At 59.4% G+C, this 56,588-nt stretch carries 57 protein-coding genes, 4 tRNA genes and 1 rRNA gene (1 of these 62 running past the window's edge); 45 read left to right on the forward strand and 17 right to left on the reverse strand.

Annotation, left to right across the window (positions count from 1 at the left end):
* Positions 1-166: 166 nt before the first annotated feature.
* From rrf to QP971_RS09455, 6 genes are all read left to right on the forward strand, one after another.
* Positions 167-284, forward strand: a 5S ribosomal RNA gene (gene rrf / locus QP971_RS09430).
* 94 nt (positions 285-378) lie between these two features.
* Complete coding sequence (locus QP971_RS09435; RefSeq protein WP_284811923.1) at positions 379-606, forward strand: tRNA 2-thiouridine-synthesizing protein; 228 nt, start codon at positions 379-381, stop codon at positions 604-606.
* On the forward strand, positions 606-1,739 hold the full coding sequence (locus tag QP971_RS09440; RefSeq protein ID WP_284811924.1) for a hypothetical protein: 1,134 nt from the start codon (positions 606-608) through the stop codon (positions 1,737-1,739). Before QP971_RS09435 ends, QP971_RS09440 begins: the two co-directional genes overlap by 1 nt.
* A 183-nt stretch (positions 1,740-1,922) precedes the next feature.
* The gene (locus tag QP971_RS09445) at positions 1,923-3,164 is read left to right on the forward strand and encodes an HNH endonuclease signature motif containing protein (protein WP_284821772.1); all 1,242 of its coding nucleotides are present in this window, start codon (positions 1,923-1,925) and stop codon (positions 3,162-3,164) included.
* A 151-nt stretch (positions 3,165-3,315) separates the two neighbouring features.
* Positions 3,316-4,044: an ABC transporter ATP-binding protein gene (locus QP971_RS09450; protein WP_239274292.1), complete on the forward strand. Its 729-nt coding sequence runs from the start codon at positions 3,316-3,318 to the stop codon at positions 4,042-4,044.
* Positions 4,045-6,588 (forward strand): ABC transporter permease, encoded by a 2,544-nt coding sequence (locus tag QP971_RS09455; RefSeq protein WP_284811591.1) that lies wholly within the window; start codon positions 4,045-4,047, stop codon positions 6,586-6,588. It abuts the gene before it with no gap.
* 50 nt (positions 6,589-6,638) lie between these two features.
* Here QP971_RS09455 and QP971_RS09460 read toward each other — a convergent pair whose 3' ends face one another.
* Genes QP971_RS09460 through QP971_RS09470 form a run of 3 tightly spaced genes read right to left on the reverse strand, consistent with a single transcriptional unit; the run spans position 6,639 to position 8,729 of the window.
* Entirely contained in the window at positions 6,639-6,998 is a 360-nt protein-coding gene (locus tag QP971_RS09460; protein ID WP_239274294.1) for a FluC/FEX family fluoride channel, read from the reverse strand.
* Positions 6,995-7,297: a fluoride efflux transporter family protein gene (locus QP971_RS09465; protein WP_269953659.1), complete on the reverse strand. Its 303-nt coding sequence runs from the start codon at positions 7,295-7,297 to the stop codon at positions 6,995-6,997. The genes QP971_RS09460 and QP971_RS09465 overlap by 4 nt, the downstream gene beginning before the upstream one ends.
* 10 nt (positions 7,298-7,307) lie before the next feature.
* Complete coding sequence (locus QP971_RS09470; protein ID WP_239274296.1) at positions 7,308-8,729, reverse strand: alanine/glycine:cation symporter family protein; 1,422 nt, start codon at positions 8,727-8,729, stop codon at positions 7,308-7,310.
* A 137-nt stretch (positions 8,730-8,866) separates the two neighbouring features.
* Between QP971_RS09470 and pgm the strand changes: the two genes are divergently transcribed.
* From pgm to QP971_RS09490, 4 genes are all read left to right on the forward strand, one after another.
* The gene (gene pgm, locus QP971_RS09475) at positions 8,867-10,483 is read left to right on the forward strand and encodes a phosphoglucomutase (alpha-D-glucose-1,6-bisphosphate-dependent) (protein WP_284811588.1); all 1,617 of its coding nucleotides are present in this window, start codon (positions 8,867-8,869) and stop codon (positions 10,481-10,483) included.
* A 16-nt stretch (positions 10,484-10,499) separates the two neighbouring features.
* Positions 10,500-10,964, forward strand: coding sequence for a MauE/DoxX family redox-associated membrane protein (locus QP971_RS09480; RefSeq protein WP_239274298.1), 465 nt, complete (start codon positions 10,500-10,502; stop codon positions 10,962-10,964).
* A gap of 54 nt (positions 10,965-11,018) precedes the next feature.
* On the forward strand, positions 11,019-11,750 hold the full coding sequence (locus tag QP971_RS09485) for a DsbA family protein (RefSeq protein WP_269953657.1): 732 nt from the start codon (positions 11,019-11,021) through the stop codon (positions 11,748-11,750).
* 76 nt (positions 11,751-11,826) lie between these two features.
* Positions 11,827-11,899: transfer RNA gene (locus tag QP971_RS09490), tRNA-Ala, on the forward strand.
* Between the two features lie 52 nt (positions 11,900-11,951).
* Here QP971_RS09490 and QP971_RS09495 read toward each other — a convergent pair.
* Complete coding sequence (locus QP971_RS09495; protein WP_269953656.1) at positions 11,952-12,860, reverse strand: NAD(P)/FAD-dependent oxidoreductase; 909 nt, start codon at positions 12,858-12,860, stop codon at positions 11,952-11,954.
* Positions 12,861-12,940: 80 nt separating this feature from the next.
* Here QP971_RS09495 and QP971_RS09500 point away from each other — a divergent pair, with 80 nt between their 5' ends.
* Together QP971_RS09500 and QP971_RS09505 are read left to right on the forward strand one after the other, a co-directional pair.
* The gene (locus QP971_RS09500) at positions 12,941-13,315 is read left to right on the forward strand and encodes a DUF805 domain-containing protein (RefSeq protein WP_239274304.1); all 375 of its coding nucleotides are present in this window, start codon (positions 12,941-12,943) and stop codon (positions 13,313-13,315) included.
* 30 nt (positions 13,316-13,345) lie between these two features.
* Positions 13,346-14,071, forward strand: a complete 726-nt coding sequence (locus tag QP971_RS09505) for a fructosamine kinase family protein (protein ID WP_269953655.1) — start codon at positions 13,346-13,348, stop codon at positions 14,069-14,071.
* On the opposite strand, the gene nadE is transcribed toward QP971_RS09505, so the two are convergent.
* The gene (gene nadE, locus QP971_RS09510) at positions 14,068-14,889 is read right to left on the reverse strand and encodes an NAD(+) synthase (protein ID WP_284811584.1); all 822 of its coding nucleotides are present in this window, start codon (positions 14,887-14,889) and stop codon (positions 14,068-14,070) included. The two genes, QP971_RS09505 and nadE, sit on opposite strands and share 4 nt — an antisense overlap.
* A 27-nt stretch (positions 14,890-14,916) precedes the next feature.
* Here nadE and QP971_RS09515 point away from each other — a divergent pair, with 27 nt between their 5' ends.
* The 6 genes from QP971_RS09515 to nrdE all read left to right on the forward strand — a co-directional run bounded on the left by QP971_RS09515 (position 14,917) and on the right by nrdE (position 20,804).
* A complete protein-coding gene (locus tag QP971_RS09515) occupies positions 14,917-16,272 on the forward strand; it encodes a sugar porter family MFS transporter (protein ID WP_284811582.1) in 1,356 nt (451 codons plus the stop codon).
* 120 nt (positions 16,273-16,392) lie between these two features.
* Positions 16,393-16,515 carry a type B 50S ribosomal protein L36 gene (gene ykgO, locus QP971_RS09520; RefSeq protein WP_003847162.1) on the forward strand — a complete coding sequence of 41 codons (123 nt, stop codon included), beginning with the start codon at positions 16,393-16,395 and terminating at the stop codon, positions 16,513-16,515.
* A gap of 165 nt (positions 16,516-16,680) precedes the next feature.
* Entirely contained in the window at positions 16,681-17,586 is a 906-nt protein-coding gene (locus tag QP971_RS09525) for an alpha/beta fold hydrolase (protein ID WP_284811580.1), read from the forward strand.
* Between the two features lie 307 nt (positions 17,587-17,893).
* A complete protein-coding gene (gene nrdH, locus QP971_RS09530; protein WP_198491999.1) occupies positions 17,894-18,133 on the forward strand; it encodes a glutaredoxin-like protein NrdH in 240 nt (79 codons plus the stop codon).
* Between the two features lie 22 nt (positions 18,134-18,155).
* Entirely contained in the window at positions 18,156-18,587 is a 432-nt protein-coding gene (nrdI, locus tag QP971_RS09535; RefSeq protein WP_225746488.1) for a class Ib ribonucleoside-diphosphate reductase assembly flavoprotein NrdI, read from the forward strand.
* 54 nt (positions 18,588-18,641) lie between these two features.
* Positions 18,642-20,804, forward strand: a complete 2,163-nt coding sequence (gene nrdE / locus QP971_RS09540) for a class 1b ribonucleoside-diphosphate reductase subunit alpha (protein WP_284791485.1) — start codon at positions 18,642-18,644, stop codon at positions 20,802-20,804.
* A 55-nt stretch (positions 20,805-20,859) separates the two neighbouring features.
* On the opposite strand, the gene QP971_RS09545 is transcribed toward nrdE, so the two are convergent.
* Entirely contained in the window at positions 20,860-21,555 is a 696-nt protein-coding gene (locus QP971_RS09545) for a FadR/GntR family transcriptional regulator (protein ID WP_200435271.1), read from the reverse strand.
* Positions 21,556-21,697: 142 nt separating this feature from the next.
* On the opposite strand from QP971_RS09545, the gene nrdF reads away from it, so the two are divergent.
* From nrdF to QP971_RS09565, 4 genes are all read left to right on the forward strand, one after another.
* Entirely contained in the window at positions 21,698-22,687 is a 990-nt protein-coding gene (gene nrdF, locus QP971_RS09550; protein ID WP_284788757.1) for a class 1b ribonucleoside-diphosphate reductase subunit beta, read from the forward strand.
* A gap of 342 nt (positions 22,688-23,029) precedes the next feature.
* The gene (ctaD, locus tag QP971_RS09555; protein ID WP_284811578.1) at positions 23,030-24,724 is read left to right on the forward strand and encodes an aa3-type cytochrome oxidase subunit I; all 1,695 of its coding nucleotides are present in this window, start codon (positions 23,030-23,032) and stop codon (positions 24,722-24,724) included.
* A 103-nt stretch (positions 24,725-24,827) separates the two neighbouring features.
* Complete coding sequence (serB, locus tag QP971_RS09560; RefSeq protein ID WP_284811576.1) at positions 24,828-26,018, forward strand: phosphoserine phosphatase SerB; 1,191 nt, start codon at positions 24,828-24,830, stop codon at positions 26,016-26,018.
* Positions 26,011-26,742 (forward strand): aminoacyl-tRNA hydrolase, encoded by a 732-nt coding sequence (locus QP971_RS09565; RefSeq protein WP_239274315.1) that lies wholly within the window; start codon positions 26,011-26,013, stop codon positions 26,740-26,742. The genes serB and QP971_RS09565 overlap by 8 nt, the downstream gene beginning before the upstream one ends.
* Here QP971_RS09565 and QP971_RS09570 read toward each other — a convergent pair.
* Together QP971_RS09570 and QP971_RS09575 are read right to left on the reverse strand one after the other, a co-directional pair.
* Complete coding sequence (locus QP971_RS09570; RefSeq protein ID WP_239274316.1) at positions 26,708-28,687, reverse strand: ATP-dependent DNA helicase; 1,980 nt, start codon at positions 28,685-28,687, stop codon at positions 26,708-26,710. The two genes, QP971_RS09565 and QP971_RS09570, sit on opposite strands and share 35 nt — an antisense overlap.
* An 18-nt stretch (positions 28,688-28,705) precedes the next feature.
* Positions 28,706-30,034 (reverse strand): nicotinate phosphoribosyltransferase, encoded by a 1,329-nt coding sequence (locus QP971_RS09575; RefSeq protein WP_284788748.1) that lies wholly within the window; start codon positions 30,032-30,034, stop codon positions 28,706-28,708.
* A gap of 122 nt (positions 30,035-30,156) precedes the next feature.
* Between QP971_RS09575 and clpS the strand changes: the two genes are divergently transcribed.
* From clpS to rdgB, 8 genes are all read left to right on the forward strand, one after another.
* Positions 30,157-30,483, forward strand: coding sequence for an ATP-dependent Clp protease adapter ClpS (gene clpS / locus QP971_RS09580; protein WP_005323948.1), 327 nt, complete (start codon positions 30,157-30,159; stop codon positions 30,481-30,483).
* A 4-nt stretch (positions 30,484-30,487) separates the two neighbouring features.
* Positions 30,488-31,024: a DUF2017 domain-containing protein gene (locus QP971_RS09585; protein WP_049377279.1), complete on the forward strand. Its 537-nt coding sequence runs from the start codon at positions 30,488-30,490 to the stop codon at positions 31,022-31,024.
* Complete coding sequence (locus tag QP971_RS09590) at positions 31,024-31,950, forward strand: P1 family peptidase (protein ID WP_284811574.1); 927 nt, start codon at positions 31,024-31,026, stop codon at positions 31,948-31,950. The genes QP971_RS09585 and QP971_RS09590 overlap by 1 nt, the downstream gene beginning before the upstream one ends.
* Positions 31,951-31,963: 13 nt before the next feature.
* A complete protein-coding gene (locus tag QP971_RS09595) occupies positions 31,964-32,617 on the forward strand; it encodes a rhomboid family intramembrane serine protease (protein ID WP_284791479.1) in 654 nt (217 codons plus the stop codon).
* Entirely contained in the window at positions 32,617-33,396 is a 780-nt protein-coding gene (gene murI, locus QP971_RS09600; protein WP_049377276.1) for a glutamate racemase, read from the forward strand. Before QP971_RS09595 ends, murI begins: the two co-directional genes overlap by 1 nt.
* Before the next feature lie 71 nt (positions 33,397-33,467).
* Positions 33,468-34,229 (forward strand): MBL fold metallo-hydrolase, encoded by a 762-nt coding sequence (locus QP971_RS09605; protein WP_284811569.1) that lies wholly within the window; start codon positions 33,468-33,470, stop codon positions 34,227-34,229.
* 15 nt (positions 34,230-34,244) lie between these two features.
* Complete coding sequence (gene rph, locus QP971_RS09610; protein ID WP_005323955.1) at positions 34,245-34,973, forward strand: ribonuclease PH; 729 nt, start codon at positions 34,245-34,247, stop codon at positions 34,971-34,973.
* A complete protein-coding gene (gene rdgB / locus QP971_RS09615) occupies positions 34,967-35,575 on the forward strand; it encodes an RdgB/HAM1 family non-canonical purine NTP pyrophosphatase (RefSeq protein ID WP_284811567.1) in 609 nt (202 codons plus the stop codon). The genes rph and rdgB overlap by 7 nt, the downstream gene beginning before the upstream one ends.
* Here the strand turns inward: rdgB and QP971_RS09620 are convergent.
* Together QP971_RS09620 and QP971_RS09625 are read right to left on the reverse strand one after the other, a co-directional pair.
* Positions 35,572-35,916, reverse strand: a complete 345-nt coding sequence (locus QP971_RS09620; RefSeq protein ID WP_225746500.1) for a DUF3817 domain-containing protein — start codon at positions 35,914-35,916, stop codon at positions 35,572-35,574. The two genes, rdgB and QP971_RS09620, sit on opposite strands and share 4 nt — an antisense overlap.
* Positions 35,917-35,918: 2 nt before the next feature.
* Entirely contained in the window at positions 35,919-36,341 is a 423-nt protein-coding gene (locus QP971_RS09625) for a hypothetical protein (RefSeq protein ID WP_239274322.1), read from the reverse strand.
* Positions 36,342-36,431: 90 nt separating this feature from the next.
* Here QP971_RS09625 and QP971_RS09630 point away from each other — a divergent pair.
* Together QP971_RS09630 and QP971_RS09635 are read left to right on the forward strand one after the other, a co-directional pair.
* Positions 36,432-36,513 (forward strand) — tRNA-Leu (locus tag QP971_RS09630).
* Positions 36,514-36,591: 78 nt separating this feature from the next.
* Positions 36,592-37,182, forward strand: a complete 591-nt coding sequence (locus QP971_RS09635; RefSeq protein ID WP_284811565.1) for a hypothetical protein — start codon at positions 36,592-36,594, stop codon at positions 37,180-37,182.
* Here QP971_RS09635 and QP971_RS09640 read toward each other — a convergent pair whose 3' ends face one another.
* Positions 37,183-39,093 (reverse strand): solute carrier family 23 protein, encoded by a 1,911-nt coding sequence (locus tag QP971_RS09640; protein WP_239274323.1) that lies wholly within the window; start codon positions 39,091-39,093, stop codon positions 37,183-37,185. It abuts the gene before it with no gap.
* A gap of 316 nt (positions 39,094-39,409) precedes the next feature.
* Here QP971_RS09640 and pflB point away from each other — a divergent pair, with 316 nt between their 5' ends.
* The 5 genes from pflB to QP971_RS09665 are packed head-to-tail and all read left to right on the forward strand — an operon-like array spanning position 39,410 to position 45,120.
* Positions 39,410-41,497, forward strand: a complete 2,088-nt coding sequence (gene pflB, locus QP971_RS09645; RefSeq protein WP_269953640.1) for a formate C-acetyltransferase — start codon at positions 39,410-39,412, stop codon at positions 41,495-41,497.
* Between the two features lie 41 nt (positions 41,498-41,538).
* A complete protein-coding gene (gene grcA2 / locus QP971_RS09650) occupies positions 41,539-41,790 on the forward strand; it encodes an autonomous glycyl radical cofactor GrcA2 (protein ID WP_269953639.1) in 252 nt (83 codons plus the stop codon).
* A gap of 2 nt (positions 41,791-41,792) precedes the next feature.
* Entirely contained in the window at positions 41,793-42,662 is an 870-nt protein-coding gene (pflA, locus tag QP971_RS09655) for a pyruvate formate-lyase-activating protein (protein ID WP_269953638.1), read from the forward strand.
* An 11-nt stretch (positions 42,663-42,673) separates the two neighbouring features.
* A complete protein-coding gene (locus QP971_RS09660) occupies positions 42,674-43,912 on the forward strand; it encodes an alpha/beta fold hydrolase (RefSeq protein ID WP_284811563.1) in 1,239 nt (412 codons plus the stop codon).
* 59 nt (positions 43,913-43,971) lie between these two features.
* On the forward strand, positions 43,972-45,120 hold the full coding sequence (locus tag QP971_RS09665) for an SPFH domain-containing protein (protein ID WP_049377268.1): 1,149 nt from the start codon (positions 43,972-43,974) through the stop codon (positions 45,118-45,120).
* Positions 45,121-45,331: 211 nt separating this feature from the next.
* Here the strand turns inward: QP971_RS09665 and QP971_RS09670 are convergent, their stop codons facing one another.
* The 3 genes from QP971_RS09670 to bcp all read right to left on the reverse strand — a co-directional run bounded on the left by QP971_RS09670 (position 45,332) and on the right by bcp (position 47,090).
* Positions 45,332-46,318 (reverse strand): HNH endonuclease signature motif containing protein, encoded by a 987-nt coding sequence (locus QP971_RS09670; protein WP_284811561.1) that lies wholly within the window; start codon positions 46,316-46,318, stop codon positions 45,332-45,334.
* 75 nt (positions 46,319-46,393) lie between these two features.
* The gene (locus QP971_RS09675; RefSeq protein ID WP_284811558.1) at positions 46,394-46,600 is read right to left on the reverse strand and encodes a hypothetical protein; all 207 of its coding nucleotides are present in this window, start codon (positions 46,598-46,600) and stop codon (positions 46,394-46,396) included.
* A gap of 22 nt (positions 46,601-46,622) precedes the next feature.
* Complete coding sequence (gene bcp, locus QP971_RS09680) at positions 46,623-47,090, reverse strand: thioredoxin-dependent thiol peroxidase (protein ID WP_284811556.1); 468 nt, start codon at positions 47,088-47,090, stop codon at positions 46,623-46,625.
* Positions 47,091-47,186: 96 nt separating this feature from the next.
* On the opposite strand from bcp, the gene QP971_RS09685 reads away from it, so the two are divergent.
* The 5 genes from QP971_RS09685 to QP971_RS09705 all read left to right on the forward strand — a co-directional run bounded on the left by QP971_RS09685 (position 47,187) and on the right by QP971_RS09705 (position 51,856).
* Positions 47,187-47,465, forward strand: a complete 279-nt coding sequence (locus QP971_RS09685) for a DUF3618 domain-containing protein (RefSeq protein WP_049377261.1) — start codon at positions 47,187-47,189, stop codon at positions 47,463-47,465.
* Between the two features lie 52 nt (positions 47,466-47,517).
* Complete coding sequence (locus QP971_RS09690) at positions 47,518-48,795, forward strand: glutaminase (RefSeq protein WP_049377260.1); 1,278 nt, start codon at positions 47,518-47,520, stop codon at positions 48,793-48,795.
* A gap of 90 nt (positions 48,796-48,885) precedes the next feature.
* On the forward strand, positions 48,886-50,049 hold the full coding sequence (locus tag QP971_RS09695; protein ID WP_284791467.1) for an ABC transporter substrate-binding protein: 1,164 nt from the start codon (positions 48,886-48,888) through the stop codon (positions 50,047-50,049).
* Entirely contained in the window at positions 50,049-51,104 is a 1,056-nt protein-coding gene (locus QP971_RS09700) for a FecCD family ABC transporter permease (protein ID WP_284791466.1), read from the forward strand. The genes QP971_RS09695 and QP971_RS09700 overlap by 1 nt, the downstream gene beginning before the upstream one ends.
* Complete coding sequence (locus QP971_RS09705) at positions 51,095-51,856, forward strand: ABC transporter ATP-binding protein (protein ID WP_284811554.1); 762 nt, start codon at positions 51,095-51,097, stop codon at positions 51,854-51,856. Before QP971_RS09700 ends, QP971_RS09705 begins: the two co-directional genes overlap by 10 nt.
* A 51-nt stretch (positions 51,857-51,907) precedes the next feature.
* Here the strand turns inward: QP971_RS09705 and QP971_RS09710 are convergent.
* Positions 51,908-51,983 (reverse strand) — tRNA-Lys (locus QP971_RS09710).
* 212 nt (positions 51,984-52,195) lie between these two features.
* On the opposite strand from QP971_RS09710, the gene QP971_RS09715 reads away from it, so the two are divergent.
* Positions 52,196-53,425: a L,D-transpeptidase gene (locus tag QP971_RS09715; RefSeq protein WP_284811552.1), complete on the forward strand. Its 1,230-nt coding sequence runs from the start codon at positions 52,196-52,198 to the stop codon at positions 53,423-53,425.
* Positions 53,426-53,454: 29 nt separating this feature from the next.
* Positions 53,455-54,411, forward strand: coding sequence for an MsnO8 family LLM class oxidoreductase (locus QP971_RS09720; RefSeq protein ID WP_284788923.1), 957 nt, complete (start codon positions 53,455-53,457; stop codon positions 54,409-54,411).
* Positions 54,412-54,439: 28 nt separating this feature from the next.
* Here the strand turns inward: QP971_RS09720 and QP971_RS09725 are convergent.
* Positions 54,440-54,515 (reverse strand) — tRNA-His (locus QP971_RS09725).
* Positions 54,516-54,564: 49 nt separating this feature from the next.
* Entirely contained in the window at positions 54,565-55,212 is a 648-nt protein-coding gene (orn, locus tag QP971_RS09730) for an oligoribonuclease (protein ID WP_284767087.1), read from the reverse strand.
* A gap of 211 nt (positions 55,213-55,423) precedes the next feature.
* On the opposite strand from orn, the gene QP971_RS09735 reads away from it, so the two are divergent.
* A protein-coding gene (locus QP971_RS09735) for an alanine/glycine:cation symporter family protein (RefSeq protein WP_284811550.1) crosses the window boundary here: on the forward strand, positions 55,424-56,588 show its 5' portion. It continues 383 nt past the right edge of the window; the window shows 1,165 of its 1,548 coding nt (coding positions 1-1,165); it begins with the start codon at positions 55,424-55,426; the stop codon falls past the right edge of the window.

Raw genomic sequence — 56,588 nt, forward strand, 5'->3', positions numbered from 1 at the left:
TACTGGTACTAATTGACCACAACAAACACCAACACACTGGTGTAACAACAAAAAAGAGAGTAAAGAAACATAGTCACCGTCGTGACCGCGTCCACTATGCAGTATCTGACACAACACCCACCCCAGGTGGGCACCCAACAAGTAAGGGTATGTGCTTCGCATGTTTGTCGGTGGTCAATAGCTGCAGGGAAACGCCCGGTCCCATTCCGAACCCGGAAGCTAAGCCTGCACACGCTGATGGTACTGCAACCGGGAGGCTGTGGGAGAGTAAGTCACCGCCGACACCAAACAACAACAAACAACAAAATACAGAAACAACAAAGAAGGAGACGGACAACCACCGCCTCCTTCTCTTTATGTTTTGCTATTCTCCTCACCATGGACCAAAAGCAAATTTCTTATGTGGCGGACCAGGTTGAGCAAGGAATTCTTGGACTCGAAGGCGTCGATAAGCTCCTGGCTTATTTGGATAGCTTGCATCCGGATGATTTGGTCGGCGTGGATTTCCTCGTTGACCGCATGTTTGAGGAGGAGCGTAACCAGATATGGGAGCTCACGGAAACGCTGAAGGAGTTTCACGCGGATTTGAAGGAAAGCCTGAAGTAGTGCAGACGCTTGTCGAAGCAACCAACACCCTTGTAAACCCCTCAGGTTTGAATCTGACTGACCCCGACGATTCACGGGCGTACGCCGACCAGGTGTGGCAGGCGGGTGTGCTTTTGAATTTGGCAATTGATGAGCCTCAACACCTGCCCAGCGAAGACGTCAAGTCAATAGAGCCTTGCGACGTCTTCCCGGTCGCGCAACGGGCGCTAGAAGAGCTTCTGCTACAGTTGCCGCTGGTTAATGATCCAGTTGGGTCCGTGATCTGGTGCGCGGGGCGCTTGGCCCAGGAACTACCTCAGGCCGCCCAATTGGCCCAGGTTGACGGTCTGCGCTTGGCCGAGTGGCTTTTGGGCGTTCTCGAGTCGCCGTATGCGGAGCAGGTTTATATCGACCCCGTACAGTACGCGGAGGCTTTAGGGCCTGAAGGCCTCAAAGAGCTGCGCGAGCGTGCGCAGGGTGAGTATGTCGGTCGTCGGTTAGCGGTGCTTTCCGGTTCTGTCGAGGAGGTATTTCGTACCCACACGGACGGATACGAGCAGCTCATTAGCGGGCTTTCGGAGATCGGCCGGTTCGACCTTGCTTACACGTACTCGGAAGAAGCGATGCGAATCCTTCCCGCTGAGGAAACGTTCAACATTGCTGGTGGTTGGGCCGCGATTACCGACGTCCATTTTCCTCACCGCAGCCCTTATGTCAATGAGCGAGTTTTCGACGCGTTTCCATGGCTTTCGACAGCGAAAGGACTTTTTGTGGCGGTGGGGGATAGCGCAGTGGAGCACATCGAGGCTCGGCTGCGTGATAAGCCCTGGGATCTTGCAATGTTTCAGTATCAGTGCCTACGCGATCCGAAACGAGCATGGGCGACAGCCTCGGACGCCGGGCTCCAACGCAATGTGGCAGAACTACTTTTTCCGCACCTGCGGGTCGAAACCATTCCCGTTCTTATGCAGCTTATCGAGGAGAAGCTGGAAACAGAAGATGCCTTTGGTCGCGACCAAGCGTATGGGTTGCTCGGGAAAGTTCAGAAAGTAGCTGACCCGGCTTCATTTGAGGACTTCTTAGGACGCCTACAGCGAAAGTTTGCTGACTGCCCTGAAATTCGCAACCAGCTTGCCGACGCCGCCCAACCCTAAACCCTTCCTTTTACCCCCGCTGGCGGGTGTGGTGCGACTCTGGGAATCCCTGCGGATTTAGGGCACCCTATTCGAACACAAACACCCCCACTAAGGCCACATGTCCTTAATCCGGGTTACTATAAAGGCACTTGTTAGAAAACACGTACGAACCCTGTTCTTCTCTGCTGGAGTGCCCCATCCATGACTGCCACACTCGCCCCGCCCGAAACAGATACCACCCTCGACTACCCCGGCACCCTCCTTATCGGCGACCAGTCCGACGCTTACCACCTAGACGACGGTGATGTGCCAGAGGCCTTTTATACCACCAATGCACCCGGAAACCACATTGGTAAAGCCGGCACCTATACGCGTAAAACCTCCTGGTTTCTTTTTCGCGCGATCCTCCCGCAACTAGACGAGGATGTTGACCTAAGCCTGACCGGCCTGGCTAGAGATCTCGGCATCTCTTACTCGAAGCTCCTCGGATACATCCGCGCCCACTTCCGCATCCGCCAACTACCCCTAGTCACCGAAGTACAAGGCCACCACTGGATACTCGACCTTAACAAGCTGCGCATCATCGACCGCGAACTCAAGCGCCTAGAAGACAACCTAGACCACCTCGAAGCCATCGACGCCGCACTCGCAGACTTCCTCACCCCCACCACACCCAACCAAACAGTACCCACCGATGCTGATCTGCGCCGATTTATCCGCACCTTCATCGACTGCCACCTGCGCCCCGAAGACAAAGAACAACAACCCCAACCACGACTGCGCATCAACTACAACCCAGATAACACCACCACATTCACACTTACCTGCGATAGTGCGACCGCCACCATCATCGCCCGCCACATCGACGCCTACACCAACCAAGCCGCAACCACCGCCGCACAAGGCCTCATCGACCTGATCCTCGAAGACACCCACACCAGCGTCGCTATCAACACGTTCACCACTAACGACAACGCCAACCTGGTCTTTCACCCCGGTGCCGGATGGATAAACCTCAACCACGCCCCTGCAGACAACACCTTCATCCGCCGACTTAAAGCCGACGAGATAGACTCCTACACCCCCAACACCGACATCCGCGCCTACACCCAAGGCAGAGACGCCACCTGCCGCTGGCCCGACTGCACCGTCCCCGCCACCAGGTGCCAACTCGACCACCGCATCGAATACCACTACGGCGGGCCCACCAGCCCAGACAACCTAGTAAACCTCTGCCAACACCACCACAACATCAAAACCGACCGCAGAATCCACTACATCCTCGACCCCATCACCGGCACCATCGCCTGGCTCCACCACGACGGCACCTACCAACTAGACCACCCCACCGGACCACTAGCCACACACCACACACACTGGAACCACACCTGGGCCCAATACCTCACACACCAACAACAAAGAACAAAAAGAAGGGAGGGCTAGGGAGTAGACCGGAGCCTGCGGTGTTGTGACCAGGAGAACGGTCGTGCCGGCTTCTCTCATGCCGTTTTCCTCCTCAGGGATGATGTCGGCCGGAGATCACGGTCGCTAGACTTAAGTAGGTAATTTCCCATTTACAAGGAGAACTTGTCTCATGACTGATGCTGCGGCTCGCGCCGTTGACTTGTTTAAGCAATACGGAAGCGATGACACAGCCGTCGTCGCTCTTGATCATGTATCCATTGAATTCGGTAAGAACGAATTCACTGCGATCATGGGCCCATCGGGTTCCGGTAAGTCGACGCTGATGCACACCATGGCTGGTCTCGATTCAGCGACCTCCGGATCAGCATTTATCGGTGATACCGATATTTCTGCGCTCAATGACAAAGACATTACGGCGCTGCGTCGTGACCGGCTGGGCTTTATTTTCCAGTCCTTTAACCTTGTGCCTACGCTGACTGCGGCGGAAAACATTACGCTGCCTACGGATATTGCAGGTAAGGACGTCAATAAGCAGTGGTTTGAGGAGGTCACTAGCCGCCTTGGCCTAGCGGAGCGCCTGGAACATCGCCCAGCTGAATTGTCTGGCGGACAGCAGCAGCGCGTGGCCTGTGCTCGTGCATTGGTTTCTCGGCCGGAAATCATCTTCGGCGATGAGCCAACGGGCAACCTGGATTCGAATTCTTCGGCCGAGGTGCTCGACATTTTGCGAACCGCGGTGGATAAGGACAACCAAACAGTGGTCATCGTGACGCACGATGCCAAGGCCGCCTCGTATGCGGACCGGGTGGTTTTCCTTGCTGACGGCAAGCTTGTGAATGAGTTGCACAATCCGACGATGGAGGCCATTCACCAGGTAATGGCGGAGATTGAGGGCTAAATGGCACGCGGAAACGCAATGCGCAGAGTATCTCTGCGTAATATTGTGGCGCATAAGTTGCGCCTTGGGCTGACGATTCTTGCGGTGGTTTTGGGCACTGCGTTTATTGCCGGCTCGTTTATGTTTACCAATTCGCTGAAGTCTACGTTTGAGGCCGCCGTGGATAATCAGTTCCGCGGCGTGGATGCAGTGGTGAGCCAAAAGGACGACAATGGCGCGAAACTGGATGACAAGTTGCGCCAAAAGTTGGCCGACGATAAGGATGTCAAGAACATCAATATCGCGGATTCGGAGACCGTTGTCGCGGCCGATGAGAACTCGGAGGCCTATCAAACCCAGGGCGGCACGGCCAGCGTTGTCCCGTTCTACCCAGAAGACAAGGTCGTTGGTGGCGCCGATGAGCTGAAGGAGGGCGAGGAGCCTAGCGGTAAGAACGAGGTCCTCGTCAACTCTTCCGCGGCAGACAAATACGACATTTCCGTGGGCCAGAAGCTGACTGTGGTTCACCCTGATGAGCAGGATACGGTGACGGTTTCTGGCATCTCGGAGCCCGCGGTCGACCAGGGCGAGAGCATCGTGCTGAGCATGGCTGAAAAAGATTACCTGGAGCGCTACGGTGAGCCGAGCCAGCTCAAGGTTTCTGCAGCCGATGGAGTGGATGCGAATGCCTTGGTGGACCATCTGAATGAGAAGTATGAAGTCGAAGCGGAGTCGGGTGAGCGCCTGGCTGAGGAGACCTCGGAGATGATGTCTTCTGCTTTGAAGTTCATCAATTACTTCCTCATCGCGTTCGGCCTAATTGCGCTGCTAGTGGGCACCTTCATCATTGCAAATACTTTCTCGATGATTGTCGCACAGCGCACCAAGGAGTTTGCTCTCTTGCGTGCGCTGGGTGCTTCCCGTCGCCAGATCACAAACTCGGTGGTGGTGGAGTCCGCCATTGTTGGTGTTCTGGGGTCCATAGTTGGCGTGGTTGCTGGTATGGGGTTGGTCGCAATCATTAAGGCAGTCATGAGCGCGCAGGGAATGCCTCTCGATGGCGGCTTGGGCCTGAGCGTTTCGGCAATCGTAGTTCCAATCATTTTGGGCACTATCGTGACGGTTGTATCTGCGTGGGCGCCGGCACGGCGCGCGGGCCGCGTGCAGCCGGTTGAGGCAATGCGCACTACCGAATCTGCTTCTGGAACTTCCCTGAAGGTACGCACGATTTTCGGTGCCATTATCTTGCTGGTGGGTATTGTGGCGGCGTTGGCAGGCGTGCTTTCCGACGGCGAGACGAACGTCCGCGCCATCCTCGTCGGCGTCGGCGCATTCGGTGTCATCGTGGGATTCTTCCTAGCCGGCCCTGCTTTGTCGCTGCCTTTGGTGCCGACGGTGGGCAAGGCAATCGGTAAGCCGTTCGGCGCCATCGGTTCGTTGGCGGCTACCAACTCTCGTCGCAATCCGCGCCGCACCGCCGCCACTGCCTTCGCGCTAACTTTGGGTGTGGCCCTAGTGACCGCTATTGGCATGCTGGGCGCAACTATGAAGTCCTCCGTGGCCGATACCGTGGAGCAAAACATCACCTCTGATTACCTGCTTTCCGGTCCTAGCTCTGGTGAGTTCCCGACGCCGAAGGACACGGGTAAACGCGCGGCGGAGGCCGAGGGCGTCGATAAGGTGATTACCGTCGGTATGGCTCCGGTGGCCGTCGATGGTCAGGCATCGATGGATTATGGTCCACAATTCCAGCAAACGATGACTGCGGATGGAGATCCGTCGTCGATGATTGCGCTCGATATGGTCGAGGGTGATGCCAACTTGGAGAAGGGCTTCATTGCTACCGAGGACTTTGCCAAGGAACACGGGTGGAAGGTAGGAGAGACCTACAAGGTTACTTCTGCGGAAAAGGATAAGAAGGCAGAGGCGGAGCTGGTCGGTACCTTTAAGCCCACCGATGTAGTGCAGAATATGATGCTTTCGCAGGATGTGGCGGAAAAGGTCGCACCGAAGAAGTCCTTCACCGTCCAAATGGTGGGCGTCTTGGGTCAAGAAGGCTATGACAAGGAAGAGCTGCGCCATAATCTGGAGGATGCGGTCAAGGATTTGGTTGTGGTCCAGGTTAATTCTGGTGAGGAGTATGCCGGCCAGGCGGCTGGCTTTATCGACCAGATGCTTTCCGTCCTGTATGGCCTGCTTGCCCTTGCGGTGATTATTGCCGTGCTGGGAATTGTCAATACCCTGACCCTGGGTGTTATTGAGCGCCGCCAAGAGATCGGCATGTTGCGTGCCGTGGGTACGCAGCGCCGCCAGATCCGCACGATGATCACTCTTGAATCAGTGCAGATTGCGCTCTTCGGCGCGGTGATGGGCATCCTTATTGGCTTGGGCCTCGGTTGGTCTTTCATCGAGATACTTGGCGATGAGGGACTGGACTCTGCGCAGATTCCGTGGGCGATGGTGCTCATCATGCTGGTGGGCTCGGCCATCGTGGGTATTATCGCGGCCGTGTGGCCGTCGAACCGTGCGGCAAAGACACCGCCATTGGAGGCAATCGCAGACTAGGTATACAGCTAATGGTCTCATTCTTCGCGCGGAGAATGAGACCATTTTGCTTATATGCCGTGATAAATGCGTGCCGCCCAGATGGTGCCGCGCCAGGCTAAAACGATGCCGAGGCCGATGGTCCAGAAGAGATATTTGCTAAGCCGCCACCACTCCTTGCGTTTGATCATTTCTCCCAGTTCCTTCGCCAATGTGGACCAGGTGGACAGGCCGCCGGCTAGGCCGAGGGCGAGGAAGGGGTGGATAAGGGGGGCGTCGGCAAGCTGGGCGAAACCATAGGCCAGGCCAAGGGCTAGGGAGCCCAAAATATTCGCCACGAAAGTGCAGTAGGGGGCGGGCACAAGCCGAGTAAAGCCATAGCGCAGGCTGCCACCAACGAAGCCGCCGAGAAGGACCCAGATAAGATTCATCGCAGCTTGTCACCTGCCAGGTAGCCGCCCACGCAGCCGATAATGGTGGCTAGGGCATAGACTAAAGCGATGGTCCAATGGGCCTCGGAAGTCAGGAAAGCGAAGGTGGCAAAGCTAGTGAAACCGCCGAGCACGCCGGTGCCCCAAAAAGGGCCGGGGCGGAAGTAGCCCATGAGCGCGCTGCCGAGAATATTAATGATGAGCAGCGGGATCATGCCGCCGCCGAGCGCTACGGAAAGCAAGTATCTGGCAGCCGCACCGAGCGCAGCGCCAGCACCCACGACGAGGAATTGAGGCATGCGGCCTATGTTACTTCCAGTTCATCCCTTGGGACTCTACGAACGCGCGCACCTCATCCACTGGCTTATTGAGCTTGGGGTCGAAGGCTAGGTAGGCCTTGGTCTCGCGGGCCACAAGGCCGGAGAGGAGGAGCAAGCCAATGAGGTTCGGGATGGCGATGAGACCGTTAGCCAGATCGGAGAAGGTCCAAGCGAGCTCGAGTTCCGAGACGGAGCCGACAAAAAGGAGACAGGCGAAGAACATGCGGTAGGGGATGGAAGCTTTGCGCCCGCACAGGGATTCCAGGGAACGCTCGCCGTAATACGCCCAGGCCATGATGGTGGAAAAGGCAAAGAAAATAATGGAGAGCGAAACGATGGTGCCGCCCCAATCTCCCGGCAGTACGCGGGAGAAGGCCTCGGCCGTCATGATTCCGGCCTCGTCGCGGCCCATATCCCAGGTGCCGCCTACAACAATGACCAAGCCGGTGATGGTGACCACGATGATGGTGTCGATGAAGGTCTGGGTCATCGATACCAACCCCTGGCGCGCTGGGTGCGGGGTCTTGGCGGCCGCGGCGGCGATGGCGGCGGAGCCCATGCCGGACTCATTGGAGAAAATGCCGCGGGCAACACCGTATTGAATGGCCATCATGATGGTGGAGCCCACGAACCCGCCACCTGCGGCGGTGCCGGTGAAGGCATCGCTGAAGATCATGGCGAAGGCTGCGGGGATCTCCGTGGCGTGCGAGAAGATCACATAGAGCCCGCCCAGGACGTAGACGATGATCATCAACGGGACGAAGGCGGCGGTAATGCGCCCAATGGCCTGGATTCCGCCGAGGAGCACGGAGCCCACCAAGACGAAGAGGATCGCGCCGGTGGCCGCCGGGGCGATGCCGAACGTCGATTCCATATTGGTGGCCACAGCATTGGCTTGGGCGAGGTTGCCGATGCCAAAGGACGCGCAAATTGCAAAGATGGCAAAGAATACTGCTAGTACCGAGCCGAGTGGTCCGGGGATGCCACGCTTCAGGTACTGCTGCGGCCCACCGGACATCTCGCCCTTGGAATCCGTGGTGCGAAAACGCACGCCCAGGTAGGCCTCGGTGTACTTGGAAGCCATGCCTACGAGGCCGGTAATCCAGATCCATACCAGTGCGCCAGGGCCACCGATGGACAGCGCCGTGGCCACGCCGACGATATTTCCCACGCCTACGGTGGCGGCAAGGGCGGTGGTCAGCGCCTGATAATTGGAAATATCACCCTCGGTGGACTCATCGTCAGAGTCTGTGGCAAAGATGTGACGCATCGCGCGGCCCAGCGCTCGGAATTGGAGTCCGCCCAAACGAATGGTCAGCCACAGGCCGGTTCCTAGGAGGAGGGGAATGAGGATGAACGGTCCCCACACCACAGTGCTGATGGCGGAGAGGATGGAATTAAGCGAGTCCATTCTGTAAATCTAGCGAACTATAGAAATGGAGTAAATTTGCCTATACCCCCAGCCGGGGGAATATTCGTCCTGCGCAACCGCAGCAGAGCAGGCAAGCTGGAAGGGTATCCCAACCCAACCCCCTCAAGGAGCACGCCATGGCCCACGAGCGCGCCGGCACACTGGCACAACCATCGGACCTCATCGATATCGCGGAACTGGTTACCGCCTATTACACCCGTACCCCGGATGCGGATAACCCGGATCAGCAGGTGTCCTTCGGAACCTCTGGCCACCGCGGCTCCGCGCTCGATTGCGCTTTTAATGAGGCTCATATCCTAGCGATTACCCAGGCCATTGTGGATTACCGTGCGGAGCAAGGCGTTGCTGGGGCGATTTTTGTCGGCCGCGATACCCACGCGCTGTCCGAGCCTGCCATGGTCTCCGCCCTCGAGGTGCTGCTAGCCAACGGTTTGGAGGTTCGCGTTGATGACCGCGGCCGCTACACGCCGACGCCGGCGATCTCCCACGCTATCCTGACCCACCCTGGCACCGATGGCATCGTGATTACTCCGTCCCATAATCCTCCCCGCGATGGCGGTTTCAAATACAACCCGCCTACCGGCGGCCCGGCCGACGCTCAGGCTACCGATTGGATTGCTGGCCGCGCGAACAAGTACTTGCGCGCCGGGCTGGAGGGCGTCAAGCGAACGCCTGTCGACGGCGTGCTGGACGAGCGCTGCATCAAGCATGACTACGTACACAACTACGTGGCTGACCTTAAGAATGTGGTGGATATGCAGGCTATTAAAGATTCCGGCCTGCGCATCGGCGCAGATCCCATGGGTGGTGCCTCCGTGGATTATTGGCAGGCCATCGCGGATCATTATGAGCTCAATATGACGGTTGTGAATCCGGAGGTGGATTCCACTTTCCGCTTTATGACCTTGGATACGGACGGCAAGATCCGCATGGATTGTTCTTCGCTGAATGCTATGGCCTCGCTTATCGACGCCCGCTCTAAGTTCGACCTTGCCACCGGCAACGACGCCGATGCGGACCGCCATGGCATTGTCACTCCCGATGCCGGCCTGATGAACCCCAATCACTACCTTGCCGTGGCTATCGAGTACTTCTTTAGTCACCGCCCGCAGTGGGGAAATGCCGGTGTGGGAAAGACCCTGGTGTCGTCCACCATGATTGACCGCGTGGTGGAAAGCTTGGGTCGCGAATTGGTGGAAGTTCCCGTCGGCTTCAAGTGGTTTGTGCCGGGATTGGTCGAAGGCACCATTGGTTTCGGTGGTGAGGAATCCGCCGGGGCGTCTTTCCTGCGCTTCGATGGCTCCGTGTGGTCCACCGATAAGGACGGCATTATTATGGACCTGCTCGCCGCGGAGATTACCGCCGTCACCGGCAAGACTCCGTCCCAGCGCTACGCAGAACTGGCGGAGAAATTCGGCACCCCAGCCTATGCTCGCACCGACGCCCCCGCGAACCGCGAGCAGAAGGCCATCCTCAAGAAGCTGTCTCCGGAAAAAGTTTCCGCCACGGAGCTAGCGGGCGAGGAAATCGTGGCCAAGCTGACGGAGGCTCCCGGCAACGGTGCGGCCATTGGCGGCCTGAAGGTGACGACAAAGAATGCGTGGTTTGCCGCGCGTCCTTCTGGTACGGAAGATAAATACAAAATCTATGCGGAGTCTTTCCTGGGTGAGGAACATCTCAGAAAGGTGCAAGCAGAAGCACAGGCAGTTGTTGCCAATGTTTTAAAGGGCTAACGCTAAACTCATCCTCGTGAGTAGCAAGATCAATGGGAAGCTGGCGTTCGACGTCATCAGCTTCATCGCCCGCTTTGGCATGGCCTGGGTGTGGATTGACGCCGGCGTGCATAAGCTCGGCAAAACCCTAGACATGACCCAAGCCATTAAGGGATATGACATTTTTACGCCTGATTGGGCTCTTTACCTCGCAACGGTCATCGGCCCACTGGAGGTTATTGGTGGCGTGCTCTTGCTGCTCGGGTTGTTTTTGCGAAAGTCCTCCATCGTGGCCACCATCGTGTTGCTGCTTTTTATGGTGGGCATCGCACAGGCCTGGGCCCGCGGGCTAGATATTGACTGCGGCTGCTTTGGCTATGACGCCCAAAATCCTGACCGCGGAATGGATTATGCGAAGACGCTGTTGCGCGATGTCGCGTATCTATTCTTCACTGTTTGGACTATTAAACGCCCTTTCACCAAGTTTGCCCTTCACCCCTAATAGGTGGGCAAGGTAGGCTGTATTGGTCCGAGAATTTTCAAAGGCAAGGTTCAAATGAGCAAAGTAACTGACCCGAACGCCAAGGGTGGCAACGGATTTATTTGGGGAGTCGGTGTACTTCTCGTCATCATTGCCGTTGTTATTGGCTATATCGTGTGGAACGGTAAGCAATCTGATGATGGCATCGAAGACGTCAATATGACCATGGAGTACACCGATGGTGCTATCACGCTGAAGGGCGAGAATGCTACGGACGATACCCCTGAGGTAGATCTGTACGAAGATTACTCCTGTCCACATTGCGCTGAATTGGCGCAGGCCACTGATGGCAAAATGAAGCAAGCTATCGAGGACGGTAAGCTGATCGTCCACGTGCGTACCCTCAACTTCTTAGACGGCGAGGATATTGAAAACCAAGAGGGCTACTCCACCAAGGCAGCAGCCGCAATGTCCGAGCTGGCCAAGTCCGGCGACGTCAAAACCTACTGGAATTTGCGTGATTTCCTCATGCAAAATCAACAAAGTGTCGCAAATAAGTGGGAGACCGGAGACATCGCTGACCAAGCCAAGGAACTTGGTGCGGAAGACGATGTTGTTGAGTCCATAAAGAACGTGGACATCAAGCAGGGCAATAAGGTGGCAAAGACCAACTACGACAAGTTGGATAAGGAGACCGGCTCTGTTTCCTCGCCGCGCATCATCAAGGATGGCAAGGATGTTCCATCCGAGGCTGACCAAAAGGCCGGCAAGAACCTGGGTGATTGGGTAGAGATCGTCACCCAGTAGCAGGCGATTTGGAGAGTTAAATACCCTCCATGTATATTTAAGCGAGTTGCAGCCCACAGGGTTGCACCTCGTTTGAGGGGCTATGGCGCAGCTGGTAGCGCACCACACTGGCAGTGTGGGGGTCACGGGTTCGAATCCCGTTAGCTCCACAATATAAAGGAGAGGAACATTAGTTCCTCTCCTTTTTCTTGTTGCGGTGGGCTAGAGCTTCGCTAGATCCTCATCGAGCATGAGCTGATCGATGGCGATGCCCACGGCCGCGCCGCTGCCCATCGCTTGCGAGACTTGTTCCGGTGAGCTGACCACATTGCCGGCCGCCCACAGGCGCGATACCGAGGTCTGGCCATACTCTACGCTGACCCACCCGTTGGCCGATTCGCAGCCGGCATCCCGCAGCAGTGCGTCATTGGGCAGAAAATCGGGCCCAGTAAAGCATGCTTCGTAGGTGTCTTCTCCAGCAGAACTGTGCACCTTCACGCCGGTTGGAGTCGCTTCATCTGTTTGGACCTGTGTCACCTCTGCATCGACTACTTTTACGCCCAATCCGGCGAGTTGAGTGCGATCGAGATCGGTGAGCTCAAGGCCGTTGGGGTAGAAGGTCAGCGTGTCCGTCCACGTGGACAGCAGCTTGCTGATCCGGATGGTAAAAGGCGGATTCGCGCCGCCGATGAGTGCAACCTTCTTCCCGGTGACTTCGTAGCCATGGCAGTACGGGCAGTGAAAGACCCTGGTGCCCCACAAATCGCTGAGGCCGGGAACTGTAGGGAGCTTGTCCGTGAGCCCCGTCGCGATGAGAACGTGGCGGGATTCGAGAACCTCGCCGCTGGCAAGTTTTGCCTGCCAAGGCTCGCACTCGGAAGTGCGGGTGAGTTTCTCCACCGAGCCCTGGGTAATGGTTCCGCCGAATTTCTTGACCTCCGCGTGACCGCGCTGAAGCAGTTCGGCGGGAGCCGCGCCGTCGAGGCCAAGGATGCCATGAGAATGTTCGCTGAAGCGATTGCGGGGAGCACCGGAATCGATAACCTGAACATTGCGGTTAGCGCGGGCTAACGTGATGGCCGCGGCGGTGCCGGCAAAGCCACCGCCGACGATAATGACGTCCGAGTACATTGCTCCTCCTTTATAGGAAGTGGGTAGCATGGTGCGCAGCCGAGTATATGCAGTCAACATCAAAGGGGCTCGCGCGCAGAATGAATCGTGATTCCACAGGGTTCTTTACACACGAAGCGCTCTATGGGGCGTCTCCTGTGCAAGCAGTGGGCAGGTTCTTCGTGAAATACTTCAACTTTCGTGGCCGGGCGTCCAAGAGTGAGTTTTGGTGGGTCTTTGGCTTCCTCGTACTGAGTTCTGTGGCAATCGGCATTATCGACCGGCACTTTGGCGTGAATATTGAGCCTATTGCAGAGGCGGTACTTGTGATTCCAGTCGTTTCCTTGATGTGCCGGCGCTTGCATGATTCCGGGCGGACGGGGTTGTTATGCCTGATTGGTTTCATTCCCGTGCTTGGTGGGATTGCGTTGCTCTTTATGATGGCGCTGCCCACGCGCGAGCGCGCGGCGCTTTAAAAAATACCTTGCCTGATTAGGCTGGGCGGCATGCAGACTTTTTCAAAGCGAGTACGCGACACGGATCAAGCAGGTGCCGAGGCGTCCGGACTGAGGTGGCTCGGGGAAGCCACCGAAGCGGTGGTCGACGTCGTGAGCGCCGACGGGCTAGAAATTGTTACCGAGCGCGTAGATGAGGTCATGCCCACGCCGGAGGCGGCGCGGACATTTGGTGCGGAGCTGGCGCGCATGCACCGTGCGGGAGCCGAAGCGTTTGGCGCGCCTCCTACCGGGTGGGAAGGCAAAAACTTCATCGGCAGCATCGAGCAAGACTGTATCCCGACGGATAATTGGGGCGAGTTCTACGTTAACCAGCGCGTATTGCCCTTCGCGGAACTGGCGGGGATAAGTGCGGCGCAATTGGACTTGGTAAGGCGTGCCTGCGACGCCATCGCCGCGCGCAGTTGGGATGTGGCACCGGCGCGCATCCACGGCGATCTATGGGCGGGCAATCTGCTTTTTGGGTCCGACGGCGGCATCATGATTGACCCCGCCGCTCATGGTGGGCACCCGCATACGGATTTGGGGATGTTGGCGCTTTTCGGGGCACCGTACCTCGAGGAAATCTTCCAGGGGTATGGTGCGCCGAAGGACATAGAGAAGTGGATTCCCATGCACCAACTGCACCCGTTGGCGGTGCATGCGCTTACGCACGGCGCTAGCTATAACCGGCCGCTGGAGCGCGCGGCGGCCGCAACCTTGGAGGCGCTGGGCTAAAGGTTCGGCCCCTGCGGCATGATGCGCTTATGGGCACCGCGGCGCCATAAGGTTTCGATGCGTTCGCGGGCGGCGTCGGGAACCGCCTTGCCCTCTAGGTAGTCATCGATGTGGGCGTAGGTGACGCCGAGGGCCTCTTCGTCAGGAAGCTGAGGCTTATCGTCCTCCAAGTCCGCGGTGGGAACCTTTTCCCAGGTAGAGCGCGGGGCGCCGAGGTGCTTCAGGAGGGCGGCACCTTGGCGCTTATTGAGGCCGGCCAAAGGGAGGAGATCTGCCGCGCCATCGCCCCACTTGGTAAAGAAAGCGGTGACGTTTTCCGCCGCATGGTCGGTGCCAATGACTAGCGCGCCGACCTCGCCTGCGATGGCGTATTGGGCGGTCATGCGCAGGCGCGCTTTGGTATTGCCGCGGTTGAAATCGGTGACGTCGGCAAGCTGCAATGCATCCGCCACCTGCTCGTCGAGGGCCAGGGTGGCCGGCTTGATATCGACGGTGGGGCGGTGATCGGGCTGGATGAAATCTAAGGCAATCTGGGCATCGTCCTCATCGGCCTGCACGCCGTGGGGTAGGCGCACGGCCCAAAACTCCGCGCCGTCGACGCGCTCCACCGCCAGCTGCGCAAGCTTTCCCGCCAAGGTGGAGTCTTGGCCGCCGGAGATACCCAGCACGTAGCCTTTAGCGCCGGTGGTGCGCAGGTAATCAACCAGGAAACCCACGCGGCGCTGCACTTCGGCTTCTGGATCGATAAAGGGGCGCACACCCAGGGCTTTTATGATGGTTTGCTGCAGATTTTCGGCATCGTTCGACATGACGTTCATGGTAGCCGCCTGACACAATATTGTGCTGTGAATAAGGAAGTTTATGTCAAGGTAGTAGCTGGCATAGCGGCCCTGGGCGGGCTGCTATTTGGATACGACACCGGCGTGATGTCCGGTGCCTTGCTTTTTATTAGCCCCGCATTCGATATGAGCGCGCACCAAGAGGGGTGGGTGACCTCGATGCTGCTCGTGGGTGCTGCAGTAGGGGCGCTGACGGCCGGGCGCATCGCCGATAGATTCGGCCGGCGGCTTACGCTGATTGCCGGCGGCATCATTTTCGTGCTGGGTTCCATCTGGTGTGCGCTTTCCGGCTCGGTGGGAATGCTGGCAACGGCGCGCGCCTTTTTGGGCTTTGCCGTGGGTGCAGTCTCCATCGTGTCCCCCATGTACATCGCGGAGATCGTGCCGGCCAAGGTGCGCGGGCGCATGGTCTCGCTCAATACCCTAGCGATTGTGGTGGGCCAGTTGATGGCCTACCTGGTCAACTCCGCGCTGGCTTCTACCGGTAGCTGGGAGTGGATGCTGGGCCTAGCCGCCGTGCCGGGCCTGGCGCTGGCGCTCGGAATGGCTTTCCTGCCAGAGACGCCGGTATGGCTGGCAACCAACGGGCGCATGTCCCGCGCCCAAGAGATTGCCGGGCGCGCCGGGATGGATATCTTCGAGCTGACCTCGCAGGAGACCGCGCGAAAGTCCAGTGGATCCGAATGGAAGGCGCTGAAGGCCAATCGGTGGATGCAGATTACGGTGCTGCTTGCCATGCTAATGGGGCTGACGCAGCAGATTACCGGCGTCAACGCCATTGTGTACTTCGCGCCGACCATGATGAACCAGGTGGGGATTTCCACGGCCAACTCGGTTTATACCTCCATCGTTATCGGCACGGTATCCGTGCTGGCTTGCTGGGTGGGGCTCAAGGTCGTGGACCGCATTGGGCGAAAGCGACTATTGCTTACGGGTCTGACCGGCAACGTGGTCTCGCTGTTTATCCTCTCCTTTGCCTATTCCCATGCGCAGGACTCCACCGCCATGGCGATGGTCTCGTTGGTCTTTATGGCGCTGTTTATCGCCTTCCAGCAGGCTGCAGTGTCGCCCACTACCTGGCTACTCATCTCCGAGCTGGTGCCGCTGCAGGTGCGCGGCCTAGGCATGGGCATTGCGGGGCTCTCGCTATGGGCCACCAACTGGGCCGTGGCGCAGTACTTCCTGCCGCTAGTGGAGTGGCTGACCGGCCCGGTGGCGTTTATCGTCTTCGGAGTCTTTGGTCTCATTGCCATCGGCTACACCAAGGTTTTGGTTCCAGAGACTATGGGACGTAGCCTGGATGAGGTAGGCGAGGAGATGAAGTCGCGCTACGAGCGCGAGTCCGCACCCGTGAAGCCTTAGTGTTTTGGTATTGACGGCCGTGTGAGGTAACATTTTTCCTCGTGTCATGGCTGGGGATTCCCAGTCCGTGCTTTACTTATTCAACCGCATGTAGATTGCGCATAACGAAAGGAGCGCCCGATGAAGGTCCGTAAGTCCCTTCGGTCGCTGAAGAAGAAGCCGGGCGCCCAGGTTATTCGCCGCCACGGTAAGGTCTTCGTGATCAACAAGAAGGATCCCCGTTTCAAGGCTCGTCAGGGCTAATTGAGACGCGATTCCATCCGCTCCCTCCGGCTTTCCGGAGTGGGGCGGATTTTTTCATGCGTGAGCTCAGGCACAAAGGATAAATTCTTTTAAATCCAAGTAAACATAAAGGCAAATATATGAATATAATTATTTTGTCTATTTATGTCGTGAGAAAGAAGAATAATGTCCCAGCGAATCGTTGCCGCGCTCACTGCCGCCGCACTCGGATTGTCTGCCCCAGTGGCTCATGCCGCAGAACCACAGTGGGAATCCTCTGCACCGGAGTCCCTTGGCATCAATGACCCGTCCTGTGTGCCTTCAGGGGACATCACTGAGCCCGTTGTGCTGCTGCATGGAACCTCGAATAATGCTTCCGTGTGGGGAAATTTGGTCCACCTCTTGCAAGATCAGGGGGCGTGCGTGTGGGCCTTTGACTACGGCGCCGATGATGTCACCTTGCAGAATATGATTCCAAGCGTCAAAGCCATCGCGGACCTGGATGATTCGGCCGCGGAAATTGCGGATCAGGTGGACTATGTCCGCGAGGTCACTGGCTCGGACAAGGTGAACTTGGTGGGCCATTCCCAGGGCGGTATGCACATCAAGACGTATACACAGATGCATGATGGGGCGGGTCATGTGTCCCATGCGGTGGCGCTAGGTGGCAACTTCCACGGCACCACGCTTAACGGGCAGGGGGAGACGCTTTCTAAATTCATTGCCTTCGCACCGCACCTCGCCGCCTTCCTGGCTAGTACGGCCGGCATCCAGCAAGTAGTGGGGTCGGAGTTTATGAAACGGCTCAATGCGCTGCCGGATACCGCGCCAGGCGTGCTTTATACCTCCATTTACTCACCGGGGGATACGACGGTGACTCCGAATAGTTCTTCGCAGGTGGCGCTTGGCGACGGCGCCGATGTGGTCAACCTCGACCTGGGCGAGGTCTGCGGCGTGGCTCCTCGGCACGACAAGCTGCCGACCAACTGGACGGTGTTGAGTCAGGTCATCTTTGGTCTGACGCGCGCCCCGGGGGAGGGGCCGAACCCGTCGACCTGCGTCTCTGAGGGGGTGCCGATAAGCGGGGCCTAGAGCGGGCCGCCAGCCCCTTAAATGTGAACTTTGACACACAAAATCGTGAACTCCAGGTAAACCTGCAGGAAGCCCATTGGTGTAGTTTCATGGCTGTCCTTAGGTGTGGTCAACATGTGGGGTCCGGGGGTGTGCCATCCTGGGAATACCATGGCTGTAACTACTACATATTGTGTTAGTTGCGGGTATTTCCCCCAAAGTATAGTGTCGTTGATGTTGCTCAGAGCGGCGCAGGAAGCGCCCGTTTAGGCGGGAAAACGCTCCCCGCTCTGACGAATTTTTCAATGCAGGAGCTTTAAGGATCTATATGTCTATCACCGTTTACACCAAGCCAGCTTGCGTCCAGTGCAATGCCACCAAGAAGGCCCTCGACCGCGCCGGTCTCGATTACAACCTGGTCGATATTTCTGTTGATGATGAAGCCCGTGATTACGTCATGGCACTGGGCTACGTTCAGGCACCAGTAGTTGAAGCTAATGGCGAGCACTGGTCCGGTTTCCGCCCTGACCGTATCAAGGGCTTGGCTTCCGTAGCGGCATCCGCCTAAGAGGTAGGGGAGGCCAGTAGCCATGTTGGTCGTGTATTTTTCCTCCGCGACGGAAAATACGCACCGGTTCGTGCAGAAACTGGGCTTTCCCAGCGCGCGCATTCCGCTGCGCCGCACGGAGGAGCTCCTCAAGGTCAACGAACCTTATGTCTTGGTGTGCCCCACCTATGGCGGGGGCGCTTCCATCAGCCACCAAAACTCCCGGCCCGTGCCAAAGCAGGTTATTAAGTTCCTCAATGATGAGCACAACCGCAGCCTCATTCGCGCGGTAATCGCGGGTGGCAATAGCAATTTCGGTGCCGATTTTGGCAAGGCTGGTGACGTCATCAGTGCCAAATGTAAAGTGCCCTATGTATATCGTTTCGAGTTGCTGGGAAACGATGACGATATAAAAATTTGTCGTGAAGGTTTATTGGCTAACGCCGCCGAGCTCGGGCTCGAGGCCGCGGCCTAGCGCCCACTACGACTTAAATAAAGATCCTGATTTTTAAGAAAGGCCTTGTCAGCTGTGAGTACGCAATTGGGGAAGACCGTCGCCGAGCCAGTAAAGCCAGAAGAGCAGTTGGATTACCACGCTCTGAACGCGATGCTGAATCTCTACGATGATAACGGCAAGATTCAGTTTGAGAAAGACCGCGAGGCCGCTAACCAATTCTTCCTGCAGCACGTTAATCAAAACACGGTCTACTTCCATGATCTGGAAGAAAAGATCGATTACCTGATTAATAACAAGTACTACGACCCGCAGGTCATTGAGCAGTATGATTTCTCCTTTATCAAGGAGCTGTTCAAGCGCGCTTATTCCTATAAGTTCCGCTTCAAGTCCTTCCTGGGCGCGTATAAGTACTACACCAGCTACACGCTGAAGACCTTTGATGGCCGCCGCTACCTCGAGCGCTTTGAGGACCGCGTGTCCATGACCGCCCTGTTCTTGGCAGACGGCGACGCAGGCTTGGCCGAGCACCTCGTAGACGAGATCATGACCGGCCGCTTCCAGCCGGCTACCCCGACCTTCCTCAACGCCGGCAAGGCCCAGCGCGGCGAGCTCGTCTCCTGCTTCCTGCTGCGCATCGAGGACAATATGGAGTCCATTGGCCGCTCCATCAACTCCGCGCTGCAGCTTTCCAAGCGCGGCGGCGGCGTGGCCCTCCTGCTGTCTAATATCCGCGAGTCCGGTGCGCCAATTAAGCACATTGAGAACCAGTCTTCCGGCGTCATCCCCGTGATGAAGCTGCTGGAGGATTCCTTCTCCTACGCCAACCAGCTCGGTGCCCGCCAGGGCGCCGGTGCGGTTTACCTCAACGCGCACCACCCGGACATCATGAACTTCCTGGATACCAAGCGCGAGAATGCGGATGAGAAGATCCGCATTAAGACCCTCTCGCTGGGCATCGTCGTGCCGGATATCACCTTTGAGTTGGCTAAGCGCAATGATGATATGTACCTCTTCTCGCCGTATGACGTCGAGCGCGTCTATGGCAAGGCCTTCGGTGACATCTCCGTGACCGAGCACTATGAGGAGATGGTGGAAGACCCACGCATCCGCAAGAAGAAAATCAACGCCCGCCACTTCTTCCAGACCGTGGCAGAGCTGCAGTTCGAGTCCGGTTACCCGTACATCATGTTCGAGGACACCGTAAACCGCGCGAACCCAGTGAAGACCTCGTGGATCAACATGTCCAACCTGTGCTCGGAAATCCTGCAGGTCAACTCCGCATCCGAATTCAACGCGGACCTGACCTATGAGGAGCTGGGCAGCGATATTTCCTGCAACTTGGGTTCCCTGAATATCGCGATGACCATGGATTCGCCGGACTTTGCCAATACGGTGGAAACCGCCATCCGCGGCCTGACCGCCGTGGCGGATAAGACCTCCATTGACTCCGTGCCGTCCGTGCGCCGTGGTAATGATGAGTCCCACGCCATCGGCTTGGGCCAGATGAACCTGCACGGTTACTTGGGCCGCGAGCACATCGAGTATGGCTCGGAAGAGGGCTTGGACTTTACCAATGCTTACTTTGCCGCCATTTTGTATGCGGCGCTGCGTGCCTCCAATAAGATTGCCCGCGAGCGCGGCGAGTACTTCACGGAATTCCCCCAGTCCGAGTATGCCTCGGGCGAATTCTTTGACCGCTACGATCCGGAAGAGTTCAAGCCGAAGACGAAGAAGGTGCAGGAGCTTTTCGACGCCTCTTCGATCCACACCCCGTCCGCCCAGGACTGGGAGGACTTGAAACAGGACGTGGCTAAGTACGGCCTGTATAACCGCAACCTGCAGGCGGTGCCGCCGACGGGTTCGATTTCCTATATCAATAACTCCACCTCGTCCATCCACCCGATTGCCTCCAAGATTGAGATCCGCAAGGAGGGCAAGATCGGCCGTGTCTACTACCCGGCGCCGCACATGGATAATGACAACCTGGAGTACTTCAAGGATTCTTATGAGATCGGCTACGAGAAGATCGTCGATACTTATGCCGTAGCCACGAAGTATGTGGACCAGGGCCTATCGCTCACACTCTTCTTCAAGGACACCGCGACCACTCGTGAGGTCAACCGCGCGCAGATTTATGCGTGGCGTAAGGGCATTAAGACCTTGTACTACATCCGCCTGCGCCAGATGGCGCTGGAAGGTACCGAGGTCGAGGGCTGCGTATCCTGCATGCTCTAAACCGGTGGTAGGGCGCCTCGATGCACGTCGCGGGGAAGGACGTGCATCGAGGCGTTTAGCCGTTTTCGGCCCTAGTGCGGTCGAGAATGGTGCGGGAGGTTTCTTCGGCGGCGTCGGCAAGCCCGGCATCAATGGCGCGGGCCAGTTCCATGTGCAGCTGTGTGGTGCCGCTGATGGGGTCGCGTTTGCGGGAGCCGAAGACGGACTTGCCCTTGAGCATCGCCACTAGGGAGGGGGCGAGCGCGGCGAGCATTTCATTGCCGGAGGCCCGCAGGATGAGGGTGTGGAAGCGCAGATCGGTTTCCAATTCTTCGCCCACGCGCGGAGACGGGGTGGATTCCAGCTCGGCCAATCGCGCGGCGAGGCGCAGCAATTCCGCCCGCTGCTGGGCGGTGGCGTTGCCGGCAGCCAGACGCGCGGCCACCGGTTCGATGCCAAGCCTTAGCTCGTTGAGCCGGGCCACTTGCTGCCCGCGCGTTTTATCGTTGTCTAAGCGCCAGCCAATGATCGCTGGGTCGTATACCGCCCACTTCTCCATCGGTAGCACCGTGAGGCCCACGCGGCGCCCAGAGCTCACCATGCCGAGATGCTCCAAGGCGCGCATGGCCTCTCGGGCTACGGTGCGGGAGATGCCAAAGCGCTTTTCGACGTCCCCCAGCCGGAACCGCTCGCCCTCCGCGAGGTCTCCGCTTACTATATCCGCGCCGAGCTGATCCACCACGGAACCCAGCAGGGGAGGGGTGGCACTCATGCGGAAATCCTTTCTTTGCATGCTCCGAAGTAACTGGGATCAGTATAGGTAAGTGGTATCCAGCACAATGGCTTAGAGGGGCGGCGAATTGGGTATGCTGGAGACCTGAATTTGTCCGTTTTTAGTATTGGAGTGACGCCGCGTGTCGCACGAGTACGATGACTATCTTTCTAGTCATGAAAAGCCAGTTGAAGCCATTAACTGGAATAGCATCCCGGATGAAAAGGACCTTGAAGTGTGGGACCGTCTCACCGGTAACTTCTGGTTGCCGGAAAAGGTTCCAGTCTCCAATGACCTTCCCAGCTGGAAGACGCTGACGGAGAAGGAAAAGGAAACCACCATGCGGGTCTTTACCGGCCTGACGCTGCTGGATACCATCCAGGGCACAGTGGGTGCGATTTCCCTCCTTCCGGATTCCCAGACTCTGCATGAGGAAGCGGTCTACACCAATATCGCCTTCATGGAGTCCGTGCACGCCAAGTCCTATTCCAATATCTTTATGACCCTGGCGTCCACGCCGATGATCAACGATGCCTTCCGCTGGTCCGAAGAAAACGAGAACCTGCAGAAGAAGGCCAAGATCATCTTGTCCTACTACAAGGGCGAAGATCCGCTGAAGAAGAAGGTGGCGTCCACGCTGCTGGAGTCCTTCCTGTTCTACTCCGGCTTCTACCTGCCGATGTACTTCTCCTCCCGTGCGAAGCTCACCAACACTGCCGATATCATCCGCCTGATCATCCGCGATGAGGCTGTGCATGGTTACTACATTGGTTATAAGTTCCAGCAGGCGTATAAGCAGCTGGATGAAGAGCGCCAGGCGGAGCTGAAGGAATACACCTTCGACTTGGTCTATGACCTCTATGACAATGAGATCGACTACACCGAGGACCTCTACGATGACCTGGGTTGGACCGAGGACGTCAAGCGCTTCCTGCGGTACAACGCCAATAAGGCACTGAATAACTTGGGCTTCGAGGGGCTCTTCCCGGCCGATGAGACTCGCGTTTCCCCGGCTATCTTGTCCTCGTTGTCGCCGAACGCCGACGAGAACCATGACTTCTTCTCTGGTTCGGGTTCTTCCTATGTCATCGGCAAGGCTGAGGACACTACGGATGATGACTGGGACTTCTAAGCATTCCCGCTGATCAGCGTGGTCTAGCGGCACACCTTCTGCTCGAACTCAACCGAAAGGTTGATAACGAGCGGGGGTGTGTTTTTACGTTTTGGGGCCGCACAATTCGGCGCGACTGTGACATATAGCACGCTGTATCTTAGGTGAAAACCGTAGGTGGAAATAGTGGCTGCGCCACGTGCAGGGGCAATGTGGCAGATGTGGTCAGTGGTGAGGTGTGTCCTTGCGTCCGAGTATTGGGGGAAGCTGGAAAGAACAGGGGAAAATGGCCTAATATAAGGCGAGTAAACCTAGGTGTAGGTGGAGTCTGTCCACAGACACTTTGTTATTCAGGAGGATTTTATGACCGCTGTGGCGCCACGGGTCGACGATTACGTCGCCCCCACACGTCCAGAGCCAACCGGTAACGCGAAGACCGGTTCAAAGGCTTGGGTATTTCTAACGAGCACCGACCACAAGCAGCTGGGCATCATGTACTTGATCATGTCCTTCAGCTTCTTCTTCCTCGGTGGCTTTATGGCACTGTTGATCCGCGCGGAGCTGTTCACCCCGGGTCTCCAGTTCTTGTCCAATGAGCAGTTCAACCAGCTGTTCACCATGCACGGCACCGTGATGCTGCTGCTGTTTGCGACCCCAGTTGTGTGGGGCTTTGGTAACTACATTCTGCCGCTGCAGATTGGTGCGCCGGACGTGGCCTTCCCGCGTCTGAATGCCTTCGGCTTCTGGGTTACCCTGCTGGGCGGCATCGTCATGCTGCTGGGCTTCGTTACCCCAGGCGGTGCAGCTGACTTCGGCTGGACCATGTACATGCCGTTGGCTGATGGTGTCCACACCCCGGGCATCGGCGCGGATATGTGGATTGTCGGCGTGGGCGCTACCGGTGTCGGTACCATTGCCTCCGCTATCAACATGATTACGACCATCCTGACCCTGCGCGCACCGGGCATGACCATGTTCCGTCTGCCGGTCTTCAGCTGGGCTGTGTTTACCGCATCCGCCATCGTGTTGATGATTTTCCCGCTGCTGACCGCTGCGGCATTGGGCGTTCTGTATGACCGCAAGCTGGGCGGCCACATCTACGATTCCGCTAATGGTGGCGGCATCCTGTGGCAGCACCTGTTCTGGTTCTTCGGCCACCCTGAGGTTTACGTCCTCGCGCTGCCGTTCTTCGGCGTTGTGTCTGAGGTCGTTCCGGTCTTCTCCCGCAAGCCGGTCTTCGGCTACATCGGTCTGGTCTTCGCACTGCTGGCCATCGGTTCCCTGTCCATGGCTGTGTGGGCACACCACATGTTCGTCACCGGCGCTATCCTGCTGCCGTTCTTCTCCTTCATGACGTTCCTGATTGCGGTTCCAACCGGCGTTAAGTTCTTCAACTGGGTCGGCACCATGTGGAAGGGTCACATCACCTGGGATACCCCGATGATCTTCGCCATGGGCTTCATGGCAACCTTCCTCTTCGGCGGCATGACCGGCGTTATGCTGGCATCCCCGGCACTGGACTTCCACCTGGCTGAGTCCTACTTCTTGATTGCACACTTCCACTACACCCTGTTCGGTACGGTTGTGTTCTCCGCCTTCGCCGGCCTGTACTTCTGGTTCCCGAAGATGACCGGCCGCATGCTGGACGAGCGTCTGGGCAAGATTCACTTCTGGTTGACCTTCGTAGGCTTCCACGGCACCTTCCTGGTTCAGCACTGGGTCGGCAACATGGGTATGCCGCGTCGTTACGCTGACTACCTGGAGTCCGATGGCTTCACGGTCTTCAACCAGATTTCCACCATCTTCTCCTTCGTCTTGGGCGCTTCCGTTATCCCGCTGATTTGGAACGTGTTCAAGTCCTGGCGCTACGGCGAGATCGTCACCGTGGATGACCCATGGGGCTACGGCAACTCCCTCGAGTGGGCAACCTCCTGCCCGCCGCCGCGCCACAACTTCGTGTCGCTGCCGCGTATCCGCTCCGAGCGTCCGGCCTTCGAGCTGCACTACCCGCACATGGTTCAGCGCATGCGCGAAGAAGCACACGTGGGTAGCCACTAAAGCGATATAACTCGCTAAAGCACTCCTGACTTAAGCCGCCTCCCAGCCCGCCAAGGGCCGTGGGAGGCGGCTTTGGCGTATCTTATTTGCCCCACGTGCGATAATGGGCCGCGTGAGTACCCAAGTTGATACCTATGCCGTCATTACCACCACTGGGCCGGACAAACCTGGGGTCTCGGCTGCCTTCTTCCGCGTGTTGGCGTCTTATAGCGCCGCGCTTGTCGACGTCGAACAGGCCATCTTTTCCGGCCGTATCACCCTCGCTGCCCATACCCGCATTCCCAGTGCGCGCGCCGAGCAGATTGCACAGGGGTTGCGCAATACCTTGAGCATCTACGGGCAGCAGGTATCCGTGGACGTACGGGAGGAGGAATCTAGCGCGCGAGCTCGCTCTACGCATGCGGTGGTCCTCATGGGAACGGAAGTAACCGCCCACCACGTAGAGGAGGTCGCCCGCGTATTGGCCAACTTCGATGCCAATATCGATCGCATCCGCGGGCTTTCCACCTCTCCACTGACCGGCCTAGAGCTTTTCTTGTCCCTCGATGGTTCCGCGGCACCCGTACGCCAGGCGCTGGCAGAGCTGGCACAGCAGATTGGCATCGACATTGCCATCGAACCGGCGGGTCTGGGCCGGCGTTCCAAGCGTCTTGTCTGCTTCGACTGCGATAGCACTCTCATTCAAGGCGAGGTCATCGAGATGCTGGCCGCGCACGCCGGCAAGGAGGAAGAGGTTGCCGCCATCACGGCCCGGGCTATGCGCGGCGAATTGGACTTTGAGGAGTCCCTGCGCGAGCGCGTGGCCGTTTTGGCCGGCCTGGATGCTTCCATCATTGATGAGGTAGCCCGCGAGATTCAGCTGACCCCCGGTGCCCGCGAGACTATTGCCACGCTCAACCGCATCGGTTATCGCACCGCTGTGGTCTCGGGCGGGTTCATTCAAGTCCTGGAGGGACTAGCCGCAGAAATGCACTTAGATTACGTCCGCGCCAATACCTTGGAAATCGCCGATGGCAAGCTCACCGGCCGCGTAACCGGCAAGGTGGTTGACCGCAAGGCCAAGGAGGAATTCCTGCGGGAATTCGCCGCAGATTCCGGGGTAGGCATGCGCCAGACGGTCGCCGTGGGCGATGGTGCCAATGACATCGATATGATTACCGCCGCGGGACTGGGCATCGCCTTTAACGCTAAGCCGGCGCTGCAAGAAGTGGCGGATACCTCGGTAAATCACCGGCGGCTGGATGAAGTACTACAGATTTTGGGAATCCCGGCCGAGGAGGTTGTGCGTGGATAAGTTTGAAATCGCCCACCAGCGCTTGGTAGAAGCTTGTGACTCGCGCTCGTGGCGCGATGACCCAGAAAACCCTGACGAGCCCTCCACCATCCAAGCGATGCAGATTGCGCTTAACCTGCCAAAGCAGGAGCCGCCGGCGCGCACGGAGGTGCTGGAGGCGGCCGCCAGCGCCGTTGTGGCCGTGTGCTTGGACGAGCGCGCGGGGGAGGACGGGGCCTTCGCCCACGCCCTGGGCCAGTGGTACGGCCACCGCATCCGCAAGATCGCCCGCCGGGCCCGCAATAAGGCCTGGCGCGATGTGCAGAGCCTGCCCGGCGTGACCGTGGCGGACCGTGCCCGGGCCTTCGCGCCTTCGGCTGTGGGGGAGGTGGATCCGCTCATCGGCAAGCTGCAAATCGGTCACACTGACCTTGCTTATGATGAGCCGGGAGCCCCGCTTGGCGATGCCCCCGTTATCTACGTCGACCGCAGCCTCGACATGTCTGCGGGCAAGGCCGCAGCGCAGGTGGGCCACGGTTCGATGATGCTCGCCGCGGCGATGTCGGTGGGGGAGGCCCGTGCCTGGGCCGACACCGGTTTTAAGCTTTCGGTTCGCGAGGTGTCCGGAGAAGATTTTCGCACTGCCTGTGCGCAGGACGGCGCCGTGATCATCGTAGACGCCGGCTTTACAGAGATTGCGCCGGACTCGGCTACCGTGTGCGCCCTGCGGCGACTAATCGCTTAAGCGCGCCGCGCACCGTATCCGGGTCGGTGGTTTGCCAAAAGCGCGGCATGGAGGCCTTGAGGAAGCTGCCGTAGCGCTTATACTCCAAGCGGTTATCGAGCACGGCCACCACTCCGCGGTCGGTCACGTGGCGCAGCAGGCGGCCTGCGCCCTGTGCCATGAGCAAGGCGGCGTGGTTGGCGGAAACCTCCATGAACCCGGAGCGGCCCGCAGCATCGGCTGCCTGGGCGCGCGCCTGCATCAGGGGATCGTCCGGCCGGGGGAACGGAATGCGGTCGATGATGACCAGCGAACAGGCCGGCCCCGGCACGTCCACGCCTTGCCACAGGGTAAGTGTGCCGAAGAGGCAGGAGTTTTCCTTCTGGGAGAATTTTTCTACCAGTGCGCCGATGGAATCCTCGCCTTGCACGAAGAGGTCAAAGGGGATGCGCGGCTTGAGGGCGGTGGCCGCCTCTTCCGCGGCGCGGCGGGAGGAGAACAGACCAAGCGTGCGCCCGCCGGCGGCCATAATGAGCTCGTAGATCTCATCGATGGTTTCTTTGGGCAGGCCATCGCGGCCCGGCGCGGGTAGGTGTTTGGCGGTGTACAGGATGCCGGATTTGGCTGGGTCGAAAGGCGTGCCCGCGTCCAAGGTGTCGTAGGTGCCGCTCGGCATGCCCCACTGCGCGGCCATGGCATCGAAGCGGCCGCCGAGGGCGAGGGTGGCCGAGGTCAGCACCACCGTCTGCTCCCCAAAGAGGTTCTCGCGCAGCATGTGGGCGATGGATAGGGGCGCCACGGCGAGGGTCTCGGCGTCGCTGCGGGGATCGCGCTCGAGCCAGACGACGTCATCTTGCTTGGCCGGGTCATCGGTGGCGAAGACCTCCAGCATGCGCGCTACGGCTTGCGCGAGGTCGGAGAAGTGGTTGCTCAAGTTTTGGCGCTCGGCGTTTTTCTCCGGATCGTCGGTGGCTTCGCCTTCTGGTGCGCGAGAAATGAGGGACTTAACGCGCAGGAATTCGTCGGCAAGCGCGCGCAAGTGGCCCTGTGCGGTTTCATCTAAGTCCGTCCAGCGGCCTGGCTCTTGGATTTTCATCAGGTCATCAAATTCTTCGGCCAAGTCCGCGAGGCTGCCAGCATTGCCCAGCGACTTCGCGCGGTTCGCGGCCATCTTGATGGCGCGGGTAGTAATCTCCGCTGTGGACACCGAGGTGATGCGGCCGTCGAGCTCGTGGGCCTCATCGATAATGGCGACGTCGTGCTCCGGCAAAATATTTGCCTCAGAAACCGCGTCGATGGCGAGCATGGCGTGGTTGGTGACCACGATATCGACGTCGGCAGCCGCCCTGCGAGCCTCTTCTGCAAAGCAATCTGGCCCGTGCGGGCAGCGCGACGCGCCCAAGCACTCGTTGGACGTTACGGACACCGCCCGCCACACCAAGTCCGGCACGCCCGGCTCTAGATCATCGCGGTCACCGGTGTCGGTTTCCTGCGCCCACTCGTGGATGCGGCGCACGGCCTTGCCGCGGTGGGATATCTCGGATTCGTCGATAAGAGCTTCCGGGTCATCCGGCGTAGCCGCAATCTTATTCATGCACAGGTAGTTATTGCGGCCCTTCATGATGGCGAAGGTAGGCGTACGCTCCATGACAGGGGCGAGGGCCTTAGTAAGCCGCGGCAGATCGCGCTCCACCAGCTGGCGCTGCAAGGCTAGCGTCGCGGTGGAGACGATGACGGTGGACCCCGAATTCATCGCATGCCGGATAGCCGGGACCAAGTAGGCCAGGGATTTACCGGTACCGGTACCGGCCTGCACTGCCAGGTGGCGCTCCTTTTCGAGCGCAGCCGTGACGGCCGTGGCCATGCGCACCTGGCCTTCGCGCCGGCTGCCGCCCAGCGCGCCAACGGCCTTGCCCAGCAGCGTTTCCGTGTCGAGGTTTAGGGGCTCATCTGCGTGCTCACTCACCCCACACAGTCTAGCGGCCTACTTTTTAAAGCCCACCATCCGCGTGGGCACGGCCGCCTCATCGCGCGAGAGCGCCAGGCCTTCCCACGGCAGGGTCTTGCGGGCCTGATCCAAATACTCGCGAGAGGCATGCAGATCCGGCAAGCCGTCAACGATGTGCCCATCGCGCATGAGCGGAATGGTCATCTCGCGGGTATCGAGCTGGCCGGTATCTGGCGCCGGTGCCTCAAAGGGGTAGACGATTTCCTCCACCGCCACGCCGGAGGAACGGTAGGTGCGTAGCGCGCGCTTGGCACCGCCGACGGACTGCTTGGAAGTAGAGCGCTTGGCCACTGGGATGCCATCTACCTCCACTACCTTGTAGACCATGCCGGCTGTAGGCGCGCCGGAGCCGGTGACCACGGACGTGCCGACGCCGTAGACATCGACAGGATCGCCGCGCAGGCCAGCGATGGCAAACTCATCGAGGTCAGAGGAGACCACGATATTGGTATTGTGGTTGCCCAAATCATCCAGCTGCTTGCGTACGCGGCGGGTGACGGCGCCCAAGTCACCGGAATCTATGCGGACCCCACCTAGCTGCGGGCCACCTACTTTCACTGCGGTTTCTACGCCCTTGGTGATGTCATAGGTATCGACCAGCAGGGTGGTCTCTACACCCAGCGTGTCGATCTGGGAGCGGAAAGTGGCTTCCTCGTTCGGGGTGCCGTCCGGGTTGGTATGCGCCAAGGTCCAAGAGTGCGCGGCAGTGCCAGAGACCGGAATACCGTAGCGGTAGCCAGCCTCCAAATTGGAGGTGGCTTCGAAGCCAGCCAGGTAGGCTGCGCGGGCGGCGGTTACCGCCGCATACTCGTGGGTGCGGCGCGAGCCCATCTCGATAATCGGGCGGCCATCGGCAGCCGTGACCATGCGGGAAGCAGCCGAAGCCACTGCGGAATCGGCGTTCATGATGGACAGGATGACGGTCTCCAAAACCAAGCACTCCCCAAAGGTGCCGCGCACCGTCAGGATGGGGGAGTTGGGGAAATAAAGCTCACCCTCGCGGTAGCCGTCAATCTGCCCGGAAAAGCGGTAGTGACGCAGGTATTCCTTGGTTTTGTCATCCAGGAAGTCCATCTCTGCTAGCTGATTGGCCGAAAAGCGAAAATCCTCCACCGCACGCAGGACCCGCTCGGTGCCGGCAACCACTCCGTAGCGGCGCTCATTGGGCAGACGGCGGCCGAATACCTCGCAGGTGACCTGGCGGTTTGCCGAGCCGTCTCGCAGCGCGGCTTGGAGCATAGTGAGCTCGTATTTATCCGTCAGTAGAGCAGTGGAGCGATCATTAGGAATAGCTTTGTCATTCACGGGAGTGATAATACCCACTGACTAGGTGTTTTTCAGAGGTTTAGATTCTTTGGGCCTAGATTGTCCGCAGCTAGATTGGGCTGGCCCACAATAAATCCCCAAAAGTGGTTAGGCTAGAAAGCATGAAGGCGCAATTTCCCGTAGTCCGCATGAGCTCTCCTATGGCTACGCCCGAATTGGATGAAGAACTCGACGTAGATGTGGCCACGAGTGAGAACCTCCCGTGGATGTGCATCGTGTGGGATGACCCAGTCAACCTAATGAGCTACGTGTCTTACGTATTCCAAACCGTTTTGGGATATGACAAGAAGCGAGCCAATGAACTCATGATGCAGGTCCATACTGAGGGCAAGGCTGCCGTCTCCAGCGGCGAGCGCGACAAAATTGAGGCAGACGTGAAAAAGCTCCAGATCGCGGGTCTGTGGGCAACGATGCAGCAGGCAGGTTAAATATATGCAACCGTGGAAGAAAAAGAAGTCCCTCATGCGCGCGCCGAAGATAACGGCCGTTTTTGAGCCAATGGAGCGCGAGGTATTAGGTGATCTCACCGCTACTGTCTCCGAGGCGATCATCGGGCGCGCGCAGTCCGCACCTAAGGATGAGCTAGCAGAGATGCTGGACATGCCTACCGGCCACACCGAAGCCCCGGACGATCCCTCTCTGGCTCGTCTCTTTCCGGACTTTGAGATGCCCGGCGATGAGGAATACGAAGGCGATGCTTCTTTGCTGCGCTCGCTGCACGAGAATGACATTGCGCGCGCCAAGCTAGAAAACCTTCAGGTCATCGGTTCGGCCCTTGGCCCCACCGGCGGGGTAGAGGTCACCATCAGTGAGCAGGAGGCCCAAGCCTTTGTTGCCGGCCTTAATGATTTGCGCCTCTATGTTGCGGCAGGTGATGTTTCCGATGAAAACCTGATGTTGGACCGCGACAGCCTCGTGGAATGGTTGGCTTTCTGCCAAGATTCGCTGCTGCAGGTGCTGATGGACTAATGTTAGACGGCATGAGCATCGGGCACTATAGCGGTGCCGATACTGGAGTCACGGTGCTCTACTGCGGGCCGGGTGGCGCGCTCGGCAGCGTCGACGTGCGCGGCGGCGGCCCTGGCACCCGCGAAACAGACCTTTTGCAGCCGCATAATACGGTCGAGCGCGTCCACGCCGTGGTGTTGGCGGGCGGTTCCGCCTTTGGCTTGGCGGCTGCCGACGGCGTAATGAATGAGCTGGCGCACGAGGGGATTGGCTTCCCTGTCTTTGGCGAGGATAAGCCTGGCCCGCGCGTGCCCATCGTCCCCGGAGCCGTCATCTTTGACCTCTTGGTCGGGCCTTCCCGCCCTGGGCCGAAAGAAGGCGCAGCCGCGCTGCGAGCTGCCCTTGCGGGCAACGATGAATCCATGGGTTCGGTGGGAGCCGGCGTGGGGGCTACCGCTGGCAAGCTGCGCGGCGGGTTTGGCCTCGCTTCGCGCCGAGTGGGTGAGTATGAGGTCTCCGCCGCGATGGTCGCCAATCCCGTAGGCGAGGTCATCGATCCGCAGTCCGGCCGGCTGTACGGCGCGCCGGGTCGCACTCCGGTCAATGCTGCCGCCTACCGCGCCTTGCCGCACCCAGCGGAGTCCAAGCTCAATACCACCATCGGCGCCGTGCTTACCGACGCCCCCGTAACCACCGCCCAAGCGCAGCGCTTAGCAATGACTGCCCACGATGGCATCGCTCGTGCGGTGCGGCCTGCCCATTCACCGCTAGACGGCGACACCATCTTTGCCTTGTCGACCGCGCAGCGCCCAGCTGAACTCAGCACGCAGGAGATCACCCAGCTCTGCGCCGCGGCCGCCGATGCTGTGGAGGAGGCTATCGCCAACGCGGTTACCGCCGCCGATCCCGGCCTAGGCTTGAGCGCGTACCGCGATCTGCTGGACTAAGATAAAGCGCATTATGACTTCAGGCGGAATATCTAACTACCGGCCGGCCTCCTCGGGGCCGGTTAATCGCGGCGATTCCAAGAATTACACCCGCAGCGGCCGCATCACCACCGGCTTTTCCATAGCCTTTGGCTTCCTTGTCGTGGAGTGGGCAGTCCATATTGTCAACGCCTTCCTCTTTGGCGGCCAGCTATCCAATTACGGCATCCGCCCGTTAGATTTCAACGGAATTTGGGGGATTTTTTCCGCTCCACTGCTCCACGCGAACTTTGAGCACTTGATGTCTAACTCGGTGCCCGGCGCCATCTTTTGCTTCCTCATCGGTCTTTCCGGCCGCAAGGCCTGGTGGGAGGTCACGCTGATTACCACGCTGGTGGCTGGCCTCGGAACCTGGTTTATCGGCGGTCCCGGTACCTCGCATATCGGTGCCTCCAGCTTGGTCTATGGCTGGCTGGCATATCTGATTGTGCGCGGAATTTTTAACCGCTCACTCCTCCAGACCATCTTGGGCATCGTGCTCGGCTTCGCTTACTCCGGCTTGGTATGGGGCGTGTTGCCCGTCTACGAGGGCGTGAGCTGGCAGGGCCACCTCTTCGGCGCCATCGGCGGAATCCTTGCCGGCATGACCATTACCTCGGACGACCCAGTTAAGGCAGTGAAGCGTTAATGCCAACTGCAACCTCTCCCATCGGCATTTTTGATTCCGGCGTGGGCGGGCTCACCGTGGCCCGCGCGGTGATGGAACAGCTGCCGCACGAATCCGTCATTTATACCGGCGATACCGCTCACAGCCCTTATGGCCCGCGGCCCATCTCTGAAGTCCGCGCCTTTTCCCAAGACGTGGCCGATCGGCTGGTGGAGCGTGGCTGCAAGATGTTGGTCATTGCCTGCAATACCGCCACCGCCGCCTTCTTGCACGATGCGCGCGAGCGCTACGATATTCCCATCGTGGAAGTCATCCGGCCTGCGGTGCGCCGCGCCATGTCCACCACGCGCAACGGAAAAATCGGCGTCATCGGCACTGAGGGCACCGTCAAATCCGGTGCCTATCAGGATCTCTTCGCGCTCAACCCCAAGGTGCAGGCCTTTGCCACCGCCTGCCCGGATTTTGTTCCCTTTGTCGAGCGCGGCATTACCGCCGGTCGCCAGATCCTCGGCGTTGCCGAGGGCTACCTGGCCCCGCTGCAGGAACAAGGGGTAGACACGCTGGTTCTAGGCTGTACGCATTATCCGCTGTTGACCGGGATTATCCAGCTGGCGATGGGCGATAATGTCTCGCTGGTGACCTCTTCGGAGGAGACCACCAAGGATGTGATGCGGATCCTCACGGAAACGGATATGTTGGCCCCCGCAGAGAATCAGCCGGTCCACACTTTTGAATCCACCGGAGATCCGGAGGCTTTTGCCCGCCTTGCCAGGCGCTTTCTCGGCCCCCAGATTGCATAAGGAAGTGGAATTTCTCCCCCGTTTGCACGTTGAATACGCATGCGGGGTGATTTCATGGAACTATTGAGCCCATGAAGCTGACCATCCTAGGCTGCTCCGGTAGCGTCCCCACCGCCCAGAATCCCGCCTCCGGCTACTTGCTGTCCTTCGATAATGCGCCGTCCATCGTCCTCGACATGGGCCCTGGTACCTTGGCGCAGCTGGAACAGCAGCAGGATCCTTGTGATGCGCACGTGGCCTTTAGCCATCTGCATGCCGATCACTGCCTGGATTTTCCTTCCCTGATGGTGTGGCGCCGCTTCCATCCCACCTCGCCGGCTGCTTCGCGCAATATGTGCTTCGGGCCGAAAGCTACGCCCACGCACCTGGGTCGCCTGTCCTCTGATGAGGTCGATGGCATCGATGACATGTCCGATACCTTCGCCTTTAGTGCCTGGGAGCCGGGCGAGCGCCAGCTCGTGGATGATGTCTATATCACTCCCTTCCCGGTAAACCACCCGGTAGAGGCCTATGCCTTGCGCGTGGAGCACACGAAGACCGGGCAGACCATTACCTATTCCGGTGACTCTTCGTATACGCCCGCGCTTGTCGAAGCCGCCCGTGGTGCCGATATCTTCCTCTGCGAGGCGGCCTGGGGCGAGACCTCTGAGGGCAAGGCGCCGGACATGCACATGTCGGGCGCGGAAGCCGGTAGGGCGGCACGCGAGGCGGGTGTGGGCAAGCTGGTGCTCATCCACATTCAGCCGTGGGGCGATGCGCAAGCTACTTTGGAGGCAGCCCGCTCCGAATTCGATGGCGAGATTGTCCTCGGCGCCGCGGGGATGGAGTTCTAAGATACGCTGGACGGCATGACTGAATTTACTCGTGCCGATGGGCGCGCGCTGGACCAGATGCGCAGCGTCCGCATTACCCGCAATTTCACCACCAACCCGGCCGGCTCAGTGCTGGTGGAGTTTGGCAATACCCGCGTCATGTGCACCGCATCCGTAGAATATGGCGTGCCGCGCTTCAAGCGCGATTCGGGCGAAGGCTGGCTTACCGCCGAGTACGCCATGTTGCCTTCCGCCACCCACGACCGCATGCCGCGCGAATCCATGAAGGGCAAGGTCAAGGGCCGCACCCACGAGATTTCCCGCCTCGTCGGTCGCTCCCTGCGCGCCGCGGTGGACTTGGAGGAGCTGGGCGAGAACACCATCCAGCTCGACTGCGACGTCCTCCAGGCCGATGGCGGCACCCGCACTGCGTCTATCACCGGCGCCTATGTTGCGCTTGCCGACGCCATCGCACACCTCAAGGCCGAGGGCGTTGTCCCCGGCGAGCCGCTGCTCGATCCCATCGCTGCGGTCTCGGTAGGCATCATAGACGGCGAAATCTGTCTCGACCTGCCTTATGAGGAAGACTCCCGCGCCGAGGTCGACCTCAACGTAGTAATGCAGGAATCCGGCGATTTCGTGGAAATCCAGGGCACCGGCGAGCACGGCCTCTTTGGCCGCGAGGAGCTCAACGAGATGCTGGACGTAGCCCAGAAGGGCTGCCGCGAGCTCATCGCCGCACAAAAGGCGGCGCTGGGGTGGTAATTCTCGTCGCGTCCAATAATCCGAAAAAGCTCGCGGAGCTCGAGCGCATCCTGACTGATGCCGGCATCGAGGGCGTCGAGCTGCGCCCGCTATCCGCAGTGGAGCCTTACCCGGAGCCGGTGGAAGACGGCCGCACTTTTGCCGATAACGCGCTCATCAAAGCCCGCGCCGGTGCGGCTGCCACCGGCTTTGCTACCGTCGCGGATGATTCCGGCCTGGCCATCGAAGAGCTCAACGGCATGCCCGGCGTGCTTTCCGCCCGCTGGTCCGGCCAGCACGGCAATGACCAGGCCAATAATGACCTGGTCTTGGCACAGATGGCCGATGTTCCCGATGAGCGCCGCGCCGCCGCCTTTGTCTCCGTCTGCGCGCTCGTGACTCCCGATGGCACCGAGCACGTGGCCGAGGGCCGCTGGGAAGGCCGCTTCCTGCGCGAGCCGCGCGGGGACAACGGCTTTGGCTATGACCCGTTCTTTCAGCCAGAAGGCGAGTCCCGGTCGGCTGCGGAGATGTCCCCAGAAGAAAAGAACGCGGTCTCGCATCGCGGCCGCGCTCTAAGTCAACTAGTCCCCGCCATCGCGGAGCTGGTTCGCAGTTCCTAAAGCTGGAACTCTTCCTCAATTTCCCTGCGGCGCTTGTGCTCCATCCAGAAGGACAGGAAGGGCACCACGCCGGCAAGGGCGGTGGTAAAGAGCTTGCCCACCGGCCACAGCGCACGCGGGCCGAGGATGAGGATGGACAGCAGGTAAGTCATGTACGCGATGCCATGCACGATCGCGATATAGGTGGCCCACTCGGGGATCTCCATGCCGATGAGGTACTGGCAGACCATGCGGATGACCAGGATAATCAGGAAGATACCGGTCACGGTGGCTGCGATGGAGAAAAACTTCAAAGGTCCGCGGATGCGGGCCTGGCGGGCGGGGTGAACTTTATTGGTCATAATCAGCTTTCTTCGTTCTCGCCGCGCCGGCGGCGCGGGGTATTCATGGCGTTAAACGTGTCCACATCTATCTGAGGCCGCTGGGGCAGGAAATCTTCATCGATTTTGGTTTCCGCCTGCGGTTGTGCAGGAGACTCAGCCGGGGCCTCAGTGACGGTGCTATCCATGTCGCGGGCTTCTTCCTCGGCCGCGAGGCGCTCGTTTTCATAGCGCAGCGTGGTGCGATAGGCGTAGACCACGAACACAGCGAACAGTGGCCACTGGAAGGCATAGCCCAAGTTCTGGAAGGTCCCCGAGCCGGAGCGGAAGCGCGTCCATTGCCAATAGGCCAGGAATAGGAAGAGCACGACGAAAAACGCGATGAGGAGGATGTGCCACCACCGCACCTGCACGCGCTTGTTCTTCTTTTCCTCTTGAGTGCTCACGCGATCCACCCTACCCACCAGCGGCCGGAAAACAGAACACCCCTGGTTTCTAGATTGATGGCGTACCGTGTACACTATGGCAAGTCCCCCGCGCCCGTGGCGGAATTGGCAGACGCGCTAGATTTAGGTTCTAGTGTCTTAGGACGTGTGAGTTCAAGTCTCACCGGGCGCACAATCGGCGCCGTCGGCTCGCAGAGCCGGCGGCGCTTTCGCATACCACCGCCCGCATAGTCGCCCTAAGATAGTCATCATGAAAAAACTGCTTTCCACCCTTATCGCCGTCATTCTCATTGCCGCCGTGGCTGCCGCCGCGGTGTTCATTTGGCAGGTACGGGAACCGGTGGAGGTGGAGACCGAATCGAGTAATACCAAGGTCATCAAGGCCGTGGAGCGCGAAGAGCAGGTGGTGCTCGTCTCGCTGGGTATCGAGGGCCTATCGGAGGAATCCGCCACGAGCACGCTGTGGAATTGGCAGGTCCCGGGCAGCGAGCGCACCCAGTACATCAAGTACTCTTACCGCGCCAAGCTCGGCATCGAAGGTTCGCAGGTTCAGGTGGAAGAAGAATCCCCGCACCACTTCCGCGTGGAGATCCCCGAGTTCATTTTCATCGGGCACTCGGATGAGAATTTCGAAACCGCGGTGGAGGACAACGGCGCGTTGAGCTGGATTACCCCGGATATCGATAAGGCGGAAACCATCACCAAGATCCTCAACGAGGACAAAAAGAAAGAGGACATCGCGGATAATCGCGATGTCCTCCAATCCCAGGCCAAGCAGTTCTACACCGGCATTATTTCCGGCGTGGACCCAGAGGCCGAAGTGGACTTTTGCTTTCGCTAACTAGTCCACCTCGGTGAACTTGCGGTCCCACGAGGAGCGGACCGGGTTGGCATCGGCCAGCAGAATATCGAAGCGGTCGTTGGCAATTTCTACGATTTCGCCCAACGCGGTGCGGTACTCCTGCTCCGGGGAGTTGGCCAGGCGGCGCACGCCGGCATCAATGACGCGGTCGACGGTGTCATTGGTATCCAAATAGGCCACAAAAGGCATGTCAAAGCGCTCGCGGTAGGCGGCGGAAAGCTCGGTGATGCGCTCGGTCTGCACATCATCTAGGTCGGTCAGACCGAGGGAGCCGCGGTCGGCGGAGATGGTGGCGGCTTCGTCGGCGTCGGCAAGCAGCAGCTCATCCATGGCCGGATAATCGTGAATGAGGGCGGCGCGGCGGGAATCATCCGCGGTCAGCACGGCCACCTGAATGGCAGCCCGCAGCTCATTAACATCACCGAACGGCCGCGACTCCCACGCTAGCTCCAGCGGCCAGGTTTCATTATTAAACAGCGGGCGTAGCGCGGAGACGAATTCCTCGCGGGAGGCGCCATTGAGTTGCTGCAGGCTCACGCTCTTGCCGACGGCCCGAGACACCTGCGTTCCCTGCTTGCCCCCAGTGTGGAAGAACAAAAGGTTGAGCACGATGGCGGTAATCGCGCCGATGGACATGCCAGAAGAGACAAAGGTTTGTGCCCACTCCGGGAAGGCGGTGGCGATATCCGGCTTGAAGGTCACCAGCATGGCCAGCCCCAGCGCGGAGGTAACGATGACGGAGTTGCGACCATCGGAAAGATCGGCCTTGGCGATGGTCTGCAGGCCCACCCACGCCACGTTGGCGAAAAGCGCCAGGGAGGCGCCGCCGAGAACAGGGGAGGGGATGGAGGCCACGACCGCGCCGGCCTTAGGCAAAATGCCCAGCACCATCATGAACCCGGCGGCGGCAACGGCCACCCAGCGCGACTTCACGCTGGTCAGGCGTACCAGGCCAACGTTTTGGGCAAAGCAGGTATAGGGGAAGGAGTTCATCACGCCGCCCACCAGGGTGGACAGGCCATCGGCGCGAATGGCACGCACGACGTCATCGCGGCGGATGCGCTTTTTTACAATCTCGCCGGTGGCAAAGACGTCACCGGTGGTCTCCACCATGGTGATGATCATGACGATGATGAGCGAGAAAATCGCTACCAGGTCAAACTTCGGCATACCGAAGTAGAACGGGGTGGTAATGCCGAGGGCGGGGGCGGAGGAGACCTCGTCAAAGGAGGCGTCGCCAAGCACGAGCGCCACGCCAGTGCCTAAGACTAGGCCGATGAGCACGGCCAGGGTACCCAGGAAGCCGGAGGAAAAACGCTGCACCAAGATGATGACCGCGAGCGTGCCAAAGCCGTAGAGCAAGTCGCGGGTGGCCGGCACGCCTTCGGCGTAATTGACAAAGTCATTGGCCGACACCCCCAACAGTGACGTACCCATGACCAGCAGGACCGAACCGGTGACCACCGGCGGGAAGAAACGCAGCACCTTGCCAAAGACCGGCGCCGCGAAGAAGGTAAAAAGGCCGGCGACAATAATGGCGCCATAGATGGTTGGCAGCGAGGCCACCCCACCCGCGCCGTCGGTCGCGCCCAGTCCGATGGCAATAATTGGGGAGACGGCCGTTGTAGTCACGCCCTGCACGATGGGCAGGCGCACGCCAATGCGCTTGCCGACGCCCAAGGATTGAATGATCGTCGCTATGCCACAGGTCAACAGGTCCGCATTAATGAGGTGGATGGTGGTTTCCGCATCCAGATTGAGCGAGCCGGCAATGAGCAGCGGGACGATGACCGCGCCGGCATAAAACGCCAGCACATGCTGTAAACCCAAGGCAGCTAGTTTGGGGGCGGGCGGGACAATATCTACTGGATGCTTGGGCTGCGAAGCCACGAAGTCCTCCTTTGTGCGGAAGCGAAGCTGAACGGCTTTAACAGTAGAGGTTCGTGCAGGTAGCGGCCAAAATCTTACCGTGATGAGGAACACGTTCGGGGCTATTTCACCCCCGATATAAGACGTACGTGCGTACTGCATAAAATCACTCACCTGCGAAACAACACGACCGGTTTATTACCTGGTATTCAAACGTTTGCGAGACTTGTTATTACCAGGGAACTAGTCAACAATTGGGGCCAGAGGGGCTTGGTGCTGTGGCTCGAAGAAAGCGGCATTTATCCCCTGATAGAAATTCGCCCGAGAGAAGGGAATTATGACTACCGCAACGCAGCCTCAACAGTTTGAAGCTTGGAAGGGATTTGAGTCCGGTCCGTGGACCGAGGGCATCAACGTCCGCGACTTCATCCAGCGCAACTACACGCCGTACGACGGCGACTCCAGCTTCCTGTCAGGCCCGACCGAGAAGACCGAGCGTGTCTGGGACACTCTGGAAAAGAAGTACCTGTCCGTCGAGCGCGAGCAGCGCGTTTACGACGTTGACACCCACACCCCGACCGATATCGACGCCTTCCCGGCCGGCTACATCTCAGAGGACGACGACGTCATCGTCGGCCTGCAGACTGATACCCCGCTGAAGCGCGCCATGATGCCTTTCGGTGGCTGGCGCATGGTTAAGCAGGCTATTGCTGAAGCGGGCAAGGAAGTAGACCCTGAGGTGGAGAAGATCTTCACCCGCTACCGCAAGACCCACAACGATGCGGTCTTCGATATCTACACCCCGCGCATCCGCGCTGCTCGTTCATCACACATCATCACCGGCCTGCCGGATGCTTACGGCCGTGGCCGCATCATCGGCGACTACCGCCGTGTCGCACTGTACGGTGTGGACTACCTGATTGAGGAAAAGCAGGCTTCCCGCGATTCCGTCGCAGATGCTGGCTTCTCTGAGCACTGGGCACGCTTCCGCGAGGAGCACTCCGAGCAGATCAAGGCCCTGAAGAAGCTCAAGAAGATGGCTGAGTCCTACGGCTTCGACATCTCCCAGCCGGCCAAGACCGCTCACGAGGCAGTGCAGTGGACTTACTTCGGCTACCTGGCTTCCATTAAGTCCCAGGATGGCGCCGCAATGTCCATCGGCCGCCTGTCCGCCTTCTTCGATTGCTACTTCGAGCGCGACCTCGCCGCTGGCATCATCACCGAGGAAGACGCCCAGGAGATCATCGACTCCCTGGTTCTCAAGCTGCGTATCGTTCGCTTCCTGCGCACCATCGACTACGATCAGATCTTCTCCGGCGACCCATACTGGGCAACCTGGTCCGACGCTGGCTTTGGCAACGACGGCCGCCACATGGTCACCAAGACCTCCTTCCGTCTGCTGCAGACCCTGGTGAACCTTGGCCCATCACCTGAGCCAAACATCACCATCTTCTGGGATCCGAAGCTGCCAGAGGGCTACAAGGAATTCTGTGCCCACATCTCCATTGAGACCTCCTCCATCCAGTACGAGTCTGACCGCCAGATTCGTGAGCAGTGGGGCGATGACGCCGCAATTGCTTGCTGTGTCTCCCCGATGGAAGTTGGCAAGCAGATGCAGTTCTTCGGCGCTCGTGTGAACGCCGCAAAGGCTCTGCTCTACGCCATCAACGGTGGCCGCGATGAGGTAACCGGCAAGCAGGTTGTCGAAGGCTACGAGCCCATCAAGGGCGACGGCCCGCTGGACTTCGACGAGGTTTGGCAGAAGTACGAGGAGATGCTGGACTGGGTTGTTGGCACCTACGTAGAAGCCCTCAACATCATCCACTACTCCCACGACAAGTACGCCTACGAGGCAGTCGAGATGGCGCTGCACGATTCCAATATCGTCCGCTCCATGGGCTGCGGCATCGCCGGCCTGTCCATCGTTGCCGACTCCCTGGCTGCTATTAAGTACGCCAAGGTTACCCCGGTGCGCGACGAGACCGGCCTGATTACGGACTACGTCACCGAAGGTGACTTCCCGTTCTACGGCAACGATGACGACCGCGCCGATGATATCGCCGCTACCATTGTCCACACCGTGATGGAAAAGATTAAGGCCATCCCGATGTACCGCAACGCCATCCCAACCCAGTCCGTGCTGACCATTACCTCGAACGTGGTCTACGGCAAGGCAACAGGCGCCTTCCCGTCGGGCCACAAGGCTGGCACGCCGTTCTCCCCGGGTGCTAACCCAGAAAACGGTGCTGACAGCCACGGTATGGTCGCGTCCATGCTGTCGGTCGGCAAGCTGGACTACAAGGATGCCCTCGACGGTATCTCGCTGACCAACACCATCACTCCTTCCGGATTGGGCCGCACTCCAGAAGAGCGCATCACCAACCTGGTGGGCGTGCTGGACGCCGGCTTCATCATGGAAGACTAAGAACCACTCATCCCCTCAACCATCTCGAAAAGGAGAAAATCATGGCAACCCCAACTTTCGAACAGCGTATGTCAAGCATGAAGGCAAACCGCGAGGCTAACAAAATGGACTCCGGTCTGTACCACGCAAACATCAACGTGCTGGACAAGTCCACCCTGGAAGATGCCGTTGAGCACCCAGAGAAGTACCCGAACCTCACCGTTCGCGTCTCTGGCTACGCAGTCAACTTCGTGAAGCTGACCAAGGAGCAGCAGCTCGACGTTATCTCCCGTACCTTCCACCAGGGTTCCTAATCATGGCAGATGGCGTTACTGGTGTCGTTACCCTCTCTCCTGAAGAGGGAGAGCGAGTCCGCGGCGCGGCCGCGGGCCTGGGAAATGACGCTCAATTCGATGACATTACCCGCCCCGAACTCATGGAGGCGCGCCGTACCGGCGATATTGCCCTCGTGCACTCTTGGGAGCTCGTGACCGCCGTCGATGGCCCGGGTACCCGCATGACGATGTTCATGTCCGGCTGCCCACTGCGCTGCCAGTACTGCCATAACCCAGACACCTGGGAGATGAAGACCGGCACGCTGGAGCGGGTCGAGGATGTGGTCAAGCGCATTAAGCGTTATAAGCCAATCTTCAACGCTTCCGGTGGCGGTCTCACCATCTCCGGTGGTGAACCCCTCTTCCAACTTTCTTTCACGCGCCGCGTGCTCAAGGAAGTTCACGATGCGGGCATCCACACCACCATCGATACTGCCGGTTATCTCGGTGCGCGGTTGCGTGACGAGGACCTGGACAATATCGACCTCGTGCTTCTCGACGTCAAGTCGGGCGACGAGGAAACCTATCGCAAGGTCACTCAGCGCGAACTCCAGCCCACGCTGGACTTCGGCGACAGGCTGAACAAGATAGGCAAACCGGTGTGGATCCGCTTCGTGGTGGTGCCAGACCTCACGGACTCGCCAGAGAACGTGGAAAATGTGGCCAATATCGTGGCGCGTTGGAAGTCCAACGTTGAGCGCGTTGAGGTTCTGCCTTTCCACAATATGGGCAAGGACAAGTGGGATAGCTTGGGAATGAACTACCAGCTAGCTGACACGAAGCCACCTAAGCCGGAGGACGTGGAGAAAATCCGCGACGTCTTCCGCTCGAAAGGCTTGGAAGTCTACTAGCCTGGGAGGACATGACCTCCTATCGCCGCTTCGGCCACACAATTAAAGAGCACCACCTAGAAGTCCCGTGGGATTATTCCAATCCCCACGGGACTTTTGGGCTTTACGCCCGCGAAATCATTCCGCCCGGCGGAGAGGACCTGCCTGCGCTGCTTTATCTTCAGGGCGGGCCTGGTTTCCCAGCACCCCGGCCGCTGGCGCCTACGGGGTTGATTGGCAAGGCGCTAGAGCGCTATCGCGTTATCCTCATGGATCAGCGGGGCACCGGCCGCTCGCACCGTATTGATGCACTTAGCCCGGCCGCAGAGCGCACCGCCAAGCACTTGGCGTTGCTGCGCCAGGACAATATCGTCCGCGATGCCGAGCGCCTGCGCGAGCACCTCGGCCTCGAGAAGTGGTCGCTGTTCGGACAGTCTTTCGGCGGCTTTTGCATCACCGCCTACCTCTCCCAGGCGCCGGAGCGCGTCGAGCATGCTTTCTTCACCGGCGGCATCCCCACCTTGAAGGGCGCGGACGATCTCTACCGCGCTACCTTTAGCAAACTTAAGGCCCGGCAGCAGCGGTTCTACCGCGAATTCCCGTGGGCGCAGGGCCGTATCGAGGAGATCATTTCCCACCTGGACAATTCAGATGAGCGGCTACCTACCGGTGAGTGCCTGTCCGCGCTGCGCTTTCGTACCATCGGCATCGAGCTCGGCCGCGGCACCGGCCTCGATTCGCTTGCCTATCTGCTCGAAGAGCCCTTCCGCACCGTGGCGGGGGAGAAGCGGTTGCGGGGTGATTTCCTGGCGGACGTCGGCCAGCGCGTGAGCTTTGCGGGCGGCCCGTTATATGCCGCCATTCATGAATCCATCTACGGCGGCGCCGGTGGCCAGGCCACTACGAACTGGGCGGCGCACCGCGTGCGCGAGGAGTTCCCCGAGTTTGCCGAGTCCGGTACGTGGCTAACCGGCGAGCACATCTTTCCCTGGCAGTTCGACGAGGACCCAGCTTTGCACGCGTTTGCCGACGCCGCCCATGGCCTCGCCCGCCATGAATTCTCCCCGCCCTATGCGTTGGGCGAGGTGCCGACCACAGCCGCGGCCATCTACGTCGATGATATTTTCGTCCCGCTCGAGGAGTCCTTGGCTACGGCCGCGCACCTGGGAGACCTGCGGCCGTGGGTTAGCAATGAGTTCCAGCACAACGGCATTAGAGAAGACGGCGCAACCATCTTGGGCAGGCTCTTTTCGCTTATCGACGATCACTAGCGTTTCACTTTTTCCTATGCGAAAATACTAGTGACCAATACGATTTTTAGGGAGAAGCAATGATCGCAACTATGGTTGTAGTCCTCATCGTGCTGATTATCCTGGGCACCCTTTTTGATGGCTATTTCATCGTCCGCACCCGGGAAGCCGCCATCTTGGAGCGTTTAGGTAAATTCCAAAAGGTGGCGCATGCCGGCCTGCACTTTAAGCTGCCGTGGGTGGACCGTGTGCGCGATAAGATTTCGCTGCAGGTGCGCCAGCTGGATGTGATGGTGGAGACCAAGACGAAGGACAATGTTTTCGTCCAGATCCCTGTCGCCGTGCAATACGAGGTAGTCCAGGGCCGCGAACGCGAGGCGTACTACATGCTCTCCAATCACGAGCAGCAGATTGTGGCTTACGTCCAGGACAATGTTCGTTCCTCCGTAGCGAATATGAACCTAGATGATTCCTTCTCCTCCAAGGACACCATCGCCCGCAATGTTGCGGCCTCCCTGCGCGACAACATGGCCGAATATGGCTGGAACTTCGTCAATACCTTGGTTACCGATATTCGCCCCGATTCCCGCGTGCGCGAGTCCATGAACTCCATTAACGCAGCGCAGCGCGAGCGCGAGGCGGCCGTCGCCCAGGCGGAGGCTGAAAAGATCCGCGTGGTGAAGGAGGCTGAGGGTGCAGCCGAGGCGAAGAAGCTGCAGGGCCGCGGCGTCGCCGACCAGCGTAAGGAAATCGTCGAGGGCATTGCCCAGCAGTACGAGATGCTTCGCGACGCCGGCGTGGAAGAGTCCCCCGAAGCCCTCATGCTGGTCTCCCAGTACCTCGACGCAATGGTCGACGTCTCTCACAACGGCCAGGCGTCCGTTCTCTACATGCCCTCCAACCCGCAGGGGATGGGCGATCTTTTCAGCGGTATGCGCGACGTGCTCATGGCCAACCGTGCACTCGACTCCGCCGAGGAGCCGTCCCAACGCCGTCGCCCGCAGCCTAAGAAGCCTTCCCGTGCTGAAGAAATCGAGCGCGAATCTAAGCGTCAGGCCGAACGTGCTAAGCGCGAAGCCATCGCCGCTTCCCAGCGCGCTGAGCAGCAACGCTCCGAGAACCAGCAGGCAGAGCCGCAGGCGCAGCAGGGCCAGCACTCCACCGCGCAGCCCCAGGCTGCCCGCGAGTACTTCCAACAGCTGCGCGAGCAACTGAAAAGCGAGGACTAGCCCTGAGCATCGATAACCTCTTTGATGCCTATACCTCGCAGCGTGGTATAACCCGCCGCGCGGAGGTGATCCCCGATCACGAGTGCCAGGTCTTCGCTACCGACGGCCATTCTGACTCTGGTCGTGATGCGTTAAACGCCGCGCGCGACCTTGTCCACGATGTTCTTATGGCCGATGACACGCCGAGTAGCGCTACCTCGCAGAGGCAGCGCTAACGAACCCAGCGGACCTTGCCATTGACTCGGGCAAGGCGCCCGCGCAGTGGCGGGGCATTGGGATCATCTTGGTTGACCCCGTTGTGGTAGGGGCAGCACACCGTCAGGTTCTCCATATTGGTCAACCCGCCGTGTTTCCACGCCTTGAGGTGATGGATCTGGGCCTTGTCCGCCGGGTGGTTGCACGGCGGCCACGGGCAGGTGGGATTTTCGGCCGCGGCCATCTGCCGCTGTTTCTCGGTGGCGTAACGCGACGTGCGATACAGGTTGACTGGGCCCTTGACGGGGTGGATAAGGGTGGCTAGACCATGCTCGGTGAAGGTGCGCTCGACCAGCTCGGCGCCGGTAATGGTGGCGCCATTCGTTAGGCGCAGGGTGACTTCTTCACCATCGCCGTCCAAAATGCGGTCCAGCGCGTTGAGCGGGATGATGACATTGGTTGTGGTGCGCGCGGAAGGGGCGCCCGAGCCGCGAAGGAGATCGCGTAGGGAATCGAGTGGGCGGTCGGGGTCGAGCGCGGCGTCGAACTCCGCGAGGAAGGCCGACGGGGCAGTAATCCGCATCGTCCACGGACCATTCGGCCGGCGCAGCAACTGCACTCCCTCGCGGGGCGGCATGCGACGCGGGCGGAGGTCGCGCAGGCGCTGCTTGGCGCGGCGCGCGATTTCGGAGGCTGGCCCGCGCAGGCGGCATAATTCTACGCGCAAGTTCCAGGCATCACGTTTACTGCGCAGCCGGGAGACGTATTTTTCGATGAGCTTGAGCGTTACGAGGTCGTGGTGGCGGGCGGCTGTAGCCGCGTGGCGTTGCTTGCGGCTAAAGCCGGTCGTGCCGAAATAGACTTCGGCCATGGCGCGCAGTTCGCGCGCTTCCACGTCCGGCAAACCAAGCTCGAGAAGGGCGCGTTCAGGCATGCCGTGGGCCTCGGCGAGGATGTCCATCGCCGAGGCAATATTGGTGGCATAGGCCTGCAGTGCGCTCATAGCTGCAACTTTAAGCAGAGCCGGCGGGCGAGCTGAGGCGAAGACGTCCGCAACTGTGGATAACTTGTTTAAGCGTCAACTTCCCCAGTAGCCCGCAATGGCAAAAAGGTACGAAACGAGCAGGCGCTTAATCTCTACGACCACGGCATCAAAGTCGTCCGAGTCGCCCGCAGTTGCGCAATTGAGCTGCGCGACGACGCTGTGGATAAGGGAGCTGGCCTGGTCAATGCGCTCGGCATCCGCGGCGGTGTCGCGCCGAGTGAGATCGCAGGCGAGGTACAACGCACCGACGGGTGCCCCGGCGCTAGCTAAGACCCTTCATCACGCGGGCGACGTGGCCGGTGGCCTTGACGTTGTAGTGCGTCTGGCCGATGGTGCCATCCGGCTCGACCAAGAAGGTGGAGCGGATAACGCCCTGGACGACCTTGCCGTAGTTCTTCTTCTCCCCAAACGCGCCGTAGGAGGTCATGACAGACTTATCTGGGTCCGAGAGCAGCGGGAAGTTGAGCTCGTGGTCCGCGCGGAACTTCGCCAGCGCCTCCGGCTTATCGGGCGAGATACCCACGACGGCGATATTGAGATCATTGAGCTGTTCCAGGGAATCGCGGAAATCGCAGGCTTCCTTGGTGCAGCCCGGGGTATTGGCGCGGGGGTAGAAGTAGACCAGTGCGCGCTGGCCTGCGTAATCGGCGAGGGAAACGGTGTTTCCGGCGTCGTCGGCAAGCGCAAAGGCAGGGGCGGTATCTCCAACATTCAAACGGTTTTCAGTCATAGTTTCCACCTTACTTACCGCCCGGGCTGCACGCTTTTGGGCTGGCGGGGTAGAATGACCCCGTTAAGAGCGAACCTAAGTTAAGAGGAGAACTTCGTGGCACGCAATATTGAAGACATTCAGCGCGATATCGAGCGCACCCGCCGCCAGCTGGCCGGCACCCTGGACGAGCTGGCACAGCGCAGCAACCCGCAGAACTTTGCCAACGAGGCTAAGAACGCGGCTACCGATAAGCTGCAGGACCGCAACGTGCAGATGGCTCTGGGCGGCGTCGGCGCCGCTGTGGTTGGGCTGATTGCTTTCTCGGTCTTCCGCTCTCGCCGTCGCAAGAGCGACCTGAAGGAGCTGCAGCGCCTGCTGTCCGAGCGCCACTAAAATATGGAAGTCCTCGCACACTGCGGGGACTTTTTTCGTAGGCTGGGTTGGGATGAAGACACCAATCCCTTTTTATTTGCAGGAAATCCTCACCAAAGTGCGCGATAATCGCGACGGTGCCGTGGCGGATTATATTCCGGAGCTGGCCAAGGCTGAGCCCGAATACCTCGGTGCCGCGATGTGCACCACCACCGGCCACGTCTACTCAGCGGGCGATGATGAGGTGGAATTTACCCTGCAGTCCTTGTCCAAGCCGTTTGTCTACGCACTGGCGCTGCAGGAGCTGGGCCTTTCTGCGGTGCGTGAGATTGTGGGCATGGAGCCTTCGGGGGAGGCTTTTAATGAGCTTTCGCTCAACCGTGATGATCACCGGCCGGTCAACCCCATGATTAACGCGGGCGCGATTGCGGTCACGCAGTTAATTAATGGCGTGGATTCGGAGCCGGCCGAGCGCGTGGAGCGCCTGCGCACCTATTTCTCTCGGTTGGCGGGACGCGATTTGCTTATCGACGCCCCCATGCGCGACTCCGAGCTCGAAGTCAGCGACCGCAACCTCTCCCTGGCGCATATGCTGCGCAATTACGACATCATCCAGGATGAGGCGCACGATGCGGTGTCAACCTATATCGAGCAGTGCTCGATTGTGGTGACGGTACGGGACCTGGCCGTGATGTCGGCAACGTTGGCGAATGGCGGCGTGCAGCCGGTGACGGGCGACAAAATTTTGGACGCGGACGTGTGCCGGTTGACGCTATCGGTAATGAGCTCGGCCGGCATGTACGACGGCGCCGGACGGTGGATGGCCGAGGTGGGTATCCCGGCGAAGTCGGGCGTCTCGGGCGGTCTGTTGGGCACGCTGCCGGGCCAGTTGGGCGTGGCGACATTCTCGCCGCGACTGAACAAGGAAGGCAACTCGGTGCGCGGGGTGGATGCGTTCAAGCTGCTGTCTAAGGACATGGGCCTGCACCTGATGTCTACGGATGAGCGCTATGGCGTAAACCCGGTGCGTAAGGTGGAGCAGGATGCGGAGCTGACCGTCATTTATCTGCAGGGCTTGATCAACTTCAACGCGGCCGAGACCATCTTGTACGAGCTGATGGAGTCAGATTTTGGCGAGGGCACGGTGGTGCTCGAGCTATCGCATATCACCGGTACAAACCGCATGGGCCGACGCATGCTGAAGGAGGGGCTGCGCCGCATCCGCGAGTCCGGCTTTGATATCGCGATCGTGGATCCGGATGGAGAGCTGGAAGATCGCACCATGTCGGACGGTACCCAGGTGCCCAAGGGAGAGCCGGAAGACTACATGATTAACGGTGAACCCGTTTAGGTTTGGATTGCCTTACTTAATCAGGTTAGGATGTCCTATGTAAGGCCTTTCGCGTTAGCCGCGAGGGCATCCAACGACCAAGGACTAAAAATGGCTCATACCCCCTTCAAGGTGATGGCGGTTGTGGCGGCATCGGCAACCGCACTCGTCGGCTGCGGCGCAGCTGAGGAAGTAACTGGCGGCTCCAGCGGCGATGCTGAGTTCTCCTTCACCGATATCACCGGCCGTGACGTGGAATTGGATAAGGCTCCCGATCGCGTGATTTTGGGGGAGGGCCGATCGCTTTTTGCTACCGGCGTACTCAATACCGATAATCCGCTGGACAAGGTCGTTGGTATCGGCACGGACCTCAAACAAAACGTGCCGGATTACTACAACGCGCTGGAAAAGGAGCTGCCCTCCGTCAACGAGGTGCCAGAAATCGGCGGCTTTACCAAGGGCGATGTCACCGTGGAAAAACTCGTGAGCCTAGACCCGGACCTCATTGTCCTCTCGCTGGATCAATATGATGCCTCCCGCGAAGCTGGTCTGACCGACAAGATGGACCAAGCTGGCTTGAAGTATGCGGTCACCGATTTCCGCCGCGACCCGCTGGAGAATACGCCCAAGACTATGGACATCTTCGGCGAGATCTTTGGCCAAGAGGATCGCGCTGAGGAATTTAACTCGGATTGGCAAAAGACCGTGGATTTGGTCGAGGACCGCGCAGAGAAGGTAAAAGATAAACCAAAGACTTTCGTTTGGAGAGCAGCAGGTGTGTCCGATTGCTGCGGTTCCTGGAACGATTCCAATATCTCCCAGCTGGTCAACGCGGCCGGTGGTGAGAATATCGGCGATAAAGTCATTCCGGGCGAGTCCGGCACAATCACCCCGGAAAAGGTCCTGGAATCTGACCCGGATATGATCATCGCCACCGGTGGCGATTGGTCCGAGATGAAGGACGATGAAGGCCACCCTGTCGGATACGCTGCAGTGGGTTACGGCATTGATGAAAAGGAAGCCAAGGGCAGCATTGCGAAGCTTCCGGAGAAGCAGGCCGGCTTCGATAAGCTGCGGGCGGTTAAGGAGCATCACCTGCACAGCATGTGGCACCAGTTCTATAATTCGCCGTTTAACTACCTGGCACTGCTGCAGGTAGCGGAGTGGATCGACCCGGAGGCGTATACCGATATGGACGTCGCCAAGCAGTGGATGGATGCGCAAGAAAAGTACTCGCCGGTCTCTGGTGAGGGAACCTTCTTTAGCACCAACTAATGGAGGGCGCAGAGGTAGCCGCCCTCGCGCGGCAACATAAGAAGTTAACCTGGCAACGCATAGGCATCGTTGCGGGCCTGACCCTGATTGCGGCCGCCGCATTTGTCATTAGCAACTTCGTCGGTGCAATTGATATCAGTCCTGGCGAGGTAATAAAGGGCATTGTGAATCCCGCGGGTCTGGAGGACCAGACGCGCACGGTGCTGTGGCAACTGCGCCTGCCTATGGCCGTGATGGCCGTGCTTATCGGTATGGCCTTGTCCTTGGCCGGCGCGGAGATGCAGACCATCCTCAATAACCCGCTAGCCGAGCCGTTTACCCTCGGCATTTCTGCGGCCGCCGCGTTTGGCGGCGCCACCTCCATCGTGCTCAAGTGGCAGCTGATTGCGCAGCCGCAGTTCAACCTGGCGCTGATGGCGTGGCTTGCTGCCGCGGTGGCTACGGCCATTATTGTTATCGCGGCCGTCATCCGTGGCGCGAAGGCAGAAACCATGGTGCTGCTGGGCATCGGCTTGGTGTTCTTCTTCCAGGCCATGCTGGCGCTTATCCAGTACCAGTCCTCGGCCGAGGCGCTGCAACAGATCGTCTTTTGGTCCATGGGCTCTCTTACCCGCGCCAATTGGGCGGCCAACGGCGTGCTGGCGGCCGTGCTGGTTATCGCCCTGCCCATTCTGTGGGCGCTGGGCTGGCGCCTTACTGCTTTGCGGCTTGGCGATGCCCGCGCCACCGCCATGGGCGTTAATACCTCCCGCCTGCGCATCGTGGTGCTCATCGTGGTGTCGCTCGTCGCGGCGACGACCGTGGCCTTTGCCGGCATCATCGGTTTCATTGGTCTGGTCGGCCCGCATATTGCCCGCATGCTGGTGGGCGAGGACCAGCGCTACTTCTTGCCGGCCTCAATGGCGGCGGGCGCGGCCGTGATGTGTGCCGCGCATGCGGTCAGCCTGATGATTAAGCCGGGCCTGGCTATTCCCATTGGTATCGTTACCTCGCTTTTGGGCGTGCCATTCTTCATTGCCATCGTCATGACCCGAAGGAGGGCACTGTGGACGTAGAACTGACTATTTCCGGGCTGAGTGCGGCCTATGGCAAGCACCGCGTGCTGGAGTCCGTGGATGTGGAAAAACTCCACGGCGGGCAATTGGTGGGCCTGCTGGGGCCGAATGCCTCCGGCAAGACCACGCTTATCAAGTCCCTGGCCGGCGTCCACCGCGGCTGCCAGGACGAGGTGGATTTCCGCGTCGATGGTACGGCCCCGCGCGGCAAGCGCCGCCGGCAGCTCATCGGCTACGTGCCGCAGGATCTCACGAGCACGGCCGCGCTGCGGGCGTTTGAGGCAGTGCTGATCTCTGCGCGCCGTGAAGCCTGCGAGGACCCGATTACGCGCACCGGTGAGGTGCTGCACTCGCTGGGGCTGGACGCGATTGCCTCGCGCTACCTCAACGAGCTTTCCGGCGGCCAGCGTCAGCTGGTGGCGGTGGCGCAGATGTTGGTGGGCAACCCAGGCCTGATGCTTCTCGACGAACCTACCTCCGCCCTCGATCTCCATCACCAGATCTTTGTATTGGACGAGGTGCGTGCCAAGGCGAAGCGTGACGGCAGCCTGGGCTTGGTGGCCATCCACGATATTAACCTGGCTGCGCGCATGTGCGACCAGCTGGTAGTGCTCAAAAAGGGCCATATTCGCGCCCAGGGCAAACCTTCGGACGTTCTCACGGGAGAGCTCGTGGAAGGTGTGTATGGGGTAGAGGCGGACGTCGTCCAGCATGGCGGCGCTCCACTCATTGCCCCGCTGCGGGTGAGATAACAAAAAGGCCGGGCTATTGCCCGGCCTAATTTTTTAACTTAAATTTTTAAGTGGTGCGCCATCAGGGAATCGAACCCCGAACCCACTGATTAAGAGTCAGTTGCTCTGCCAATTGAGCTAATGGCGCATTGTTGACTTCCTGCCGTGTGGCTCTCTGTGCAACGAGTAGATACTCTAGCAGCCATTCTTGAAAAGTGTAAAATCGCCTGGTTATGGCGTGTTTTTAGGGGTCTATAACGAATTGGTTAATGCCTGAAGTGGCTTCTGGTAATTGCTGGAACGAGACGCTAATCTAAATTGGTCTTTGAAAGCAGCAATTACGTGTCTAAGGGCAACTCAGTGAAACATTCCCTCCCTATTGCGCGCCGCCTCATCGCGGCCGCGGGCGTTGCGTGCATTTCCCTAGCCGCCGCCTCCTGCTCCTCTGATTCCTCTGCCGAGGATCAAACCGCTGACCAAGAATCCACCGTCGCCGCGAGCGCGAGCGGCGCGAAGGATGGAGGCAAAGAGTCCGAAAAGAAAAAGGACGGCCTGAAGGTTTCCGTAAAGGACGGGGCGCAGAACGTAGACCCGTCGAAGCCGGTAACGGTGGAGACCTCCGGCAAGCTCAAGAGCGTCACCATGACCAATGAAATGGGCGTGGAAGTCAAAGAAAAGCTCTCCAAGGATGCCAAGACTTGGTCTACTGCGGAGGACATGGGCTATAACCACACCTATTCCATCGTCGCCTCCGATGTGGATGGCAATAAGAAGAACCTAAGCTTTTCCACCCCGCAAGCAGCGGGCGTAGCCGAAGTCTCGCTTACTCCGATCCCGGACTCTGAGGTGGGCGTAGGCCAGGTCATTGGTGTGAACTTTGGTGTGCCGATTACGGACCGCAAGGCAGCTGAAAAGACCATTACTGTGACCACCAACCCAGAGGTTAAGGGCGCTTTCTACTGGGTCAACAACCAGGAGGTGCGCTGGCGTCCGAAGGACTACTGGGAGCCAGGCACTAAGGTTGAGGTGAAGGTGGACCAGTACGGCAAGGACCTAGGCGGCGGAATCTATGGCGGCGAGAACGCCAAGACCAATTTCACCATTGGGGACCGCACCGTTGCGATTATTGATAACGCCACCAAGACCATGAAGGTCTTCAAGAATAAGAAGTTCTTGCGCGCCATCCCGGTCTCGCTAGGCCGCGATTATCAGTACGATACGCCGAACGGGCGCTACATCATCGGTGACGAGTACCCGCAGCTGCTGATGGACTCTGAGACCTTCGGCCTTTCCTACGCCGAGGGTGGGTATCGCACGACCGTGGACTGGGCTACCCAGATGTCCTATTCCGGTATCTATGTCCACTCCGCTCCGTGGTCCGTATGGGCGCAGGGCAATACCAATACCTCCCATGGCTGCATCAACGTGACGCCGGAGGCCGCCCAGTGGTTCCAGGAGACGATGAAGCGTGGCGACGTGGTGCGCGTGTTCAATACCTACGGTGAAACGCTTAATGCGCTGGATGGCCTAGGTGACTGGAATATGTCCTGGGACGAGTGGTCCAAAGGCAACGCAGACGCCAATCAGTAGCGCCCAAGAGCGGCGCAGACGATGAGCGCATGGCTACAGTGGTGGCCATGCGCTTTTCTGTTTTAGACCGCGGGGCGGCCGGCCCGCTGGACCAAGTGGCTGAGCACGCGCGGCACGTGGAGAGGCTTGGTTTCCGGCGATTTCTGGTGGCCGAGCACCACGGTGTGCCAGGAATTCCGGTAGGCCAGCCGGGTATGTTGGCGGCGCACGTGGCGGCGCACACGCAGCGCATTCGGGTGGGAACGGCCGGCATCATGCTGTTGAATCATCCGCCGTTTCTGGTGGCCGAGCAGATTAACCTCCTCGAGGCGCTGTATCCCGGGCGCATCGATATTGGAATTGGTTCCTCTGTTGGCTTTACCGGCCCGGTGCGGCGGGCACTGCGCCAGGGGGAACCGGCTGAAGTGAAGCAGCGCTTTGAGACGGAGCTGGAAACGCTGTTGCGCTACCTGCGCGGCGAGGAGGCGGTGACGGTGCGGCCGGAGTATGCGGGCACTCCGATCTACGTCTTGGCGGGCTTTCGATCGGCCATGGTTGCGGCCAAGATGGGGCTCGGCGTCATCTTGGGTGGTCCGGTGGCCACGCAGGAGGCAGCCGCGCGGGTGTATCGGGAGCATGCGCTTGCCGATGCCCCACCTATCATCTCCTCGCTCAATATTGCCGTTGCCGATACGTCCGCGGCCGCCCGTGATCTGTTGTTACCGGAGGCCTATGCCAAGGCACTCGCGCAATCTACCGGCGAGTTCGCGGCCCTGCGGCCTGCAGGAGAGCTGGACATGGATGCGCTGACGGGGCAGCAGCGCCGGCGCATTGAGGAGGCGCTGGCCCATGACATGTGGGGAACGGTGAGGGAAGTGGGGGAGGAGCTTAGGGGCGTCGGCAAGCGGCTGGGTGTTAGCGAGTTTGTGGTGACCGGAGACATGCCAGATGTGGCCGGTCGGGCGCGTTCGGAGGAGCTGCTGGCGAGCATGCAGGCGGAAAACTGAAAAGGCCCGAGCACAAGGCTCGGGCATTTGGGGTGGCTGACGGGGCTCGAACCCGCGACACCCAGGATCACAACCTGGTGCTCTACCAGCTGAACTACAGCCACCATCGCTGCGTGAAAGCAACGAGATATAGGTTAACTCACGCCGCCTAAATTACAAAAACGCCTGGTAATCAGCGGTGGTTTCGGCCTTGATCTCCTCCGCCTCGGGGGAGGTGGGGCCCTCGTCGGTGCGGAAGACGCTGCGGCGGTAGAAGTCCAGCTCGCGGATCGATTCGATAATGTCCTGCAGTGCGCGGTGGGCCATGCCCTTATCGGGCTGGTTGAAGTAAGCGCGCGGGTGCCACCGACGGGCAAGCTCCTTGATGGTGGAGACGTCAATCATGCGGTAGTGCAAGGCGCTATCGAGCCGCGGCATATAAGCGCGGATGAAGGTGCGGTCCGTGGCGATGGAATTGCCGGCTAGGGGAGCGGGGTGCTCCGGATCGCAATGCTCATTGATGAGCGCGAGCACGGCATCCTCGGCTTCTCCGATGGAGGTGGTGGACTCGCGGATTTCCTTATCTAGCCCAGACTTAGCGTGCATCTCGGTGACGAAGGAATCCATCTGTGCCAGTTCATCCTCGGTGGCATGGACGACGAGGTCGATGCCCTCGCCTAGGATATTGAGGTTGCTATCGGTGATGACGGCAGCGACCTCGACGATGACGTGACGTTCGGGGTCCAAGCCCGTCATCTCCAAATCGATCCAGACGAGGCGGTCGTGTTTTGCGGCTATCTCGGAATGTGGCATGCGGTCCATTCTACGCCCGCGTGCTTTTACCCCTGTATGGGGTACGAACCGGGCTGCCCTGTAGGGGCGATTGCTACTGGACAACGCAACCTTTTAAAGAGTGTGGCACTGTGCTGCATAAAATTAATAGGTGATTTGCCTCACTTGTAGATGTGAGTTACGGCATACTTTGGTTAATCGCTCTTCATCCCGGAGGTGCGACAGACTTAGGAGAGACCAGATGGCAAACTTCCTCGATGCCCTCAATACCGTAATTTGGTCCCCCGTCTTGGTGTTTTTATGCCTCGGCGCGGGTATTTATTTCACCGTGGTGACACGCGGCCTGCAGGTGCGCTGTTTACCGGACATGCTCAAGCAGATCGTTAACGGAGAAAAGTCCGCGGATGGCGTGTCTTCCTTCCAATCCTTGATGGTCTCGCTCTCTGGCCGCGTGGGTGTGGGCAATATCGCCGGCGTGGCCACGGCTATCGCCTTCGGTGGGCCTGGTGCCGTGTTCTGGATGTGGGCAGTGGCGCTTTTGGGCTCGTCCACCTCGTTCATCGAATGTACGTTGGCTCAGATTTACAAGGAAAAGGATCAGGACACCGGTGAGTACCGCGGTGGGCCCGCCTATTACATCGAAAAGGCCTACAAGCACACTAAGGCCGCGCCGTTCATGGTGGTCTACGGCATCGTATTTGCCGTCGCCATGATCCTGGCGACGAGTTACTTCCTGCCGGCCATCCAAGCCAATGCGGTGGCCGCTGCGGCCGATACCGCCTGGGGTATCAACTCCACCTGGGCGGCCGTCGTCCTCGCGGGCATCCTGGCCATCATCATTATTGGTGGCGTCAAGCGTATCGCGAACTTCGCCACCATTGTCGTGCCCTTTATGGCGCTCATTTATATCGTGATTTCCGTGGTGGTTATGTGCATGAACTTCTCGCAGATTCCGGAGGTCTTCGGGCTCATCTTCAAGTCCGCATTCAATATGGAAGCCGGATTCTCCGGCATGCTGGGTGCGGCCATTATGTGGGGTGTGAAGCGCGGCATCTACTCCAATGAGGCTGGCCAGGGTACCGGCCCGCAGTCCGCGGCGGCTGCCGAAGTCTCCCACCCTGCGAAGCAGGGTTTTGTGCAGTCCTTCGCGGTGTACGTTGATACGCTTTTTGTCTGCTCGGCCACCGCGTTCATGATTATTTCTACGGATATGTACACCGTCTTCCGCGGCAGCTCCGAGGACGGCGAAGTGGTCTACAACGGCTCGCTTCCTGATGGCGTCGAGGTCGGCCCCGGCTACGTGCAGTCCGGCCTCGATAGTGTTTTTGCCGGCTGGGGCCCAACCTTCATTGCTGTCTCCATTGCCTTCTTCGCCTTTACTACGGTCCTGGCGTACTACTACATGT

The organism is Corynebacterium marquesiae (genome assembly GCF_030229635.1).
Taxonomy (GTDB): domain Bacteria; phylum Actinomycetota; class Actinomycetes; order Mycobacteriales; family Mycobacteriaceae; genus Corynebacterium; species Corynebacterium marquesiae.

Bases quoted from the DNA above. Each gene is read 5' to 3' on its own strand.
- QP971_RS09435 (WP_284811923.1), top strand. From the start codon at position 379: ATGGACCAAAAGCAAATTTCTTATGTGGCGGACCAGGTTGAGCAAGGA.
- QP971_RS09445 (WP_284821772.1), top strand. From the start codon at position 1,923: ATGACTGCCACACTCGCCCCGCCCGAAACAGATACCACCCTCGACTAC.
- QP971_RS09450 (WP_239274292.1), top strand. From the start codon at position 3,316: ATGACTGATGCTGCGGCTCGCGCCGTTGACTTGTTTAAGCAATACGGA.
- QP971_RS09455 (WP_284811591.1), top strand. From the start codon at position 4,045: ATGGCACGCGGAAACGCAATGCGCAGAGTATCTCTGCGTAATATTGTG.
- QP971_RS09460 (WP_239274294.1), bottom strand. From the start codon at position 6,998: ATGAATCTTATCTGGGTCCTTCTCGGCGGCTTCGTTGGTGGCAGCCTG.
- QP971_RS09465 (WP_269953659.1), bottom strand. From the start codon at position 7,297: ATGCCTCAATTCCTCGTCGTGGGTGCTGGCGCTGCGCTCGGTGCGGCT.
- QP971_RS09470 (WP_239274296.1), bottom strand. From the start codon at position 8,729: ATGGACTCGCTTAATTCCATCCTCTCCGCCATCAGCACTGTGGTGTGG.
- pgm (WP_284811588.1), top strand. From the start codon at position 8,867: ATGGCCCACGAGCGCGCCGGCACACTGGCACAACCATCGGACCTCATC.
- QP971_RS09485 (WP_269953657.1), top strand. From the start codon at position 11,019: ATGAGCAAAGTAACTGACCCGAACGCCAAGGGTGGCAACGGATTTATT.
- QP971_RS09495 (WP_269953656.1), bottom strand. From the start codon at position 12,860: ATGTACTCGGACGTCATTATCGTCGGCGGTGGCTTTGCCGGCACCGCC.
- QP971_RS09500 (WP_239274304.1), top strand. From the start codon at position 12,941: ATGAATCGTGATTCCACAGGGTTCTTTACACACGAAGCGCTCTATGGG.
- QP971_RS09505 (WP_269953655.1), top strand. From the start codon at position 13,346: ATGCAGACTTTTTCAAAGCGAGTACGCGACACGGATCAAGCAGGTGCC.
- nadE (WP_284811584.1), bottom strand. From the start codon at position 14,889: ATGAACGTCATGTCGAACGATGCCGAAAATCTGCAGCAAACCATCATA.
- ykgO (WP_003847162.1), top strand. From the start codon at position 16,393: ATGAAGGTCCGTAAGTCCCTTCGGTCGCTGAAGAAGAAGCCGGGCGCC.
- QP971_RS09525 (WP_284811580.1), top strand. From the start codon at position 16,681: ATGTCCCAGCGAATCGTTGCCGCGCTCACTGCCGCCGCACTCGGATTG.
- nrdH (WP_198491999.1), top strand. From the start codon at position 17,894: ATGTCTATCACCGTTTACACCAAGCCAGCTTGCGTCCAGTGCAATGCC.
- nrdI (WP_225746488.1), top strand. From the start codon at position 18,156: ATGTTGGTCGTGTATTTTTCCTCCGCGACGGAAAATACGCACCGGTTC.
- QP971_RS09545 (WP_200435271.1), bottom strand. From the start codon at position 21,555: ATGAGTGCCACCCCTCCCCTGCTGGGTTCCGTGGTGGATCAGCTCGGC.
- ctaD (WP_284811578.1), top strand. From the start codon at position 23,030: ATGACCGCTGTGGCGCCACGGGTCGACGATTACGTCGCCCCCACACGT.
- serB (WP_284811576.1), top strand. From the start codon at position 24,828: ATGGGCCGCGTGAGTACCCAAGTTGATACCTATGCCGTCATTACCACC.
- clpS (WP_005323948.1), top strand. From the start codon at position 30,157: ATGAAGGCGCAATTTCCCGTAGTCCGCATGAGCTCTCCTATGGCTACG.
- QP971_RS09585 (WP_049377279.1), top strand. From the start codon at position 30,488: ATGCAACCGTGGAAGAAAAAGAAGTCCCTCATGCGCGCGCCGAAGATA.
- QP971_RS09590 (WP_284811574.1), top strand. From the start codon at position 31,024: ATGTTAGACGGCATGAGCATCGGGCACTATAGCGGTGCCGATACTGGA.
- QP971_RS09595 (WP_284791479.1), top strand. From the start codon at position 31,964: ATGACTTCAGGCGGAATATCTAACTACCGGCCGGCCTCCTCGGGGCCG.
- murI (WP_049377276.1), top strand. From the start codon at position 32,617: ATGCCAACTGCAACCTCTCCCATCGGCATTTTTGATTCCGGCGTGGGC.
- QP971_RS09605 (WP_284811569.1), top strand. From the start codon at position 33,468: ATGAAGCTGACCATCCTAGGCTGCTCCGGTAGCGTCCCCACCGCCCAG.
- rph (WP_005323955.1), top strand. From the start codon at position 34,245: ATGACTGAATTTACTCGTGCCGATGGGCGCGCGCTGGACCAGATGCGC.
- QP971_RS09620 (WP_225746500.1), bottom strand. From the start codon at position 35,916: ATGACCAATAAAGTTCACCCCGCCCGCCAGGCCCGCATCCGCGGACCT.
- QP971_RS09635 (WP_284811565.1), top strand. From the start codon at position 36,592: ATGAAAAAACTGCTTTCCACCCTTATCGCCGTCATTCTCATTGCCGCC.
- pflB (WP_269953640.1), top strand. From the start codon at position 39,410: ATGACTACCGCAACGCAGCCTCAACAGTTTGAAGCTTGGAAGGGATTT.
- grcA2 (WP_269953639.1), top strand. From the start codon at position 41,539: ATGGCAACCCCAACTTTCGAACAGCGTATGTCAAGCATGAAGGCAAAC.
- pflA (WP_269953638.1), top strand. From the start codon at position 41,793: ATGGCAGATGGCGTTACTGGTGTCGTTACCCTCTCTCCTGAAGAGGGA.
- QP971_RS09660 (WP_284811563.1), top strand. From the start codon at position 42,674: ATGACCTCCTATCGCCGCTTCGGCCACACAATTAAAGAGCACCACCTA.
- QP971_RS09665 (WP_049377268.1), top strand. From the start codon at position 43,972: ATGATCGCAACTATGGTTGTAGTCCTCATCGTGCTGATTATCCTGGGC.
- QP971_RS09670 (WP_284811561.1), bottom strand. From the start codon at position 46,318: ATGAGCGCACTGCAGGCCTATGCCACCAATATTGCCTCGGCGATGGAC.
- bcp (WP_284811556.1), bottom strand. From the start codon at position 47,090: ATGACTGAAAACCGTTTGAATGTTGGAGATACCGCCCCTGCCTTTGCG.
- QP971_RS09690 (WP_049377260.1), top strand. From the start codon at position 47,518: ATGAAGACACCAATCCCTTTTTATTTGCAGGAAATCCTCACCAAAGTG.
- QP971_RS09695 (WP_284791467.1), top strand. From the start codon at position 48,886: ATGGCTCATACCCCCTTCAAGGTGATGGCGGTTGTGGCGGCATCGGCA.
- QP971_RS09700 (WP_284791466.1), top strand. From the start codon at position 50,049: ATGGAGGGCGCAGAGGTAGCCGCCCTCGCGCGGCAACATAAGAAGTTA.
- QP971_RS09720 (WP_284788923.1), top strand. From the start codon at position 53,455: ATGGCTACAGTGGTGGCCATGCGCTTTTCTGTTTTAGACCGCGGGGCG.
- orn (WP_284767087.1), bottom strand. From the start codon at position 55,212: ATGGACCGCATGCCACATTCCGAGATAGCCGCAAAACACGACCGCCTC.